This window comes from Pedobacter duraquae (assembly GCF_004362245.1).
Classification (GTDB): Bacteria; Bacteroidota; Bacteroidia; order Sphingobacteriales; family Sphingobacteriaceae; genus Pedobacter; species Pedobacter duraquae.
Genome location: NZ_SNWM01000005.1, coordinates 115344 through 173014 on the forward strand (window position 1 = coordinate 115344; position 57671 = coordinate 173014).

Annotated in this window: 50 protein-coding genes and 1 tRNA gene (2 of these 51 cut by a window edge); 39 read left to right on the forward strand and 12 right to left on the reverse strand. The window is 41.4% G+C overall.

Annotation, left to right across the window (positions count from 1 at the left end; genetic code table 11):
- Positions 1-374, forward strand: partial view of a sensor histidine kinase gene (locus tag CLV32_RS18395; RefSeq protein ID WP_243732354.1) — the 3' portion only. The gene continues 3328 nt to the left of window position 1, outside the view; 374 of the gene's 3702 nt are visible here — the last part of the coding sequence; its start codon lies off the left edge, out of view; the stop codon is at positions 372-374.
- A 2-nt stretch (positions 375-376) separates the two neighbouring features.
- Here CLV32_RS18395 and CLV32_RS18400 read toward each other — a convergent pair whose 3' ends face one another.
- Positions 377-1285: a hypothetical protein gene (locus CLV32_RS18400; RefSeq protein WP_133558282.1), complete on the reverse strand. Its 909-nt coding sequence runs from the start codon at positions 1283-1285 to the stop codon at positions 377-379.
- 216 nt (positions 1286-1501) lie between these two features.
- On the opposite strand from CLV32_RS18400, the gene CLV32_RS18405 reads away from it, so the two are divergent.
- Positions 1502-3010, forward strand: a complete 1509-nt coding sequence (locus tag CLV32_RS18405) for a glycoside hydrolase family 10 protein (protein WP_133558692.1) — start codon at positions 1502-1504, stop codon at positions 3008-3010.
- 34 nt (positions 3011-3044) lie between these two features.
- Here the strand turns inward: CLV32_RS18405 and CLV32_RS18410 are convergent, their stop codons facing one another.
- The 3 genes from CLV32_RS18410 to CLV32_RS18420 form a co-directional block, all read right to left on the reverse strand.
- Positions 3045-4187, reverse strand: coding sequence for an acyltransferase family protein (locus tag CLV32_RS18410; RefSeq protein WP_133558284.1), 1143 nt, complete (start codon positions 4185-4187; stop codon positions 3045-3047).
- 14 nt (positions 4188-4201) lie between these two features.
- The gene (gene nagB / locus CLV32_RS18415; protein WP_133558286.1) at positions 4202-6127 is read right to left on the reverse strand and encodes a glucosamine-6-phosphate deaminase; all 1926 of its coding nucleotides are present in this window, start codon (positions 6125-6127) and stop codon (positions 4202-4204) included.
- 61 nt (positions 6128-6188) lie between these two features.
- Complete coding sequence (locus CLV32_RS18420) at positions 6189-6935, reverse strand: DeoR/GlpR family DNA-binding transcription regulator (protein WP_133558288.1); 747 nt, start codon at positions 6933-6935, stop codon at positions 6189-6191.
- Positions 6936-7162: 227 nt separating this feature from the next.
- Here CLV32_RS18420 and CLV32_RS18425 point away from each other — a divergent pair, with 227 nt between their 5' ends.
- From CLV32_RS18425 to CLV32_RS18450, 6 genes are all read left to right on the forward strand, one after another.
- Entirely contained in the window at positions 7163-10243 is a 3081-nt protein-coding gene (locus tag CLV32_RS18425; protein WP_133558290.1) for a SusC/RagA family TonB-linked outer membrane protein, read from the forward strand.
- An 11-nt stretch (positions 10244-10254) separates the two neighbouring features.
- The gene (locus tag CLV32_RS18430; RefSeq protein WP_133558292.1) at positions 10255-11808 is read left to right on the forward strand and encodes a SusD/RagB family nutrient-binding outer membrane lipoprotein; all 1554 of its coding nucleotides are present in this window, start codon (positions 10255-10257) and stop codon (positions 11806-11808) included.
- Between the two features lie 5 nt (positions 11809-11813).
- Positions 11814-12602, forward strand: a complete 789-nt coding sequence (locus CLV32_RS18435; protein ID WP_133558294.1) for a DUF4397 domain-containing protein — start codon at positions 11814-11816, stop codon at positions 12600-12602.
- Positions 12603-12672: 70 nt separating this feature from the next.
- Entirely contained in the window at positions 12673-15060 is a 2388-nt protein-coding gene (locus CLV32_RS18440; RefSeq protein WP_133558296.1) for a T9SS type B sorting domain-containing protein, read from the forward strand.
- 69 nt (positions 15061-15129) lie between these two features.
- A complete protein-coding gene (locus CLV32_RS18445; RefSeq protein WP_133558297.1) occupies positions 15130-15345 on the forward strand; it encodes a hypothetical protein in 216 nt (71 codons plus the stop codon).
- Positions 15345-17036, forward strand: a complete 1692-nt coding sequence (locus tag CLV32_RS18450; protein WP_133558299.1) for a S41 family peptidase — start codon at positions 15345-15347, stop codon at positions 17034-17036. Before CLV32_RS18445 ends, CLV32_RS18450 begins: the two co-directional genes overlap by 1 nt.
- A 3-nt stretch (positions 17037-17039) precedes the next feature.
- On the opposite strand, the gene CLV32_RS18455 is transcribed toward CLV32_RS18450, so the two are convergent.
- On the reverse strand, positions 17040-17366 hold the full coding sequence (locus CLV32_RS18455; protein WP_133558301.1) for a 2Fe-2S iron-sulfur cluster-binding protein: 327 nt from the start codon (positions 17364-17366) through the stop codon (positions 17040-17042).
- Positions 17367-17368: 2 nt separating this feature from the next.
- Complete coding sequence (locus CLV32_RS18460; protein ID WP_133558304.1) at positions 17369-18379, reverse strand: NAD(P)/FAD-dependent oxidoreductase; 1011 nt, start codon at positions 18377-18379, stop codon at positions 17369-17371.
- Between the two features lie 94 nt (positions 18380-18473).
- On the opposite strand from CLV32_RS18460, the gene CLV32_RS18465 reads away from it, so the two are divergent.
- The 3 genes from CLV32_RS18465 to CLV32_RS18475 all read left to right on the forward strand — a co-directional run bounded on the left by CLV32_RS18465 (position 18474) and on the right by CLV32_RS18475 (position 20547).
- Positions 18474-19223 (forward strand): UDP-2,3-diacylglucosamine diphosphatase, encoded by a 750-nt coding sequence (locus CLV32_RS18465; RefSeq protein WP_133558306.1) that lies wholly within the window; start codon positions 18474-18476, stop codon positions 19221-19223.
- Between the two features lie 98 nt (positions 19224-19321).
- Positions 19322-20395, forward strand: a complete 1074-nt coding sequence (gene prfA, locus CLV32_RS18470; protein ID WP_133558308.1) for a peptide chain release factor 1 — start codon at positions 19322-19324, stop codon at positions 20393-20395.
- A 78-nt stretch (positions 20396-20473) separates the two neighbouring features.
- Positions 20474-20547 (forward strand) — tRNA-Asp (locus CLV32_RS18475).
- A 317-nt stretch (positions 20548-20864) separates the two neighbouring features.
- On the opposite strand, the gene CLV32_RS18480 is transcribed toward CLV32_RS18475, so the two are convergent.
- Together CLV32_RS18480 and CLV32_RS18485 are read right to left on the reverse strand one after the other, a co-directional pair.
- The gene (locus tag CLV32_RS18480) at positions 20865-22685 is read right to left on the reverse strand and encodes a YfbK domain-containing protein (protein ID WP_133558310.1); all 1821 of its coding nucleotides are present in this window, start codon (positions 22683-22685) and stop codon (positions 20865-20867) included.
- A gap of 94 nt (positions 22686-22779) precedes the next feature.
- A complete protein-coding gene (locus CLV32_RS18485) occupies positions 22780-23841 on the reverse strand; it encodes a M20/M25/M40 family metallo-hydrolase (protein ID WP_133558312.1) in 1062 nt (353 codons plus the stop codon).
- Positions 23842-24106: 265 nt separating this feature from the next.
- Between CLV32_RS18485 and CLV32_RS18490 the strand changes: the two genes are divergently transcribed.
- From CLV32_RS18490 to CLV32_RS18505, 4 genes are all read left to right on the forward strand, one after another.
- Positions 24107-24619 (forward strand): DUF2975 domain-containing protein, encoded by a 513-nt coding sequence (locus CLV32_RS18490; RefSeq protein WP_133558314.1) that lies wholly within the window; start codon positions 24107-24109, stop codon positions 24617-24619.
- Position 24620: 1 nt separating this feature from the next.
- On the forward strand, positions 24621-24830 hold the full coding sequence (locus CLV32_RS18495; protein WP_133558316.1) for a helix-turn-helix domain-containing protein: 210 nt from the start codon (positions 24621-24623) through the stop codon (positions 24828-24830).
- A gap of 76 nt (positions 24831-24906) precedes the next feature.
- Complete coding sequence (locus CLV32_RS18500; RefSeq protein WP_133558318.1) at positions 24907-25785, forward strand: ABC transporter ATP-binding protein; 879 nt, start codon at positions 24907-24909, stop codon at positions 25783-25785.
- Positions 25782-28964 (forward strand): ABC transporter permease/M1 family aminopeptidase, encoded by a 3183-nt coding sequence (locus CLV32_RS18505; RefSeq protein WP_133558320.1) that lies wholly within the window; start codon positions 25782-25784, stop codon positions 28962-28964. Before CLV32_RS18500 ends, CLV32_RS18505 begins: the two co-directional genes overlap by 4 nt.
- A gap of 57 nt (positions 28965-29021) precedes the next feature.
- Here CLV32_RS18505 and CLV32_RS18510 read toward each other — a convergent pair whose 3' ends face one another.
- On the reverse strand, positions 29022-29768 hold the full coding sequence (locus tag CLV32_RS18510; protein ID WP_133558322.1) for a hypothetical protein: 747 nt from the start codon (positions 29766-29768) through the stop codon (positions 29022-29024).
- A 119-nt stretch (positions 29769-29887) separates the two neighbouring features.
- Here CLV32_RS18510 and CLV32_RS18515 point away from each other — a divergent pair, with 119 nt between their 5' ends.
- Positions 29888-31303, forward strand: coding sequence for a DUF4932 domain-containing protein (locus CLV32_RS18515; RefSeq protein WP_133558324.1), 1416 nt, complete (start codon positions 29888-29890; stop codon positions 31301-31303).
- 3 nt (positions 31304-31306) lie between these two features.
- On the opposite strand, the gene CLV32_RS18520 is transcribed toward CLV32_RS18515, so the two are convergent.
- Complete coding sequence (locus tag CLV32_RS18520; RefSeq protein ID WP_133558326.1) at positions 31307-32257, reverse strand: hypothetical protein; 951 nt, start codon at positions 32255-32257, stop codon at positions 31307-31309.
- 216 nt (positions 32258-32473) lie between these two features.
- Between CLV32_RS18520 and CLV32_RS18525 the strand changes: the two genes are divergently transcribed.
- The 7 genes from CLV32_RS18525 to CLV32_RS18555 all read left to right on the forward strand — a co-directional run bounded on the left by CLV32_RS18525 (position 32474) and on the right by CLV32_RS18555 (position 42759).
- Entirely contained in the window at positions 32474-33718 is a 1245-nt protein-coding gene (locus tag CLV32_RS18525) for an efflux RND transporter periplasmic adaptor subunit (protein WP_133558328.1), read from the forward strand.
- A 65-nt stretch (positions 33719-33783) separates the two neighbouring features.
- Positions 33784-34482, forward strand: a complete 699-nt coding sequence (locus CLV32_RS18530; protein WP_133558330.1) for an ABC transporter ATP-binding protein — start codon at positions 33784-33786, stop codon at positions 34480-34482.
- Position 34483: 1 nt separating this feature from the next.
- Entirely contained in the window at positions 34484-36847 is a 2364-nt protein-coding gene (locus tag CLV32_RS18535; RefSeq protein WP_133558332.1) for an ABC transporter permease, read from the forward strand.
- A gap of 2 nt (positions 36848-36849) precedes the next feature.
- Positions 36850-39219 carry an ABC transporter permease gene (locus tag CLV32_RS18540; protein WP_133558334.1) on the forward strand — a complete coding sequence of 790 codons (2370 nt, stop codon included), beginning with the start codon at positions 36850-36852 and terminating at the stop codon, positions 39217-39219.
- Between the two features lie 18 nt (positions 39220-39237).
- Positions 39238-41631, forward strand: a complete 2394-nt coding sequence (locus tag CLV32_RS18545) for an ABC transporter permease (protein ID WP_133558336.1) — start codon at positions 39238-39240, stop codon at positions 41629-41631.
- A gap of 42 nt (positions 41632-41673) precedes the next feature.
- On the forward strand, positions 41674-42339 hold the full coding sequence (locus CLV32_RS18550; protein WP_133558338.1) for an ABC transporter ATP-binding protein: 666 nt from the start codon (positions 41674-41676) through the stop codon (positions 42337-42339).
- Positions 42340-42423: 84 nt separating this feature from the next.
- Positions 42424-42759 carry a helix-turn-helix domain-containing protein gene (locus tag CLV32_RS18555; RefSeq protein ID WP_133558340.1) on the forward strand — a complete coding sequence of 112 codons (336 nt, stop codon included), beginning with the start codon at positions 42424-42426 and terminating at the stop codon, positions 42757-42759.
- A gap of 38 nt (positions 42760-42797) precedes the next feature.
- Here CLV32_RS18555 and CLV32_RS18560 read toward each other — a convergent pair whose 3' ends face one another.
- Positions 42798-43145: a hypothetical protein gene (locus tag CLV32_RS18560; RefSeq protein ID WP_133558342.1), complete on the reverse strand. Its 348-nt coding sequence runs from the start codon at positions 43143-43145 to the stop codon at positions 42798-42800.
- Positions 43146-43257: 112 nt separating this feature from the next.
- Entirely contained in the window at positions 43258-44508 is a 1251-nt protein-coding gene (gene metK, locus CLV32_RS18565; protein ID WP_133558344.1) for a methionine adenosyltransferase, read from the reverse strand.
- Positions 44509-44746: 238 nt separating this feature from the next.
- Between metK and CLV32_RS18570 the strand changes: the two genes are divergently transcribed.
- The 16 genes from CLV32_RS18570 to nuoF form a co-directional block, all read left to right on the forward strand.
- Positions 44747-45637: a diacylglycerol/lipid kinase family protein gene (locus tag CLV32_RS18570; protein ID WP_133558346.1), complete on the forward strand. Its 891-nt coding sequence runs from the start codon at positions 44747-44749 to the stop codon at positions 45635-45637.
- Positions 45627-45980, forward strand: a complete 354-nt coding sequence (locus CLV32_RS18575; RefSeq protein ID WP_133558348.1) for a translation initiation factor — start codon at positions 45627-45629, stop codon at positions 45978-45980. Before CLV32_RS18570 ends, CLV32_RS18575 begins: the two co-directional genes overlap by 11 nt.
- A 142-nt stretch (positions 45981-46122) precedes the next feature.
- Positions 46123-47727 (forward strand): phosphoenolpyruvate carboxykinase (ATP), encoded by a 1605-nt coding sequence (gene pckA / locus CLV32_RS18580; RefSeq protein WP_133558350.1) that lies wholly within the window; start codon positions 46123-46125, stop codon positions 47725-47727.
- Positions 47728-48010: 283 nt separating this feature from the next.
- Positions 48011-48841, forward strand: a complete 831-nt coding sequence (locus CLV32_RS18585) for a MotA/TolQ/ExbB proton channel family protein (RefSeq protein ID WP_133558352.1) — start codon at positions 48011-48013, stop codon at positions 48839-48841.
- Between the two features lie 85 nt (positions 48842-48926).
- Entirely contained in the window at positions 48927-49544 is a 618-nt protein-coding gene (locus CLV32_RS18590; protein WP_133558354.1) for an ExbD/TolR family protein, read from the forward strand.
- A gap of 9 nt (positions 49545-49553) precedes the next feature.
- On the forward strand, positions 49554-50102 hold the full coding sequence (locus tag CLV32_RS18595; protein ID WP_133558356.1) for an ExbD/TolR family protein: 549 nt from the start codon (positions 49554-49556) through the stop codon (positions 50100-50102).
- Positions 50103-50130: 28 nt separating this feature from the next.
- Complete coding sequence (locus CLV32_RS18600; protein WP_133558358.1) at positions 50131-50946, forward strand: energy transducer TonB; 816 nt, start codon at positions 50131-50133, stop codon at positions 50944-50946.
- Between the two features lie 13 nt (positions 50947-50959).
- A complete protein-coding gene (locus CLV32_RS18605; RefSeq protein ID WP_133558360.1) occupies positions 50960-51184 on the forward strand; it encodes a hypothetical protein in 225 nt (74 codons plus the stop codon).
- Between the two features lies 1 nt (position 51185).
- On the forward strand, positions 51186-52097 hold the full coding sequence (locus tag CLV32_RS18610) for a substrate-binding domain-containing protein (RefSeq protein WP_133558362.1): 912 nt from the start codon (positions 51186-51188) through the stop codon (positions 52095-52097).
- 16 nt (positions 52098-52113) lie between these two features.
- Complete coding sequence (locus CLV32_RS18615; protein WP_133558364.1) at positions 52114-53841, forward strand: tetratricopeptide repeat protein; 1728 nt, start codon at positions 52114-52116, stop codon at positions 53839-53841.
- Positions 53842-53916: 75 nt separating this feature from the next.
- Entirely contained in the window at positions 53917-54288 is a 372-nt protein-coding gene (locus CLV32_RS18620) for an NADH-quinone oxidoreductase subunit A (protein WP_133558366.1), read from the forward strand.
- A gap of 107 nt (positions 54289-54395) precedes the next feature.
- Positions 54396-54938, forward strand: coding sequence for an NADH-quinone oxidoreductase subunit B (locus CLV32_RS18625; RefSeq protein WP_133558368.1), 543 nt, complete (start codon positions 54396-54398; stop codon positions 54936-54938).
- On the forward strand, positions 54938-55435 hold the full coding sequence (locus CLV32_RS18630; protein ID WP_133558370.1) for an NADH-quinone oxidoreductase subunit C: 498 nt from the start codon (positions 54938-54940) through the stop codon (positions 55433-55435). Before CLV32_RS18625 ends, CLV32_RS18630 begins: the two co-directional genes overlap by 1 nt.
- A 3-nt stretch (positions 55436-55438) precedes the next feature.
- A complete protein-coding gene (locus tag CLV32_RS18635) occupies positions 55439-56653 on the forward strand; it encodes an NADH-quinone oxidoreductase subunit D (protein WP_133558372.1) in 1215 nt (404 codons plus the stop codon).
- On the forward strand, positions 56646-57158 hold the full coding sequence (locus tag CLV32_RS18640; RefSeq protein ID WP_133558375.1) for an NADH-quinone oxidoreductase subunit NuoE family protein: 513 nt from the start codon (positions 56646-56648) through the stop codon (positions 57156-57158). The genes CLV32_RS18635 and CLV32_RS18640 overlap by 8 nt, the downstream gene beginning before the upstream one ends.
- Positions 57158-57671, forward strand: partial view of an NADH-quinone oxidoreductase subunit NuoF gene (gene nuoF, locus CLV32_RS18645; protein ID WP_133558377.1) — the start only. 845 nt of this gene lie beyond the right edge of the window; only the first 514 of its 1359 coding nucleotides appear in the window; the start codon lies at positions 57158-57160; its stop codon lies off the right edge, out of view. Before CLV32_RS18640 ends, nuoF begins: the two co-directional genes overlap by 1 nt.

The window sequence follows — 57671 nt, forward strand, 5'->3', positions numbered from 1 at the left end:
GCGAGATTACAATCGACGGTTTGGTAGATCGGGATATCGAAGTGCTTGGTGATAAGGATCAACTCCTACGGACCTTTAATAACCTGTTCAAGAATGCTACAGAGGCAGTGGATGAAGGGGTACTAAGCGTAATAGCCATCAGAATTCTGAATGATGCTGAGCACGTTCATGTAGAGATTACTGACAATGGGCGTGGAATAGATGAGAGCTTGCATGATAATATCTTTGTACCGAACTTTACTACTAAGTCGTCAGGAACAGGATTAGGTCTGGCCTTTGTTAAGCAAGCCATAGAGAACGCCGGAGGCAGCGTTTCTTTCAAATCTGTACAGGATGTAGGAACAACGTTCTATCTTAGCTTCCCGTTGGTGTAAGGCTACTTTAACGTAATTCCTGTTTTGCCCATAGTATACCCATCTGCATAGAGAATAACGGTATAAGTTCCTTTTACAAACTCCTTTGGGTTTACCCACTGCATAGTGTAGGCAGTGTTATCATCATTGAAGGAAATAGTGATCATATCGCTATATTGCATTTCCTGACCGTCTGCTTCAAACATATCGCTTTCGTTAGCTAAAAGGTTTCCTGCGGGGTCAAAAACGCGCATATAGATTTTATGATAATCTTTAGCAGCGAGCGGATTCGGGACGATAGAGAAGTTAACGACCAGTTTCTTAGTTGATCCGGCACTATTCACTTCCACATTCTTGCCGCTATTTTTAACTTTGAAGGCTTGAAGACTAATGTTTGAAGCCTTCAACGCAGCACTGGTTTTAACCTTTGCGTTGAGCTCATTATTGCTCTGCGCTAGTTTGTCTGCCCTGTCCTTGCTAGCTTTTACAGATTGGATCAGGCTATCACGTTCTATTTTGAGGTTGCTATTCTCTTTGTCGAGTCTGGCGACTTCGTCATTATGGTTTTTAACAAATTCTTTAAGCTCCTTAATCTCGTTCTGAGCGGCTTCAAGATCGCCACGGGTAAGCTTTTCTTTTTGCAGGTCGGCTTTAAGTTCCGCTATCTTAACTCTGGCAAGTTCTTGTTCTTTGATCAACTTGCTGCTGAGGGTTACATTAAGTGCATTGACTTTATCAAGTTCAACTTCTATTTTTTCAACCTCTAGTTCCAGGCGGTCTTTTTCCGTATTGGCCGTAACGAAGCGTTCGTTTTCGTGCTTGTCCTTAAGATAGAGATACGCATTGCTTCCCAGCAGGGCGACAATTGCAATCGTTAAAAAGAATATTTTATTGCGATCGCCTTTATTGATAGATTTCTTTTGTTCCAACATCTCTGTTTACAAATGTGATAGGGTATTTGGTTTTTATGGCGTTAAAAAAAGACTAACATACTTAATTTTTTTAGAAAAATCGATATAGCGGATGCATTTTGTATCAGAGTTTAAAAAAATTCGTTTAGTAAACATATAGGCGCGTACTTTTGTGCCTTTAATTAATCACACAAGAAACAGGAATTATTGAAGAAGTATAAGAAGCTGATCTATGCCATGTTGCTTGCATGTAGTATCGGTACGCAGGTTAAAGCACAGGAAGTAGAAAAATTTGCTCCCAAGCGGGAGTTCAGGGGAGTCTGGGTAGCAACGGTTACGAATATAGACTGGCCATCAAGACCCGGATTAACAGCTGATCAGCAGAAACAAGAGCTGATTGGAATATTGGAGCGTCATAAACAAATGGGTATCAATGCGATTATGCTGCAGGTTAGGCCTACCGCAGATGCATTATATGCTAAATCCAGGGAGCCATGGAGCAGGTATCTGATGGGTAAGCAAGGGATCGCACCAAGTCCTGGTTATGACCCCTTGGAGTTTGCCATTAAGGAAGCTCATTTCAGGGGTATGGAGCTCCATGCCTGGTTTAATCCTTATCGGGCAACAATGGGTGCCGGCGAGGTAGTGAGTCCGGAGCACATGACACAGAAGAGACCTGATTTGTTTTTCGTTTATGGGGGGCAGAAGCAGTTTGATCCAGGTTTGCCTGAGGTTCGTGAGTATATTGTTCAGGTAATCCTGGATGTTGTTAAAGGGTATGATGTGGATGGGATTCACTTCGATGACTATTTCTATCCGTATCCTATTTCAGGGCAAAGGATTAATGACAGTCTGACTTTTCAGAAATACCCGAATGGGATTACTGATTTGAAAGACTGGCGCCGGAATAATGTGGATATGCTGATCAAGATGCTGGACGACAGCATCCACCATTATAAAAATTATGTGAAGTTTGGTATCAGTCCGTTCGGGATCTGGAAGAACGCTGCGGAGGATACTTTAGGCTCTAAAACCAGTGGTTTGTCTAACTATTCAGAGCTTTATGCTGACTCCAGAAAGTGGATTAAAGAGGGTTGGGTAGATTATATCAATCCACAGATCTACTTTACCTTTACCAGGCGGGTTGCTCCTTTTGGGACGCTTGTAGACTGGTGGAGCGATAATGCCTTTGGCCGTCATCTTTATATCGGTCAGGCAGCCTACCTGGTAAACAGTAAATCTGAGGCAGCATGGCGTATAGCGGCACAGCTTCCTGACCAGGTTCGTTATATCAGGAATAACAATCGGGTGCAGGGCAGCATATTCTTTAGCTCAAAATCTCTTTCTACTGTTGCACGGGCAGCTGCAGATTCTTTGCGCTTAAACTTATACAAGTATCCTGCATTACCGCCGCAGATGCCTTGGCTGGACGAGATTGTGCCCAATGCACCACAGGATTTTGCTGCAGATGCGATGGCCGACGGTGTTCACTTAAAATGGGTAAAGCCACTGAAAGCTAAAGACGGAGAAACGGCATCAGGCTATGTGATTTACCGCTTTGAAGAGGGCGAGAAAATCTCTGTGTTGAATCCGAAAAATATCTTAAGGATCAGCTTTGAGGATTTTACTTCATTTATAGATACGAAGATTGAAAAAGGAAAAAGGTACAATTATCTGGTTACGGCGCTTGACAGGTTAAAGAACGAAAGTGAACCAAGTGGCCCGGTAGGCGTACAGACCAAATAGCAGAAAGGCACCGTTAATGGTGCCTTTCTTATTTTTATACTTTGATGAAGATCTTCTTTTTGTACATGATGCTCAGAATAACGAACCAGAAGAGGACCTGTGCTACCGCCCATATTAAAGAAGCATTGACGGGAGAAAAATATGGTGTAATCCAGCTGGTATACATCCAAGACTGTAATCCTTTGCTGCTACCATCGGGCATCGTTACAGAGAACATGTTGAGTGTTCTCGGGAGCAGGCCTGACAAGAAAAAAACAGTGATGGCATTCATTCCATAGACCACAAATGGGGTAGTGAATTTTTTCTGCTGATGTACGTCGATGAGCCAATAACAGAGTGCAAGCACCAGTGTTGCCAATCCTCCTGTATACAACACAAAGGAACTTGTCCATAACGATTTGTTGATCGGGAATTCAAGATCCCAAATCAGGCCGGCACCCGTGGCTAACAGCCCGACGGTAAATAGCCAGGCAATCCTGGTAGATTCCTCAATCTCTTTACGGCGCAGGTAGCTGCCTATAAGGACACCAAAAAGCCCGGATGCTATTGCTGGGACTGTGCTGAGGATTCCTTCAGGATCCCAGGTTTTAGCCGACTTCCATAAGTGCGCTTCAGTAAGCAGGGTTCTGTCAAGCCACGCACCAAGGTTTGTTTCTTTTTCGAGGTTGGCATAGCCCAGATGTGGCACAGGAACAAAAGTCATCAATGCCCAATAGACTAACAGTAGTCCCAATGCAATCCTAAAGATGTTTTTCTCAGAGTTTTTAAGAAATACAATAGCCGAAACAAGGAAGACTACGGCGATGCGCTGTAATACGCCCGGTATCCGGACTACTTTCAGTGCTTCGATGGGTGTGGTAAAGATTTTAGGATAAACGGACAGGAAAAGACCCAAGCCAAACAATATGGCTGCGCGTTTTACTGCCCGTAAAATTGTTTTGTTATGTGTTGCGGGATCTGCTTTTTTCCCTGACATGGCATAAGCAATAGAGACCCCTACAATAAACAGGAAGAATGGAAATATGAGGTCGGTAGGCGTGCAGCCGTTCCAGCCCGAATGCTCCAGCGGCATGTAAATATTACCCCAGTCGCCCGGGTTATTGACCAAAATCATGGCCGCTACTGTTGCTCCCCTGAATACATCAAGAGAAAGCAGCCGCTGGGTGTTTTTTTCCATTCGTTTATACTGGTTTAAAATTTCCAGCGCACAAAAGCTTCCATAGCTTCATATTCTGCCAGGCCGAGCTCATCATAAGCTTTAGCCGTTTCCCTGTTTCTGTCTTCTGCTCTTTTCCAGAACTCTCTCGAGTCATCACCAGGGAATACCGCACGGTCTTTTTGCGACTGGTGTTTAAAGATAGCATATTTTTTCTTTTCAAGTTCCTGAGGACTAAGGGGAACAGCCATCTCAATTTCGTGGGTTTCGAATTCAAGCCATGCGCCTCTGTACATCCATAGCCAGCAATCCTGGGCCCAAGCTTCGGTTTCCCTGAGTACGGCCATAGCCTGAAGGATGATGTTAAAGCAAACAATATGTGTACCGTGCGGATCCTCAAAATCTCCGGCGGCAAATATCTGTTCAGGTTTAATGCGTTGCAAGAGATCTATCGTAATTTGAACATCGGCGTTGGTTACCGGGTTTTTCTGGTTTTTACCGGTTTCGTAAAAAGGAAGCGCCATAAAATGGATATGGTCATCCTCCAGTCCGGCATATCTTGCGCCGGCCGTTGCTTCACCTTTGCGGATCAGGCCTTTCACGGTCTGAATTTCGGGTGTATCAACTTGATTTGGTCTTTTCTGCTCAATAAAGCTACGCATGTTATTGTACAACATATGAAGTTCCGTTTGTGGCATCCCCATTTTCTCGGCGAAGTCGATACTGAACTCGACAAAGCGGAGCGCATCATCGTCCCAAACGGCAGTATTGCCCGATGTTTGGTATGCTACATGGACATCATGCTGCTGATCAACCAGGCGAATGAAAGTTCCACCCATGGAGATCACATCATCATCAGGATGTGGAGAAAAGATGATTACGCGTTTATGCGCAGGTTCAGCTCTTTCCGGGCGCTGAGAATCATCTGCATTTGGTTTCCCTCCCGGCCAGCCGGTGATGGTATGTTGCAGTTTATTGAAAATATGGATATTGATATTGTAAACAGGACCTTTTTCAACGGCGAGTTGTGCCATACCATGGTTGTTAAAGTCGTCTTCTGTCAGTTTCAGGATTGGCTTTTTTAACGTGTTGGCTAGCCAGATGACCGCTTTACGGGTAAGTACTTCGTCCCATATACAATCTTTAACCAGCCAAGGGGTATCAAAGCGTGTTAATAAAGATGCAGCATCTTTATCCAGAATAAATTCTACGTTATCAGACAACTGCAGATAAGTGGCAGGAACTTCACTGGAGATTTCGCCCTCTACGGCTTTCTTTATAATAGATGCTTTTTTTCTATTCCATGCCATCAGGACGATCTCTTTAGCTTTGAAGATCGTGCCAATACCCATTGTGATTGCTTTTGTGGGTACAAAAGATTTACCACCAAAATCGCGTGCAGCATCCCTGCGTGTAAGGTCATCAAGCGTAACCAATCGCGTACCGGAGTTTGGCGCTGATCCCGGCTCATTAAAGCCGATGTGACCCGTACGGCCGATGCCGAGAATCTGGATATCCAGGCCACCAAGATCACCAATCTTTTTCTCATATGCGAGGCAGAAAGCAGGGATTTCTTCCAGCTTCAATGTTCCATCAGGAATATGTACGTTGTTCTTGTCGATATCAATATGATCGAAAAGATTGTCATTCATAAAGGAGACATAGCTCTGTGCTGCATCCGGGCCCATTGGATAATACTCGTCCAAGTTGAATGTGATCACGTTTTTAAAGCTCAAGCCTTCTTCTTTGTGTAGTCTAACCAGTTCTGCGTATACTGCAACAGGAGTAGCGCCGGTTGCGAGACCAAGGACTGCGTGCTCAGCTGCATCTTGTTTCTTTCTGATGATGGCTGCAATGCGGCCGGCAACATGAAGGGAAGCTGCTTTAGGATTTTCAAATACAGAAACCGGTAGTTTTTCAAACCTGGTTTCTTCCAGGAGATTTAATCGTGCCATTTGGATTGTGCTTTTGTAAGTACGGAGCAGTAAAGTTACCTAACCGTACGGATTGTCAAAGATTTTATTAAAGAATCTGAAGGTTCTTAATTCTGTAGTCATCGAGTTTTGCATCCGTTGCCGGCAACTCAGTAATCAGGTAGTCAATATTTTGAAGTGGTGCAACTTTCAGTCGCAGTGTAATATTCATCTTTTCAGAGATACAAAGGATTGCGGAACGGCGTGAGGAATTCAGCATTGTTTTCTTGAGGTGGTTGATTTCCCAGTCTGTATCGGTAAGGCCTTCCTTCGGATGGATAGCACTTGTGCCGAGAAGACAAAGATCAGCGTTGATTTCTGCGAGTTGATTGATCGCGTTTGCTCCATAGGCCACCTGTGAGTTCTTTGAGAATAAGCCACCGATAAGGATTACTTCTGCTCTCGGGTATTTGGCAAGCTCGATAGCAACAAAAGGGCTGATGGTAAAAAAGGTTGCGTGGATGTTTTCAGGAAACTGTTTAACGAGCTCAATGATGGTGGTACCACCGCCAATAAGGATAACCATGCCTTCCTTGATGAGGGAGATTGCTTTTTTTGCAATGTTAATTTTAGCGTCACGGGCATAAACCTGACTGTCGTCAAACGTACTTTGATACGATTTCGAGAGTGCACCACCATGAACTTTATTCAATTGTTTATTATCACAAAGTTCCTGAAGGTCTCGGCGGATTGTATCTTCAGAAACTGTCAGTAATTGGACCAGATCTGAGGTCAAAACGCGGTTATGCAGGTTAATTTGCCGCATAATGTAATCGTGTCTCTCCTTTTTGAGCATAAATTAAGTTTTAGCTAAAGTTATAAATTAATGTTAGAATATTATGCGGTATTCTGCGGGTTTCTGCAATATAAGTCTGCACGAACATATTAAAATAGTTTAATATTTCTTTTTAATAGTGGAAAACATTTATGATATTTACTTGACAATGCTTAAAATGCGTGAAAGTGCGTGTTTCAAGAGTTGCAAACAACCAAAATCAACTAATTCACCTAATTCAACCATTCATGAAAAAAAAATTACTCATGTTATTATGGGGCATTATCCTGTTGGCAACACAAGCGTTTGCTCAGCAAGGTAATGTTACAGGGAAGGTCACTTCTACTGACGGACAGCCTATGCCAGGGGTGTCTGTGCGTGTAAAGGGCACCCAGGTTGTCAGTCAGACAACCACCGCAGGTACCTTCAGCATCGTTGCTAAGCCGGGCGATGTTTTAACGTTTACTTTTATTGGAATGCTGGCGCAGGATAAGACCGTAGGGTCTGGTGCTGTGAATGTAGTTCTTGCCGAAGATCAGAATGCATTATCTGAGGTCGTTGTAACGGCAATGGGTATTACCCGTGATAAGAAAGCGATGGGATACTCGGCACAAACATTAAAAGGATCTGATATTGCTACTACACAACGTGACAACTTCTTAAATGCGTTGCAGGGAAGGGTAGCTGGTGCTATCATTACGCCGACTTCGGGTACACCAGGTGCATCATCTTCGATGGTGATTCGTGGCGGTGTTTCCCTGGATGGAGATAATCAGCCCTTATTCGTTATCGATGGTTTGCCAATCTCAAACAGAACGTTCAGCGATTATAGTTTGGTAGGTCAGGGTGGTTTTAACAGAACCAACGACTTTGGTAACCGTGCAATGGATATCAATCCAGAAGAAATTGAGTCATTGACAATCTTAAAAGGTCCTGAGGCTGCGGCTTTATATGGTACGCAAGGTGCATCAGGTGCTGTAGTTATTACCACTAAAAGAGCAAAAGCAGGAACAACACGTGTAACCTATAACAACGCATTCCGTATTGAGAATGTATATAAGTTCCCGGAGATTCAGACCGTATATGGTGGTGGTGCCGGTGGTATTTTCGATGAGGAAGTTCGTACGAGAACCTATTTCGGCGCTAAATATCCAGCTAACCGGACACTGATTGATAATATTGGTAACTTTTACAAAACGGGATTTACACAGAGACACAATGCTTCTGTTGAGGGAGGATCTGAAAAATTATCTGTAAGATCGGGAATTAGCTATACCGATCAAACCGGAATGATTCCTACAACAGGTTATAAAAAGTTAGACTTCAAAGTGTCAGTAACTTCGAAGATTAGTGATAAGGTTAGCATGAATGCTTCGATCAACTACATCAATAATCGTACTGATAAAGCCTATAAAGGTGTGGGAAGCGCTATGTTGAGCTCACTTTCTTGGCCTTTAGTTGATGACATGCGTAATTATCTGGATGCAAATGGTAATCGCAGAACGATTACAGGAAGTTTATCTGGAGAATTAGATAATCCATACTGGTCTCTAAATAAAAACCCTAACTGGGATAAAGTGAATAGGGTATTATCAAATGTAGGAGTAGACTATAAGCCTGCTGATTGGTTTGCACTTTCCGCACGAGTTGGTGCTGACGTTTTCGCACAACAGGGTTTGTCAGCCTATCATCCACAGTCATACGACGCAACTAAAACAGGATCAACATTTGTTGGTGGTGGTATCAATACCTTCAATGCCAATTCAAGATTGTTTAACAGTGCAGTTGTTGCAACGTTTAGAAAAGACTTTGGTAAATTCAAACCTATTATCCGCATTGGTGGAGATTTAACGGATGATTCTTATCAAACAAACGCACAGTTTGGAACACGTTTTTATCAGGAAAATTATTACAGCATTAACAATACTGACCCAACTACACAACGTGTGACTTTCAATGACGAGTTAAAGCGTAAAGTAGGTGGTTTTGTAAATGCTGAGTTAGGGTATGCTGACTTTCTGTACCTGACTTTAACCGGTCGCCAGGATTATTCATCTACTCTTCCTGTTAACAACTACAGCTTCTTCTATCCGGCAACCTCATTAAGCTTTGTATTCTCAGAACTTGCACCATTTAAAAAAATGAGCTGGTTATCCATGGGTAAATTACGTGCTTCATGGGGACAGTCTGGTAAAGATGCGAGAAATGCTTACGTTACTAAAACCAAACTTGTTGCTCAGGGAACAACGGGTGGGGGTTATGCAACGGATGTAACCGCCGGGAATCCTGATCTTGTAGCTGAGTTTACCACATCTAAAGAAGCAGGTTTTGAAATGGGTTTCCTAAAGAATCGCCTATCAATAGACTTTACATATTACGAGAATGTTTCGGATAAACAAATTACTGCACCACGTTTAAGTTACGGTACTGGAGCTATTCTTGGTTATATTAACAGTGGTAAAATCAGAAACCGTGGGTTTGAGTTATTAGTTAAAGGTACACCAATCCAAAATGAGAACTTCAGTTGGGATATATCTGCAAACGTAGCCCGTACTCGTGGTAACATTCTGAGTTTGCCAGCAGGACAAGACGTATTTTATCTTTCGGATACCTGGCTTACTGATGATGTGAGAGCACAATACACTGTTGGATCTTCTATCTCAGCATTTGCGGGACAGAATTATCTCTATAACAATGCCGGTCAGTTATTAATTAACCCAGCAAATGGGATGCCGATTAGGGATGCTGTTTTCACACCAATCGGAGATCGTGCACCGGACTTTACTGTGGGTGTAACAAATAGTTTTACGTATAAAAACTTCAATCTTTCGTTCTTGCTTGATATTAGAAAAGGTGGAGATATCTATAATGCAACGGAGCAATATTTGTACGCAAGGGGTTTGTCTAAATTGACGCTCGACAGGGAGGTTCCACGTATCATTCAAGGCGTATTCAGAGATGGCTTGGAAAATACTGCAAACCCTACAAAAAATAACGTAGTAGTAATTCCTTACATTACAACAAGCTATTATTCGACGTTCTCCAACACTGCAGATTTCTTGCAGAAGGATGTAAATTGGATCAGGCTGAAAGATGTGACATTGAGTTACAATTTACCAAAGCAGCTTTTTGTAGGAAGCAAAACGTTTAAAAGTGTCAATGTATTCGTAACTGGTACAGACTTGCTGATGCTTACAAACTATAATGGTGTAGATCCTCAGGTGAGTGGTTTAAGTGCTGCTGCTGGTGGTCTTGGTGGATCCGGTATCGACTTCGGAAACATCGGCTTACCAAGAGCATATAATTTTGGAGTTAGAGTAGGATTTTAATTAAGATCAAGATGAGAAAGATATATATATTATTTTTTGCCTTCGCACTGATGAGTGCAGCGGGCTGTAAAAAGTATTTGGATATTAACACGGATCCGGCTACGCCACAGGATCCGGATAGCAAGTCACTGACACCTCCTTTGTTTGCACAAATGGAGCGTGGGATTCAGTATGATTCCAGATATGTTGGTGGAGTAATTCAGTACTTTGGCGGAGCAGTTAACGTAGGTGAGACCCATGGCTGGATCTCAGGTAGTGATGCAGCAGGTGAAATCTGGAGGACTAACTATTATGGACTCGGTGGAAACCTTAATTTAATTATTGATAAGTCAACCAGTCAGCAGGAGTGGAACTATGTTGGTATGGCGCAAGCTATGAAAGCATGGAGCTGGCAGACTACAACTGACTACCATGGAGATATTATTCTGAAACAGGCATTTGAGCCTGGACGTTACGTTTTCGATTACGATCCACAACAAGATGTTTATGCAGAAGTTGTAAGATTGGCTAATGAGTCTATTAAGAACTTCACGAGAACTGACGGAAATGGGACTGTTGGCAAGATGTCTTCTGCAGATTTAGTTTATCAAGGCGTTAATGCGAAGTGGGTTAAATTCAATTATGGCGTTTTGGCAAGGAATGCAAATAATCTGATCAATAAGGCAAATTATGATCCGGCTAAAGTGATTGACTATGTGAATAAATCACTTGAAGGCAATGCTGATAATTTTATTGTACCTAATGGAGGTACTACAGCTACAAATGGTAACTTCTATGGGCCATTAAGAAACAACTTATCCCTTTATCGTCAAACTAGAATGATTGTTGGTTTGCTTGATGGAACAACGTTTACAGGAACTTTAAATCCTACGCTAGATCCAAGAATCCAGACGATGATTACCCCGTTAGCAGATGGAACTTATAAAGGGACCTTCCCAGGATCATCAATTGCCTCGGATGGAACACCTTACTTATCCATTCCGAATCCATGGGGTGCACTTAATTCGGTTGTTCCGGCAGCTGGTCAGGGTAAATATCTGTTTAAGGATGCGGCAGGATTTCCAATTATGACCTATGCTGAAATGCAGTTTATCAAAGCTGAGGCAGCATTTAGAATGGGTAATAATGCAATGGCTCTAGAGGCATACAAGAATGGTATAAGGGCAAGTATTGAATTTGTAAGTGCTTTAGGTACGGCAATTCCAAGTGCACAAATTAGCGCTTACTTAACTAGTGCCGCTGTTAAACAAACTGCAGATGTACTGACATTGAAAGACATCATGTTACAAAAGTATCTGGCCTTGTATGGCTATGGATTTGTTGAAACATGGTCTGACCTGCGTAAATACCATTACATTTCGGGAGATTCGAAAGGCAATAATCCATATGCTGGCGTGTTTGTTTTCCCTACAACTTTCTATGTTGATAATGGCGGAAAACCTGCACAAAGATACCGTCCGCGTTACAACTCAGAGTACCTTTGGAATACCGCTGCATTGAGAAAAATTGGTGGTTTAGATAACGATTACCATACTAAATTGATGTGGTTTACAGAAACTAACTAGAAGATATGAAAAGAATTATATATTTAATTGTGGTTAGTATTGGACTATTAACCTCATGTAAAAAACAAGAACTTGTTGAAACCACAGTTTATGAAAAGATTCAACCTGCAGATCCGAAATATTCGTTTTTTAAAGTAGTGAATTTGTCGGCTGGTAGCCCTGCGGTAAACTATTTTCTTGATGGAACCAAGTCCTCGGGATTATATTCGACTACAGGAGTAGAGGGTGGAGTTGTTTTTAATGGTCTTTTTCCAAGCACAGGTTACGCAGTAACAACTCCAGGTAATCATACGCTTTCGGCTAAGCTTACTACTGCTGCAGTACCAGTAGCAGACCGTGGACTGGAAGTTTTTACTTCGCCGTACAATATGGCACCGGGAAAATACTACACGATAGTTACAGGTGGTGTTTATAACACGACTTCGAAAAAGATTGAGTCGTCCCTAGTATTCGAGGATACAAAAATTGCACTTGATACGTCAAAGATATTTATCCGTTTTGCCAATTTGTATACAGGTAGCCCAAATGTTGATCTGATCCAAACATTTGGAGGGGTATCAACCAAGATTGCGACAAATGTTGCATTTGGTAAGACTTCGGACTTTGCAAGTATGCCCAACCCAGGTAAGGCAAATGTTTATTCAATTACAAACTCTGCAACAGGAGCAGTTGTTGCCAGTTTCACTACTGCAATTACTTTAGTAAAAGGTACAGCAGTTACCCTGTATCTAAGGGGTGTGGCTGGTAATGCTACTTATCCTCCGGCTTTTACTTTTTGGACGACATTTTATTAAGAAAAAATATTTTAATTTTAAGCCAGGTCAAATCGACCTGGCTTTTTTTATTATCTAAAATAACTGCGCCATGCGTAAGCTCATGTTTTCTTTTCTGCTGTTGACCGCTGTAGTTGCAAAAGCTGCTACAATCACAGTTACATCCAAAGAAGACTCTGGACCTGGTACCTTAAGGAGCGCTATTGAACAGGCAAATGCAAATAGTACAAGTGCTGATATTATTCAATTTAGTTTGCCAGGCAGTACTGCAGCAGATGTTACTATAAGCTTGCTTAGTGATCTGCCAGCTTTAACTTCTAATATTGTTATTGATGGTACGACACAACCCTTTTCGGCTTTGCTGAATACGAATATCAGGGTAGTGCTGACACGCGGGACGACAGACTATATAAATGGGATCATAGTTGCTGACGTGAGCAATATAGAAATTTACGGTATGCTTTTCAGAGGATTCCGGGCAGACCCACAAGGGCCTATTTCGGAAAAAAAGGGTGGCATCTATTTATTTCATTCATCAAATATAAAAATCGGCGCACCTAGTAAACCCAACTGTTTTACTGGTAGCTATGCTGGTATTTTAGCGCCTTACGCTACAACGACTCAGTTTCTCGATAATCTTATTATCGCATCAAATATTTTTGGTATGACGGAAGATGGGCGGGCTGCAGCACCCAATGAATCAGGGATAGATATTAGTTTTATGCGCAATGGATTGATTGGAGGAAATACAATTGCCGAAGGCAATCGCTTTGGAGCAAACACCAGTAATGGTATTGCACTTGGTGCTGCGGAAGAAACAATCAACGTCTTAAACAATGTTATCGGGCTGGACGGGCAATCTGGTGTTATATCATCAAATGCAGCCAATGGAATTTACGTAAATGGTATCGGTAGCAAGCCGAAGATTGTGGGAAACTTGATTGTGGGGCAGGCAACAGGAATCTTAGTGAGTAATGTCGGGGCTGGCTTTCAAATTAGTAACAACAGAATTGGAACTGGTGCTGCGGGAACAGAAAATTTCGGCAATAATAGAGGAGTTTATATCGCTACCTCTCAGGCCGGCGTAATTGGCGGTGCCAACGCTTCGGATGCAAACATCATCGCCTATAACAAAACGGGGATTTTTATCGAAGTCTCTTACCCCATATCCATATTAAGAAATAGCATATACTGCAACACAGAAAATGCGATTTCCTTTAAAGATTTGCCAACAGGCAAGTCGGTAACACAGTCGAGAATCTCGACGATTACTTCGGCCGGGGCTTCCGGAACATATCTTCCCAATAGCAAAATTGAACTATTTTATGATGATACCTGCCCGGATTGTCAAGGTAAAACCTGGATTGCAACAATTCCAACTGGAGCCGATGGAAGGTGGAATTATACAGGTACTTTGACAGCAGGGATCACCAGCCTGGGTACAAACGCCGACGGTGCAACTGCATCATTTTCGAGGCCAAAATTGTCAGATCAGAATAAATTGATCACCGGTACGACATGTGGAGGTGCAGGGGGAAGTATCAGTAATGTAACGATTACAGACGCGACTACTTTTACCTGGTACAATGCTGCCGGCGCTATTGTTGGTAGAAACAGTAGCCTGGCTAACGTTCCGGCTGGGGTCTACTATCTGATTGCGGGACAACCGGGCGCATGTATGTTGCAAAGCCCGGATTATACCATTCCTAATGTCGATCTCGTATATAAAGCAAAGGCAAATGTTACCGCCGCTAATTGCGAAAAGAACAATGGGAGCATATTGGTGACCGGGTACGATAATGCTGTGCCGACACAACTTACCTGGCGTAATGAAAGTGGCGCTGTTGTGGGTAATCAAGCGTTACTATCTGGGATTTCTAAAGGGGTGTATACACTCACTGCTTCTAACGGCGCCAGATGTAGCAATGTCGCAGGTGTTTTTACTGTCGGAGAAGTTAAGCCCCCCATCTTGGATTTAAAAGACTTGGCACAGACGGTAAGTTGTGATGGTAAAATTATAACCGTTAAGGGAATCGTCTTATCAGGTACTACAGCACCATATAAATACGCCTGGTTTAATTCGGCGCATCAGCAAGTGTATAATAACCTTAATCTGACCGGTGTAATTCCCGGTAATTATGAGCTCGTTGTTACCGACGTAAATGGATGTGTACTCAGCAGTGGAATCCTTGATTTTACCGATACCAGTAACCGCAGTCTTAAAGTACCGAATGCGTTCTCTCCAAATGGGGACACCAGTAATGACACCTGGAAAATTGAGGGGGCGGCAAATTATCCTACAGCAGAGTTTTCGGTATTCAATCGCAATGGCGAGCGTGTATTTTATTCAAAGGGCTATGCAACAGATTTTGATGGGCAGTTTAACGGTAAGCCACTGCCGATTGGCGTTTATTATTATATCATCGACCTTAAAACTGATTGCCCGAAGTTAAATGGTAGCTTAACATTGATCAGATAATCATGTTACATACGCAGATGCCTAACATTGTGCGGATTTTTTTCTTATTTTTGTATCAAAGAACAGACTATGGCAAGCTTTACACTTACACCGGAAACCGCTCAGAAAGTAAAAATTAAGTTTCTGAGAAAATACAGGGATCTTGTCCAGAATGATATCGCGTTTACCCCTGGTGATGAGGAACGTCTGGTAGAAGAGCTGATTGTCTTGACAAAAAGAGACCGTAAATACATAGAGTTTACCATTAACAAAGCACTTGCGGATCCGCAGGGCAACAGACTATAATGAGAGCCTGGAAACCTGCAGTCGCACTGGCCTTGCTTGCAAGTGCCTCCCTAGGCTGGTCTTTTAAGGAAGACCTGTTTCAGGTTTCCAAAAATCTAGATATTTTTGCTTCCCTCTATAAGGAAGTAAGCATCAACTACGTAGACGAAACCAACCCGTCTGACTTGATGAAAACAGGGATAGACGCCATGCTCGACAACTTGGATCCCTATACAGAATACATTCCCGAATCTGAGATTGAAGATTACAAACTCAAGTATGTAAGTACGCAGTTTGGTGGTATTGGTGCCAGTACCGTATTTGTTGATGGCAAGTTATACGTAAATGAAATAACTGAAGGTTATCCTGCAAACAAACAAGATATCCGTGCCGGTGATCAGTTTGTGAAGATTAATGGCGTTGACGTAAAAGGAAAAGACCGGACGCAGATTAGTCAGCTGCTGCGGGGGCCAAGAAATTCTGCTTTAGATCTTGTTATCATTCGTGACGGGAGCGTACTGAACAAGCATTTAGTTAGGGAAGAGATTAAACTGCCTAATGTTGTTTATTCGGCAATGACCGGGCAGGTGGGCTATATCAGGTTGGATAAATTCCTTGAAAACTCCGCTCAGGAGGTGAAGGATGCCACACAGGAATTGCTCAAACAAAACCCTAAAGGACTCATATTAGATCTCCGTTATAACGGTGGTGGGATTTTGCAGGAAGCGGTAAAAATTGTGAATCTATTCGTGCCTAAAGATGTACTTGTTGTTACTCAACGTGGACGTAATCCAGAAAAAACCATTGCCTACAGGACAGCATTTCAGCCTATGGCGGAAAGCGTGCCGTTGGTAGTGCTTGTTGGCGGTTCTTCTGCATCAGCATCAGAAATTGTTGCTGGAGCGTTGCAGGATCTCGATAGGGCCGTTGTTGTTGGTCAACGTTCATATGGTAAGGGATTGGTCCAACAAACCTTTACATTGCCCTACAATAGCCTGGTAAAGGTTACTGTGGCGAAATATTTTACCCCCTCTGGCAGATGCATTCAGGAGATCGATTATTCGCATAAAAATGCCAACGGAGCACGTGATAAATTTGCAGATTCATTAATCAAGAAATTCAATACAAAAAGCGGCAGGGCTGTTTACGATGGAAAAGGGATATATCCCGATGTTGTGGTGTCGGCTGAGAAGTTGCACCCGATAACAATTGCTTTGTTGAATAAAAACATGTTCTTCGATTATGCAAATAGCTATAGAAAGAATCATGCTGAAATTGGTGCAGCGACCGAATTTAAAATAACCGATGGGGATTACACTCAATTTGTGAATTCATTGGCAACAAAAGACTTTGATTACACATCTACGTCTGAACGCTTACTTGGAGATTTGAAAGCCGAGACAGAGAAAGAGCATAAATCAGCACTACTTAAGTCTGATCTTGACGACCTTAAAGCTAAAATGGGCAGTGCAAAGAAAACGGAATTGCTGACCTATAAACCAGAGATCAAGAAAATGCTGGAAACCCAGATTGTAAGCAGGTATTTCTATGAGAAGGGTAGGATACAGCAGGCGTTTCAGTATGATCAGGAGCTCGGAGCTGCAAAATCTATCTTAACGGATTCACCTAAAATGCTCGCTATTTTGAAAGGGGAAGGGGCATTTAAAACTATCGGCGAGCCCGGCAAAACAATTGCAGGGCTCGATAAATAGTTTTTATTCTCCGTGTAGTTTGACCACCAAGCCATCCATTTCTGGGCTCAGCCTTAACTGACAAGCAAGTCTGGAATTAGGTAGCAAGTCTGGAAGCGTATCCAGCATGGCATACTCATCGTCAGACATCTCATTTAATTTTTCTTCACCTTCAAGCACATCTACACAGCAGGTGGCACATAATGCCATCCCGCCGCAAGTAGCCAGGATATCATACTCGCAGGCTTTAAGAAACTCCATTAAACTCAACCCCATATCTACAGGGGCCTCAAGTGCAGTCAATGTGCCGTCAGGATTCTGAACGCTAACCGTAATGTTATTGTCTTCCATGCTTAAAATTCTGCTACGCCGTTAACGGTAGTATATTTCATTGTGTATTTGATTCCCGGGTTCATGTATTGGTAAGCGCTATGACTCATCAAGGCAGCCTCATGGAAACCACAAAGGATCAGTTTTAATTTGTTCGTGTAAGTATTGATATCACCAATAGCATAAATGCCTGGGATGTTAGTTGAGTAATCATCGGTATTTACTTCGATGGCACTTTTATTAATATTTAAGTTCCACTGTTCGATTGGACCCAACTTAGGGCTCAAGCCGAATAAAGGAATCAGGTGATCTGCAGAGATATTGGTAACCTCAAGGCTGCGGTTGTGGATCACTTCAACATTTTCCAGTTTGCCAGAACCAGATACCGAGTTCAGGTTGCTGTTCAGGATCAGGTTGATTTTTCCGCTTTCAGCAAGTTCCATTACTTTATTTACTGAGTCTGGTGCACCTCTGAAACTTTCGCTTCTGTGTACTAAGGTAAGTTCTTCAACAACATCAGCTAAAAAGATAGCCCAGTCTAAAGCTGAATCACCACCACCAGCGATAACCATTTTCTGTCCACGGTATTTCTCCGGGTCAAGGATCATATAGTTGACGCCTTTACCATTCTCGAATTGTTCTAATCCTGCAACAGCAGGTTTACGAGGCTCAAAGCAACCCAGTCCGCCAGCAATAACAACTACCTTAGCTTCAATGATGGTACCCATATTTGTAGTTAGCACAAAATCCTGCTCACCACGTTTCTCTAAACCCTCAATACGCTCACCCAAAGTATAACCTGGGTGGAAAGGTTTAGCTTGTTCTACTAAATTATCAATTAGTTCCTGAGCAAGTACCGTAGGATATCCAGGGATATCATAAATCGGCTTTTTAGGATATATTTCAGAAAGCTGACCACCCACCTGAGGAAGGTAATCGATCAAATGACAACGCATTTTAAGTAATCCTGCTTCGAAAATTGCAAATAGACCAACAGGTCCTGCGCCAATGATGGCTATATCTGTAGAAATCATGAATCTAAATTTTGTGGCGAATTTACGAAATTAGTTTGTAATGGTTCTGAATTACGTGGAATTGCTTCAATTCTAGCTATATTTGTGCGTTTTGATGACAAAAAAAATATATTTCGCCTCCGATTTCCATTTAGGGTCGCCCAATCACGCAGCAAGCAGAGTTCGTGAAGACCGCATTTTACGCTGGTTAAATTTTATTGAACCCAGCTGTTCAGAGCTTTTTTTAATGGGTGATATCTTCGATTTCTGGTTTGAATATAAGACAGTTGTACCTAAGGGTTTCATCAGGCTGCAGGGAAAACTGGCGATGATGTCTGACTCGGGAATCAAGATCTATTTCTTCAAGGGTAACCACGATATGTGGGTTAACGATTACTTTACCAAAGAAATGGGGATCCAGATTGTGAGTGACGAACTGGAAATAGAGCGCAACGGTAAAACCTTTTATCTCCATCACGGGGATGGTTTAGGTCCTGAAGATCACACCTATAAGTTTTTACGTAAGATCTTTAGAAACCCGATGTGTCAATGGTTATTTTCTTTGGTGCCTCCACGTATCGGCTTAGGTATTGCTACAGGCTGGTCTGGCCATAGCAGGGCAGCTAACAGCACGGAGGAAGTATTTATGGGTGAAGATAAAGAGTGGTTGGCAATTTATTCCAGGGAACAGCTGTTAAAGAGGCATTATGACTATTTTATTTATGGTCATAGACACCTCCCGCTCGACCTGAGGCTTGGTCCAGATACCAGGTATGTGAACCTTGGTGAATGGATTACTTTCAGCTCCTATGCCGTGTTTGATGGCAATGACTTAAGGCTGAATTATTTTGAAAAGGAATATTAGCCGAAAAACCTTATTTTTGCAATCCAAATAAATTCTATCCCCGATTTGGTACGCGTTCGTCTGCTCCGGGGATATTGATTATTTAATTTCTGAAAATTATGTTAGAAAAATTAGAAGCCATAAAACTGCGTTGGGAAGATGTAGAAGAGCAGTTGAGTAATCCTGACACCATGCAGGATATGAAACGCTTTGCCCAGCTCAATAAAGAATATAAAGACCTGACCAAGATTGTGGATGAGTACAAAATCTACAAGAATGTGATGAGTAATATCGAAGCGAATCGCGAGATCCTGAATACAGAAAAAGATCCCGAAATGCGCGACATGGCAAAAGAAGAATTGGATCTATTGGTTAAGCAACAAGAAGAACTCGAAGAGAAAGTACGGTTGATGCTGATTCCTGTGGATCCTGAAGATGCTAAAAATGCAGTGTTCGAAATTCGCGGCGGTACCGGTGGTGATGAAGCTGCATTATTTGCTGGCGACTTATACCGCATGTATAGTCGTTACTTTGAGCAGAAACGCTGGAAAGTAGAAGTTGTAGATGTTACCGAAGGAACTGCCGGAGGCTATAAAGAGGTAATTCTGAAAGTTTCTGGAGAGGATGTTTACGGACAATTGAAATATGAATCAGGCGTACACCGCGTACAGCGCGTGCCTGATACAGAAACTCAGGGTCGTGTACATACGTCGGCAGCTTCTGTAGCTGTGTTGCCTGAAGCGGAGGAAATCGACTTCTATCTGAATCCTGCGGATATTGATTTGCAGACTTCACGTTCAGGTGGTGCTGGTGGTCAGAATGTGAACAAGGTAGAGACGAAGGTTCAGTTGACGCACAGACCTTCGGGATTAGTAGTAGTTTGTCAGCAGGAGCGCTCACAACTCGGTAACCGGGAGATTGCGATGGAGATGTTGAGAAGCAAGCTTTATGATATCGAGCTGCAAAAGAAAAATGGTGATATTGCCGCCCGTAGAAAGACTATGGTTTCTACTGGTGACCGCTCGGCAAAGATCAGAACGTACAATTATCCACAGGGTAGGGTTACAGATCACCGTATCGGATTGACATTATATAACCTGAATGGTGTAATGGATGGAGGTGTTCAGGAGCTGATCGATGCACTGCAGTTTGCAGAGAATGCAGAGAAGATGAAAGAAGGTTCTGTAGCTTAACGAGTTACAATTATTTTAAAATAAATGTTGCAAATAAAATAATTCATCCTATATTTGCATTCCCGAAAGGGGAACAACGGACCGGTAGTTCAGCTGGTTAGAATGCCGCCCTGTCACGGCGGAGGTCGCGGGTTCGAGTCCCGTCCGGTCCGCTAATCAGAGCCTCAACTTGAAAAAGTTGAGGCTCTTTTAGTTTTAAGGATTTTTGCGCAGATCTCGGCGGGGCGGAATTTCAAAAATTCTTTCTTTAAATCACAGACACCAGATTGCCCAGTTAGCGAATTGATAGCGACTTGATAGGACATATCAGGCATATTGATTTTACGCAAGTCCACAGTGAGTCCACACTAAGTCCACGGTGAGTCCACTGATTTGCAAAAAAACTGTGGACTCTGCGTGGAGACAATTTGTAATTAATGTGGAATACCATAAGGCTCTTATGGAGGCTTTCTAAATCCCTGCTGCAAAATTATTTTGAGAGTAAATGGGCATTTTGTGCCAGGCTGACAAACTCAGCCCTATAGCCTTCTTCATCTTTTCCTTTGGCCATTTTTGCCCGGGCGATCAAACCCTGGTAGCTAGCGTGCTGCTTAAAATCTGAGTTTCTTAATAGCAAGCCGAGCTCGGCTACAGCACTCGCAAATCTGAAATCATTACTGGTTCTGCTCAACGCGATCGGTGCATCTAATACAGATACCTTTTCCATCTCACTTTTTTCCGCTGTTGGGGTTTTATATCTGAACTTAATCGTAACTAACTCAGATGAGTTGATGCCGGTAGCTATTTCTTTTGGTTTTTGGTATTTAAGTGGATCTACACTATAGCTAAAATCATCATTTGTGCCTGTTGGAATAATCTCATAAAAAGCGGTAACTGTATGTCCAACGCCCATATCTCCACCAAGCTTTTTATCATTATTGAAATCTTCTTTTTCCAATAGGCGATTTTCGTAACCTAGCAGGCGGTAGGCCTGAACTTTAGCCGGATTAAATTCAACCTGTAGCTTCACATCTTTGGCAACAGTGAACAGGGTACTCCCAAATTCTGTTATGATTGCTTTCCTCGCTTCGCTGATATTATCGATATAAGCATAGTTTCCATGGCCTTTGTCGGCAATAGTCTCCATTTTGCTATCCTTAAGATTGCCCATTCCATATCCCAGCACAGAGATGCTGATTCCACTCTGCCTTTCTTTAGCGATTACCTGTTCAATATCGCCATCGCTGGATTCCCCTACGTTGAAATCTCCATCGGTGGCCAAGATGATTCTATTATTTCCACCTTTAACAAAATGCTCCCTTGCTGTGTTATAGGCAAGTTTTATCCCTGCCCCACCTGCTGTTGAGCCCCCTGCCTCCAGTGTCTCTATAGCTTCTTTGATTTTTATCTTCTGACTACCTGGCGTACTTGGTAGTTTAAGCCCTGCATTACCGGCATAGGTTACAATGGCAACATGGTCTACATCGCGCAATTGATCAACAAGTAGTTTCATGGACGATTTAACTAAAGGTAGTTTGTTGTAATTAGACATAGATCCGGATACGTCGATGAGAAATACAAAGTTCGCTGGAGGAAGTTTGTCGGTCTTGATTGATTTTGCTTTGAGGCCAATTCTCAACAATCTATGTCGTGGATTCCATGGTGCGGTAGAAAGTTCGGTGTGTATAGCTACCGGATCTGCATTTGCCGGACCTGCAAGATCATAATGGAAATAGTTAATCATTTCTTCAATTCGTACAGCATCCACCGGCGGCATACTCCCGTTGTTGATAAACCTGCGGACATTACTGTAAGATGCTGCGTCGACATCAATGGCAAAGGTCGAGAGTGGAACAGCCCTTGGATCGTTAAAGCGATTTTCTGATATTCCTTTGTACGACTCTGTATTAGGGTTGGGATTCCCACCGATCCAAATGCTAGTTGCCCTGAGCGAGCGTGTTAATGGTGCAGAGTTCCGTGTGTACTCCACAGCTACAGCTTCTCGCAAGGCAACAGACGAAGGCTGGAGCGCTACATTTATTTTATCTGATTTGCCTATTTTAATTTCTTTACGGTCAAAGCCAACGTAGCTAAACACCAAGGTGTTTTGTCCTTCAGCAATAGTGATTGCATAATGCCCATTGATATCACTTTGAGTTTTAATATTCGTTCCTTTAACTATAACGCTAACGCCTGGCAACGGGGAACGATCGTCATAACTATAAATAAGTCCTTCAATCTTGCGGCTGCTACTATTTCTAAAACCTGCCAGGCTTAGAAAGAGCATAATGAGATAAATGTTCCTTTTCATATGATTGGATTTTCAGGGCTGATGCAGTGCCAGGAAAAATTCCATAAATAATTTAGAAGAATATTTATTTAGGTAACTGTTTCTCGGTTTTCGATCAGGAAAGTGTTATCGCTTCCAGCAAATCAATGTATGTTTTAATTCCTTCGGAAATCTCTTCCAGATAGATGTATTCATTCGCCATATGTGATCTCGCAGATTCTCCAGGACCCATTTTAATTGAAGGCATATCTAGCCAGCCCTGGTCTGAACTTGTAGGAGAGAGATAAGTCTTACATCCTAGGGTAAGGCCAGCTTGAACCAATGGGTGCAAAATATCAATTGCGGATGGGGTCATGACATTAGGGCGCACTGTGGTGTCGCAGAATGTATGATTGGCAATGGTATTGAGGATTTCTTTCTGCGTATAACTGTGATCAAAACGGATATCTACAGTAAAGCTACATTCACCTGGAACGATGTTATGCTGTATTCCTGCTTTAATCTGTGTAACGGTCATCTTTACGGGAGCAGGTTGTCCCTCTTCTATCGGAAATGGATAGGACGAAAACCAATTGATGTCTTTGATCGCTTTATAAATAGCGTTGTCTCCTTCTGTTCTGGCGGCGTGTCCGGCACGGCCTGTTGAAACACAGTCGAGTACCATAGATCCCTTTTCTGCAATAGCAATCTGCATATTTGTCGGTTCTCCAACGATAGCACAGGAAATAGGCATCAGGTCGTTGAGGATACATTTAATTCCACGCTCACCCGATGTTTCTTCTTCGGCTGTTGAAGCCAGGCAAAGGTTATAAGACAGATCCTGCCGGTCAAAAAAATGGAGAAAGGTGCCGATTAAAGATACTAGTGGGCCACCGGCGTCATTGCTACCCAAGCCATATAGTTTACCACCCTCTGTAAAAGGAAGGAAAGGGTCGCGTGTGTATTGTGGATTTGGCTTTACCGTGTCATGGTGCGAATTCAAAAGAATAATTGGTTTCTCTGGATCAAAGTACTTGTTGTATGCCCAGACGTTATTGTATTTTTTTATGGTGTGAACGTTATGTTTGATCAGAAATTGATCGATAACGTCTGCTGTTTTTTGTTCTTCTCCACTAAATGACGGGATGCTAATTAATTGCTCTAAAAGGGCTATCGATAATTTATAGATTACATTCATTTTTGTCTAAACTTGTTGCGGTATAGTATCCAAAAGAAATGCCTATATGCCAGAAGAATAAAAAAATGGCTTTAAATGCCAGAAATAGGCCCCTGCCTTTTATTACAGGTATAACTACACTTTTCAAAATGGCACACTTAATTCCATTTTGATTGGGTATTCTCGTGTGATCGTTTTAAAGGATTGAACTGATTCTGGAATTAATTATAATTAATTGCTGTAAAACGATAATTAATTGTAAGTTTGCAATAACAAAATAGAATATATGCAAACAGTTCGTCTAATTTCAAGGCTACTTTTCATCATCACGAGAGCTGCGGCCGTTGGTTACTTACTATCTTTTTTATTATCCGCAGCAGCCCTCAGCACGGGATGGTCATTAAACATTATTGAAAATGGGAGTAGGTTTCAGGTTTGCTATCCATTTACGGCAGAGCCTTACCTGCTTGGCGAAAACAACCGTGGCTATATCCTGGGATTCTTAATGTTGCTGGGTTTATACGCGCTGTTTTTCTATTTAGTAGGAAATGTGTTTCGTGTATTTACCCATGAGAAACTATTCACTAAGGAAGGTATCAGACATTTAAAAATCTTTTATTTAGGAAATTTGGTGTTGCCCGTACTGGCAGTGATTATTATCGCTCCATTTTACCCTGTTTACAATGAAATGAAAATTCTTGTTGTGCTGCATGCGCTACTTGGCGTGTTCAGCTACTTTATATCCGCTATTTTTACACAGGGTGTTAAACTTCAGCATGAACAAGACTTAATTATATAAGATGCCTATAATTATTAACGTAGACGTGATGCTCGCGAAGCGAAAAATGCAAAGTAAAGAGCTGGCAGCAATAGTAGGCATTACAACGGCGAACCTATCGATTTTGAAAACCGGAAAAGCAAAAGGAATTCGTTTTGACACGCTGGAAGCGATATGTGTTGCCCTGAATTGCCAACCGGGTGATGTACTCGAATATGTAGCCGAAAAATAAGCTAAACCACAAAAGCAAATTGCTATCCCCTTAAATAAGTGGGACAGGATTTGTTTTGCCTAAAATTTAAGAACTCATGAACACTTTAACTATAAACAAAGTCAGCAAATCCTATCAAAAAGGTGTGATGGTGTTGAACAACATATCGCTGGATCTCAAGAATGGAATGTTTGGTCTGCTAGGGCCAAATGGAGCGGGGAAATCTTCGCTGATGCGTACCCTGGCGGGTTTACAGCGACCGGATGAAGGAACAATACTATTTAATGGGAACGATATTGTACTGGATCCACAAATTATCAAAAGGCAGTTGGGCTTTTTGCCGCAGGACTTTGGTGTTTATCCAAAGGTTTCAGCTTACGATCTTTTAACACATATTGCTGTGCTCAAAGGATTAACGAATAGCAAATCCAGAAAGGAGCAGGTTATGGCACTTTTGGAACAAACGAATCTGTATCAGGTAAGAAACAAAGAGGTGCATACTTTCTCTGGAGGAATGCGTCAACGTTTTGGTGTAGCCCAGGCTCTGCTTGGAAACCCCCAGCTAGTGATAGTTGATGAACCAACTGCGGGACTTGACCCTGAAGAACGTAATCGATTCAACAACCTACTCAGTGAAATCGGCGAAGATAAGATTGTAATTCTATCAACACACCTCGTTGAGGATGTAAAGAATCTTTGCACAGATATGGCTATTATGTGTCAAGGAGGCGTCATTGCTCAGGGCAAACCAGAAGATTTTATTTGTCAGCTGCGTGGCAAGCTTTGGACACGTATCATCAATAAAGCTGATGCAGAACAGTACGCTGAAAGATTCCAGTTGATATCGTCGCAATTGATAAGCGGTAAACGGCTGATTCATGTTGTCTCGGATACAAATCCTGGGGAGGGTTTTGAACTTACCGAGCCTACATTAGAAGATGTATATTTTAACATACTGCAAACCCAAAATTCATGAATGCTTTATTGAAATTTGAACTGAGTAACTATTTTAAAAAACCAGCAATTTATTTGCTGCTGTCAGGTTTAATCATTCTGGGATTTTTAATCGGATTCAGGCAGTTGTCTCTAAGTACCGGGCCAGAAATTCATAAGAACAGCCCGTATGCGGTTGCACATATGATTGGATTTCTAAGTTTGCTGGGCATATTTATTTCCACACTGCTTGCGGCTTTAACGCTTTTTAAAGAAAAGGACACTGGATTCAATCTACTACTGTATGCTACTCCGTTAACTAAGACAAGCTATCTCTGGAGTCGCTTCAACTCCGTTTTCATCATTAGTTCCATCGCGCTGTTTGTAACAGTTTTGGGTTTTGCATTGGGTCAACTGGCAGATCCGGATCGCAGTGTTTATGGACAGTTCAGTTTCTATCTGTACATCCAACCTGTATTGTTGTTGATTCTGCCTAATGCACTGTTGTGTACAGCCATAGTGTGCAGTGTGGCCTGGCTAACGCAAAATAAGTTAATTGTCTATTTGTCGGGCTTATTCTTGTATATAATTTACATGATACTATTGCTGTATTCTGGTTCGCCACTAATGGCAGGTGGATTACCACAGTCACCAGACATCATTGCCCTTGCTGCCAGGATCGATCCATTTGGGCTTTCCGCATTCTATCAGCAAACCAATCCCTGGACACTCCAGCAAAAAAATAATCAGGCGATCTCTTTTTCTGGTAGTCTGTTTCAGAACAGGATGATGTACCTGGCTTTGGCTTTTGTTCTACTCGTTTTTGTTTGGAAGACTTTTCGATTATCTGTGAATAGCAAGCAAAAAAAGGTCGCAGCATCAATAGATGTTGGCCAAGAAACAAAAGGTCGGATCTACAAACCTGCCAAGGTTTTCGTGAGCGGTTTTAAGTATCAGTTTCAGAGTTTGACAAGCCTGATCAGGCTTGATCTGAATTTCATAGTGCGTGGTATTCCATTTCTGTTGACTGCAGTCCTTCTGATCTTTTTTATGGGCATGGAGTTTTATGGTACTATAGATCAGGGCATTCGTTTGCCTGAACAATATGCCAGCACTGCTTTGATGGTAAATCGCATCATTTATAACCTACCAGGGATGTTGATTTTGGCAGTCTTGTTCTATTCAAATGAATTATATTGGCGTAGTTCGTCAAACAGGGTTAACCTTATAGAAGACAGTACGCCAGTGGGAGCTATTGTGCCATTTGCAGCAAAATGGATATCACTATCGTGCCTGATTCTGGTGCTATTGACGTTAGTGATAGGCGCAGGGATATTTTTTCAGTTTGTTTATCAGTATCTGGAAATTAAGTGGACGGTTTACCTGATGTTGTACTTACTGATTGGGGCGCCAATTATGCTCGCTGCGGCGATGATCTTAGTTATTCAGAAACTTGTTAACCATAGATGGTTTGGGCTGGTTGCTGCCTGTATAGTAATTTTCTTATTAGCTACATCAATTGGAAAATCCATTGGTCTCACGCATCCGCTACTCAGATTTATCGGAGCATATACTGGGAAATATAGTGAAATGAATGGTTGGGATGCTTACCTGCCTGCATTTTTCTGGAGATTATGTTTTGGTTGCAGCTTTACGCTCTTGCTGGTTATTCTTCTTTTGAAGTTTAAGTTAATGAAACACCCATCGGTTCGTATTTTATTGATATTATTAACAAGTTTTACGTTGCTGTCTGGAAGTTATATTCAACAACATTTAAGAAGGCAAAATGTGACGGATCTGCTAGATAAGCAACAGGAATATGAAGTACTGTTCCGCAAATTTGCAGACCTTCCACAACCTACGGTTACAGCGATCAAAACAAAGGTAGAGCTATATCCGGATAGAAATGCTTACCATGTAGTTGGCATATACACATTATCGAATGCTACTCAAAAACCGATAGACAGCATTCTGTTGACATTTGATGAGGCTATTACTATGGAACAGGCTCGTTACATCTCTCCAAAAGAGCAGATTGCTATTCATCATAAAGCTGGGTTTATACATTTAAAGAAACCACTTCGGCCGGGTGATCAGGCATCGTTCCAGTTTTCTTTCGCTTACAACTGGGATGGTTTTAATGGTCATGAGGCTTTCAATGCTATAGTAAATAATGGGAGTTTTGTACGGCTAAGCAATTACTTTCCGCGATTTGGTTACCAGTCAGGTCTGGAAATAGATAACCTCCAGGAAAGAAGAAAAAGACATCTTGGCAGCCCGACACCTTTAAAAATGCTGGAAGCACCTAGAGCTTACGCTGACGATTTTATTCGTTTAGATATGACTATTGGGGTAAACCATGGGCAAACGGCAGTGGGCGTTGGAGCGTTGATTGGTCAATGGAAAAAAGGTGGGCGCAACTACTACCGTTATCAGACACCTGAACCAATACCTTTCAGGTTCGGGTTGGCGGCAGCCAACTATCATATAACCTGTCGGGCATATAAAGGTAAATCTATCGAGGTTTATTATGATCCTGAACATTTTGAAAACGTATTCCACCTGATTGAAAATGCTGTCAGAACGTTAGATTACTGCCAAAAAAATTTTTCGCCTTATCCGTTTAAGACAATCCGTTTTGTAGAAGTTTCTTCATTTACTGAAGGGTTTGCAGGGACTGCATACCCCGCAACAATCTTTATGACTGAAAATATGATTTTCCATACCAACCTGAAAGGTGATAAAGGCCAGGATGTAATCAACGAACTTGCGGGGCATGAGCTGTCACATCAATGGTGGGGCGCTGGCCAGCTAGTTCCTGATGATCGTGAAGGCTCAAAATTACTAACAGAGACATTGGCCATGTACACAGAGCTCATGTTGGTAAAGCATAGTATTGGAGACAAACGGGTATTGGAAAATGTCGCTATGCATCGTGGAATTTATCTTAATGAAAGAGGCTTTTCAAAAGAAACTCCCCTTTATAAAGTAAGACCTGAGGACATTCATCTGCATTATTCTAAAGGACTTGTTGTAATGTATCAGCTCACAAAGCTGGTTGGAGAAAAAAATGTAAATCAGGCCTTGCGGGAAGTACTCCGGAAGCATGCTTATCCAAACTCCCGACCAATATCGACCGACTTGATTGAGGAATTATATATGGTAAGTAAGCCAGCGATGCATAAGCAGATTGATCATTTGTTTAAGCAAACAGGACTATAACCATGCTTTTTAATACATGGCTAACGAGCACGTTATGTTTTGAGGTAAATTTCCTGTTCAATTAGATTCCAGATTGTCATATAATACATATGGCGTCTCGAAAAAATAGTATACTGTGTGGATGGGCTGGGGCTTTGGTCCGTCCACATGTATTGAAATAATCCAGGCTTCACGATCCTGGATTGTTTTCCTTTCTACAGTATACAACAGATTTCGCTTGTGGTAATCAAGCTCTTGCCTGATCTCAGGTTGCTTAGTGTTGACGAGGTAGTATTTAACGGCATCATGAATCACACCTTTTGCATAGTCGCTGGTTTGATCGTCATAATAGTAATAATTGATTCTGGGCATCCCGGCCTTTAATGCCTGACTAAGCTTTCCGGGCTTTATCAGCTCATAGTTAGTCGCAAAAATAGCTTTTACCGGATATTCAGGATCTCCCGCGGGACGATAAGTCCCGGCTTTCCAGTACACGCGAATGCTATCGCCCCGTTGTAATTTGAAGTTCTTCGAGCTTTCGTTAATATAGGTTGCAGTATCGCTTCCATGAGCTACAATGAGCAGTTCGTTATCACCATTCGCATCGAGGTCTACATAAACCCCAGGATCTGTATGGACGGGCCCACTATAGTTGTATGGCTGGTCGGCATCCTTTGATGGAATAGTTGCTGTTTTTGCCGTGTCTACAGTTTTAATTGTGGTATCCACTAACTGCGTTTTTGGCGATTTTTTCGGTTCACCAGTGCAACCAGCAATACATCCCGTTACTATAATGAAAACCACTTGCTTAATTGTTTTGTACATGGAGCATCGTTTAAAATTGGTTCTTGTTATACCAGGAGCAATTTAGGTGCCCAAATATTTTTATAAACCTGCAACAATCGGTGGGTAATAGAGTCTGATAAGTATGTAATTCACCATTTATGCTCAAACTTAAACTAACCTCGATCCTTCTTTTTCTTTCTGTGCTCAGCTTTGGTCAATTTAAAGCTGATGTGAGTGTTGATCCGCGTGTGGAGTTACTCAGCATCACATTCAGGCTTGCAGGCAACAAAGAATATAATGACAACTACGCTAAAAGTTATGTTTCTGATATACATAGCTGGTTTGATCCATTTAAGGCTGATCCGCTAATTGAATTTGCGACAAAAATAAGACAGGAAAGAGGTGTAAGCTATGATGCCGTAATGTCTATGGCAGTGAATCTTAAATTTAATGGTGCGCAGTTTTCTTTATTGAAAGCGTCTGAAAATACGCTGGAGAAGCGTTGGACTAGTGCTGATGCAAATGAATTTGTAACCCTGCTGAATGCCTTTTATGTAAAGACAAATGCCAAAGCATTTTTATTGGCTCATCAGGATATGTATGCAGATGCTGTTGGAAGGATGCAAGAGGCGTTCAGAGACTTTGACCAGAGTTGGTATGCGAAATATTATGGTACAAAACCTACAGAAGCATATAAAATTGTCATCGGCATGGGCAATGGAGGTGGAAATTATGGTCCAAGTGTTAGCCCGCAAAATGAGCAGAAAATTGTATATGCAATTATGGGTTGCTGGAGATTTGACGACAACGGAAAACCCCTGTTTGAGACCGGGCGATATTTGCCAACACTAATTCATGAGTTTAACCATTCCTTTGTGAATCGTCTACTTACTGTAGGAAATCATGAGCAAAAACTGGAAGATAGCGCCAGAAAGATATACGCGGCAGAAGCGGACAACATGAAAGATCAGGCCTATGCGGAGTGGAGGACAATGGTTAATGAATCTATTGTTCGCGCTTCAGTGGTCAGGTATATGATAGCACATCAGGCCGCAAAAGCTGATATCGACAGAGAGGTGCAGGAGCAGGTAAACAGAGGTTTTTTATGGACCCCTGGATTAGTAGATTTATTGGGGGTTTATGAGCAGAATAGAAAAAAATACCCTGACTTCGTTTCTTTTTATCCGCAGATTATCTCACTCTTCAACAAAACAGCAACAAATATTGATGGGATGAAAAGCGAATATGTTGCTAAACAACCCAAAGTTAAAAGCTTAGCTCCTTTTCAGAATGGAGCGCAAAATGTTGATCCATCTATTAAAGAATTGGTCATTACATTCGATAAACCTCTACTTGGTAAAGGACATTCTTTTAATGCTGGATCGCTTGGTGGGAATGCTGTTCCGATTAAAAAATTGATCGGTTACGAACAGGAAAACCAAACTTACAAGCTGGGCATTGAGTTGAAGCCGAACACCGAATATGAGTTTATTGTAACAGGTCTGTCGTTTAAATCTGTAGAAGGCATTCCTTTACAGGATTACACAATCAAGTTTAGAACAGCAGCTCAATAAGATTTACATCCCCAGAACAATGCCGAATAGCTGCATACTGGCTTCCAGTTCAGCTTTTCCGAAATCAATAATTTTAGGGGTTTTGTGGATAGCCATTTCTGCAGGGGTAACAGTTCTCTTTTTGACGCTGGTAAATTGGTATAATACCTTCAGTTTAGATTCTTTTTCATACTGAATCAGAATCTTCATGATACCAGCTTTTTCTTCAACATATAGCGGGTGGACGAAATTTACTGCAACAGGCATCTGTTTAGATGCCCAGACCTCGAGTTTGTAGATCTTTCCACTCGTGCCAGGCACAGCATTGATGCTTTCGGCTTTCTTAGGCTCGTCTTTACGGGTGTACACACTTTTGGTGCACAGGTAGCCGTCGATCAGTTCTGTCTCTTTACTGGTGGTGATGTTATAGGCTGTACTGCTGACATCAGTTGAGGCCATCTTCTTTAGATTGTCTCCAGTATAGCTGATTGTAGCTTCTTTAGCGCTATTTTGTGACTTCAAATACATCAATCCTTCCTTCTTCCTGTCGTTTACATAATTTTCGCCATGATAAGTTAGCGCATCAAATTTAGCGGTCGCCTGGTCATCTTTTACATAGATGACAGAACGCAGCGGCAGCATAACTACAGCCAGATTAAGCATGCCATTTTTCTGTCCTTCGGCTTCCATCTCCGCACGTTCTGCAGGTGACAACTGCTGGGCGATTTTTTTCATCTGCTCCTGGATCTTCCCTTTTGATGGATCCACTTTTTGGAACATTTCGCCCAATTTGCTACCTGGGGTCGTAATACTTACTTGGATTTCTCCTTCTTTAAAGTCACTTTTTTCAGCGGTAACGCTACTGCCTGAATCCACAGCGGTATCGGATGCTTTATCTTTTGTTTGCTTTGGCTGGCATGAAAATAATAGGGAAGCGATGCTAAAGGCAAAGAGGATTGAGAACGTGTTTTTCATAAGCGGTTTTAGGAATATAACAAACAGAGATTTAAATGGTTGGCACTATTCTCAAATTCTCTTAATCAAAGGTGTTCGATGCTGTACAAAGACTGTTCGATTATGAACACGATATTATTTGTTTGTTTTTTAAATCCCTGAAAATCAATTCTGTAAAGCTGTTTTGGTACATTGGCATGTGCTTGGTATCCATGCTGGCATAACGATTTGATTACAATGGATAAGAAAATAGAAAAAAAGAGATTTAGCAAAAAAACGATTATCATCGGTATTGGAGCTTTGTTACTGATTGCCTTAGTTGGTTATGGCTATTCACTCTCTTTAAATAAGGTATATAGTGTAGACGCAGAAAAAGTGACCGTTAGCAAAGTTCAATACGGAGATTTTGAAGATGTAGTTCTTTTAAATGCAAGTGTTGTCCCGCTAACCTCTGTTATTGTGAGTTCGCCTGAAGGGGGAACAGTAGGGGAGATCTTTACAGAAAATGGCGCATCAGTAACTAAAGGAACACCTTTATTGCGTATCTCCAACCCAAATGCCTTATCTAACTATACCAGCAGTGAAACCAGTATCACAGAACAGATCAATCAATTGAGAAAAGTTAGACTGGATCTTGAACAGAACCAACGTGTAATGACACAGGATATGATGGTTATCGATAACAGCTATAGGACAGCGGCAAGAAAATTTAGAATAGACAGTGCGTTATATGCTAAACAGGTAATTACCAAAGAAGAGTTTAATGCATCCACACAGGATTATCAGTATTTTACAGGCAGAAAGGCTATTCTAAAGCAAGCCATCAAGCAAGAAAATCAAAGTCGGGAGATGCAGTTGAAACAGATTGACCAATCCGTGAGCAGGATGAATGAGAGTCTCGAGACCATCCGTCAAAACATCGAAAATATGACAATTAAAGCACCGGTGGCGGGCCGCCTATCATCTTATGATCCTGTAATTGGTAAATCTTACAATCCAAATGAAATGTTAGGTAAAATTGATGTGATGCAAGGTTATAAACTCCAGGCGGGTGTAGACGAATACTATGTAAACCGGGTTAAAGAAGGGCAAAAGGCTAATTGCGAGTTTAACGGTAAATCCTATTCGTTAATTGTGAGAAAGGTGATACCAGAGGTTACCTCCGGTCAGTTTCAGATTGAACTGGTATTTGAAGGTGTAACGCCCGCTGATTTAAGAAGAGGCTTATCTTTACAGGTTAAGCTTACCCTGTCTGATAACAGTAAATCCCTGTTACTCTCTCAAGGGCAGTTTTTCCAAAGTACAGGTGGCTCATGGGTATTCCTGTTAAAAGACGGAAAAGCAACGAAAAGAAATGTTAAAATTGGACGTAAGAACTACCTGTATTATGAGGTGCTTGAAGGACTTCAGAAAGGTGATGAGGTAATCACTTCATCTTACGATCAGTATAATCAATATGATATTATTCAAGTAAATAAATAAGCATGATTTCCTGATCGTTATGCTGATCAGTCCGTCAAACTATAAAAATTAAAATCTGAATTGCGATGATAAGAATTGAAAATCTGGAAAAAGTTTACAAAACCGAAGACATAGAAACTACGGCTTTGAATGGAATTAATCTGCATGTAAAGGCTGGTGAGTTTGTCTCTATTATGGGCCCCTCTGGTTGTGGTAAATCGACCTTGTTAAATGTTATGGGCCTCTTGGATAAGCCCGAGAGTGGAAGCTACCAGTTTTTGGATACTGAGTTGCTGAAGTTGAATGATAAAGAACGGTCCAACTTCAGGAAAAAACATATGGGCTTTGTATTTCAGAATTTTAACCTTATTGATGAGCTTACTGTATTCGAAAACATTGAGCTGCCGCTGATCTACAATAAGGTGCCTTCGGCAGAACGGAAGGTACTGGTTGATGAGATGATTGACCGAATGAATATCCATAACCGTAGCGGGCACTTTCCTCAACAGTTATCAGGAGGCCAGCAGCAGCGTGTGGCGGTGGCCCGCGCTTTGGTAACGAAGCCAAAATTGGTGCTTGCCGATGAGCCTACAGGTAACCTGGACAGTTCGCACGGGAATGAAGTGATGGAGCTGCTTTGCGAGTTAAATGAGCAGGGAACCACTATTGTAATGGTTACGCACTCCTCGCATGATGCCAGTTTCTCTAACCGCATCATCAACCTGAAAGACGGTTGTGTGATCTCGGAAAAAATAAATAAAAGCAGGACCGAAGAGCTTATATAAGATGTTTAAACTCAACTTTAGGATTGCCCTACGCAATCTATGGAAGAATAAAGGATTCACGCTGATCAATGTGGGCGGCCTGGCTATAGGATTAGCGAGCTGCATGCTCCTTTTGTTATACGTGGCTTACGAGTGGGGTTACGATAAACAATACAGTAATTATAAAACCACCTACATGGTTTATAATAACCAGGCCGCGAACGGAAAGATATTTAGTTTCGCAGCTACGCCTGGATTGATGGCGGAAACAGCAAAAGACGAGATTCCAGGAATTAAAGAAGCAGTCCGTTTCGATTATCCTAGCGATAGACTGCTGACTTATAAAAGGAACAGTTTTAAAAAGTCGAGTAGCTTTTCAGATCCGGCGATCTTTAAGATCTTTGATTTTAAAGTCCTGAAGGGAAACCAGTCTACATTTTTGAAAAACCCTAATGCTGTGGTTTTAACTGAAACGCTGGCAAAAGCGCTGTTTGGAAATGAAGATCCAATTAATAAAGTAGTCAAATTTGATAATCAGGAGGAACTGATTGTAGAAGGTGTGATTGAGGATCTTCCAAAAAATAGCAGCATCCGTTTCGATTTCCTGATGCCCTGGAGCTTATATGGAAAGATAAATCCTTGGTCTCTTCAAGCCGGATGGAACAGCAATTTCTGCATGACACTGATTCAGTTGCAGGACAATAGCTTCTTTGAGCAAGCCAATTCAAAGCTTCATGGGATAATTAAAGCAAATAACAAAGACAGTAATGGTGAGCCCTTTTTACATCCGTTGGCCAAATATCATTTATACAATACATTTGAAGGTGGTAAATCTGTTGGTGGGCGTATAGAACAATTACAAATTTTATTCTTGCTGGCATTCTGTATTTTATTAATTGCCTGCGTAAACTTCATGAACTTATCTACAGCAAGGTCTGAGAAACGTGGGAAAGAAGTGGGGGTACGAAAGGCTATTGGTTCTTCAAGAGCTGATCTTATCGGTCAGTTTATGATGGAGTCTATATTGTTGTCGCTGCTCAGTATGCTCCTGGCTTTTGCCCTGATTGAGGTTTGCCTGCCATATTTCAATAATCTATTAGGCGTGGAGTTGGCGATCAACTATACACAATGGCAATTCTGGACTATGCTTGTAGGCCTGGCAGTTTTAACAGGTCTTTTAGCTGGAAGCTATCCCGCATTTTATCTTTCTTCTTTTGATCCTATCAAAGTATTGAAAGGGTTCTCCGTAGCAGGGGGTTCCTCGTTATCGGTGCGTAAGTTTCTGGTGGTATTTCAGTTTGTATTTGCAACCTGTCTCATCATTTGCACCGCAGTGATTTACCAGCAGCTAAATTATATTAAAAATAAATCAGTTGGTTACTCTACTAAAAACCTGATTGAGATACCAATTCAAGGTGTGCTGAATCAGCCAGAGAAATACGCGCTGCTAAAAGACAAGTTGTTGAAATCTGGTGTGGTAGCTGATGTAACTAATTTTTCGGCTGCAATTACACAGGGTGGAAATAATGGTTATGGTATAGAGTGGCCGGGAAAAGACATCAAATCAAACGTACTGGTCAATTTTAGAAGCACCGGTTATGATTTTATCAAAACCACAGGAATGAAGTTAAGTGCAGGGCGTGACTTTTCTATGCAGCATGCAGACTCCGCGAACGTAATGATAAATCAGGCCTTAGCTAAAATAATGGGTATGAAGCATCCTGTAGGATCGGTGATCAAGTGGGGCGGAACGCCGGTAACGATTATAGGCGTAATCGAAGACTATGTAGAGGAATCACCCTACAAATACTCTAGTCCGATGATTGTAACCCATACCGACGGAAGCAATGCTGTAGCTTTAGTTAGGGTGGCTGCTACCGCTAATCTTAGCACTGCTGTGGATGTTATTGATCAGATCGTAAAGGAGATCAATCCTGATTATCCTGTAGACAGGCATTTTGTGGATGACTCTTTTGCAGATAAATTGAAAAATGAACGTTTGCTGGGTACGCTTTCCAACTGGTTTGGTGGTTTCGCTGTATTCATTTCCTGCTTGGGATTACTCGGCTTGGCGCTATATATGGCCGAACAACGAAAAAAAGAAATCAGCATCCGCAAAGTTCTCGGAGCGAGTTCTGCAAATATCCTCGTGTTACTAAACAAGGATTTTGTGAAACTGGTGCTCATCGCTAATCTTATTGCTTTCCCATTAGGTTACATCATCATCAATAAATGGCTTTCCAGCTACGACTTTAGGGTTGGGATTTCCATAATACCGTTTGCTATTGCCTTTCTGTTGTCGCTTTTTATCGCCGTGCTCACTGTAAGTGTTCAATCAGCAAAAGTGGCGAAGGCAAATCCCATAGATGCTTTAAAATACGAATAGTTATGTTCAAACTGAATCTGAAAATCGCATTGAGGAATTTGTGGAGACACAAAACCTCCTCCTTCATCAATATTACCGGTTTGGCCATTGGTTTATCGGCTTGCCTTATGTTGATGTTCTACGTATCGTACGAGTGGAACTTCGATAAACAGGCTAAAGATTCAGATCGTGTTTATCAGATGATGACCAATATTACTGACAATGCTGGTGCGATCACGTTCACATTTAACGGTACAACAACTGCGTTAGGATCGGTACTTAAACAGGCGATCCCAGAAATTGAGATTGCGAGTCGACTGAGTTATGGAAGGATCAATCTAATTGCTAATGGGCAGAATTCCTTTAAGAAGACAGCTTGTTTCGCTGAGCCTACACTATTTTCAATGTACGACTATCACTTTATTTCAGGTAGTCCGGCAACAGCAATGGCAAATCCGAGATCAGTGGTACTCACGGAAACGATGGCCAAAACCCTCTTCGGGACTGCAGATGTAACAGGAAAATCTGTCCGCTATGATGATAAAGAAGATCTGACTGTTGCTGCAGTTATTAAAGATCTGCCAGAGAATAGCTCCAATAGGTTTGATTTTCTGATGCCCTGGTCACTATATACTATCCTTGATCCTGGAGCCAGAGAGGTAGGTTGGAGTGATTTCAGCTATCTGACGCTTGTGAAATTACGTAAGGGGGCTTCTGCTGAAGCCGTAAACTCAAAACTAGGCCCACTATTAAAACGATATAACAATGGTGACCAACAGCATTTCATGTATCCGCTCAGCAGACTTCATTTATATGGAACATTTGAGCAGGGAAAAAGTGTTGGCGGGGCAATTGAACAGATCAGACTTTTTGTAATCCTGGCTGTTGGAATATTGCTGATAGCATGTATTAATTTTATGAACATGGCTACCGCCAAATCGGAACGCAGGGCTAAGGAAGTAGGCGTTAAAAAAACGATCGGAGCGAATCGGTTGTCTTTGATTATGCAGTTTCTGACAGAGTCCGTTGTGCTCGCTGCCATTAGCGTAGTGATCGCCATAGCACTCATTGAGCTTTGCTTCCCTATGTTCAATAACTTGCTTTCCATTAAAATGGATATCGGTTATTTTGGCTTTGAAATTTGGGCTGTAATTATCGGGCTCGTTATGCTTACCGGACTTATTGCAGGAAGTTACCCCGCATTTTATCTTTCTTCTTTTGATCCGATAAGTGGTATGAAGAAAAAAACAAGAAGCAGAGGATTCTTTTCTGTGTCATTACGACAAGTGTTGGTAACCGGGCAGTTTTGCTTTACGGTAATGCTCTTCATTTCTACAATTGTGATATACAAACAAATCCAGTTTATTAAAAACAGGCCTATAGGAGCGGATATCAATGCACTCGTGGAACTTCCGCAAGATGGTTCACTTAAAGATAAATATGAAGTCTTTAAGACCATGTTGCTTCGTTCGGGAGCTGTAACGTCAGTAACACACTCGTCGGTAACACTTTCCCATCACGGCTCTAATTTTATGGGGATTACCTGGCCGGGAATGACCAAGCCTGCCAATGACGTGATGTTTAACCAGGTACTTGCCGGGTACGATTATATAAAGACAACAGGAATTAAAATGCGTAATGGGCGCGATTTTTCCGAAAAGCTTGCATCGGATAGTGCATCCTTACTGGTAAGTGCCTCAGCCGTGAAAGTAATGGGTCTTAAAAATCCGGTGGGCACTTCAGTAAAAGTATTCGATAACCAATTTACCATTATCGGTGTGTTTGACGATTATATCTGGGATGCTCCAAATAAATCAAATAACCCAATGGTGATCAGACTTGATGATGGTGTGCCGGGAACAATTGTGATGAAACTAAATGCTGACAGGAGCTTTCAAGCAAGTATAGAAACCATAAATTCAATTACAAAACAAATTAATCCTGCCTATCCCGTAGAGCTTAAGTTTGTAAGTAGTGTGTATGCGGATATGCAGCATGGTGAAAAAATACTGGGTATTCTGTCCAACCTGTTTGGTGGTCTTGCCATCTTCATTTCTTGTCTGGGGCTTTTCGGCCTGGTAACCTACAGTGCAGAGCAGCGGACCAAAGAGTTTGGCATACGGAAGGTCCTGGGTGCTTCTGTTTTTGGAATCATGCGGATGCTCTCCATATCTTTCATAAAGATGATCCTCGTTTCTATTTGTATTGCTGTTCCAACTGCATGGATGCTGATGAACAAATGGCTCGGGAAATATGAGTTTCATACCAGTATTTCCTGGTGGGTAATCGGAATCGCCATTGCTGGAACGCTGTTGACAGCTATCCTTACGGTTGGCGTTCAGGCTTACAAAACTGCGACTTCCAATCCGGTTGATTCGCTTAAATACGAATAACAAATTAATCTAACAGCTATGTTCAGACTGAATTTAAAAATTGCCTTGCGTAACCTTTGGAAAAATAAAGGTTATACTTTTATCAATATCATAGGCCTTTCTATCGGGATGGCCAGCTGCATCATGATCTTCATCTTTGTGCGACATCAGCTGAGCTATGATCAACATTATGCTAAGAAAGACAGGATCTTTAGGGTGACGTCGTATTTCAAATATGCGGATGGAGAGGAATATCAGAATGGTGTCCCAAGACCTTTGGGGCCAGCCATGAAGAATGATTTGGGCATGCTTGAAGAAGTGGCCATGCTGCAGGGTGGCGGCGGGATTGTTAAAGTAATGGATGATGCCGGGAAACTTAGATTGAAAAGTTCTGAGCAGACGTTTTATGTAGAGCCTGAATTTTTTAAAATATTTGACTATAAATGGTTGGAAGGAAACCCACAACAATCCTTATCGGCACCCAATACAGTTGCACTTTCTGAGGAAATGGCGGAAAAGTTTTTTGGTGATTGGCATAAGGCTGTTGGTAAAACCATAAATTATCAGAACAAGACGGATCTGAAGGTAACGGGCGTTTTTGCGGATGTTCCCGAAAACAGCAGTAATCCCATTAAAATTGCAATAGCTTATGCAGGTTACGTAAATAAGAACCTGAAAAAATGGGGCTCAGTATCTTCCAGCTCAGAATGCTATGTGCTTTTAAAGGGCGGTGCTGATGTCGCAGATCTTGAAGGACCAAAAAATGCTTTTATTAAAAAGTATTATGTCGATCAGACGGGTGCCCGTACGGATCACTTTTTTCAACCATTGACTGATATCCATACCAACGATATTTACGGGAACTTTGCCAGAAAAACAACAAGCAAAAGCTCACTTGCTGGTCTGGTCGTGATCGGTATATTTTTGATGATAACTGCCTGTATCAACTTTATCAATCTGGCAACAGCTCAGGCAGTAAGCAGATCAAAAGAAGTTGGTGTACGTAAAGTAATGGGAAGTATGCGGAAGCAGTTGATTTTCCAATTCCTGACAGAGACTTTTACGCTAACAGCAATTGCATTAGTCATTGCTTGTGCATTAACCGAAGCTGCTTTGCCAGGCATGGAGTCTTTGTTTAAAGAAAACATCTCTTTCAGCATGCTGGAACACCCAGTGATTATTGTTTTCATGTTAAGTATGGTGCTTATAGTGGGTTTTCTGGCCGGATTTTATCCAGCAATGATTATGTCTGGATTCAGCCCCGCACTAGCCATAAAGAATAAAATCAGTATCGGTAATAGCGGTGGGGGATATCTACGTAAGGTACTGGTAGTTGTGCAGTTCGCTATCACTATTATTTTGATAACCGGGACATTAGTAATCCTTAAACAAATGAAATTCCTCCGCGAGAAGCCCCTCGGTTTTAATTCTTCAGCCGTTGCTTTGGTGCGGGTACCTATGGATAGCCTCAGCGTACTTAAGTACGAGGGACTTAAAATACGCATTAGTAAAATCCCTGGAGTTATTTCCGCTACTTTCTGTAGTGCGGCACCCTCTTCGGGAGATAACAACACTAATAATTTTTCATTCGGAAAGGCAGAAGATGCAGACTTCAATGCAAATACTAAAACAGGTGATGAAGATTATTTCAAAACTTTCGGACTCCAGTTTGTTGCTGGAAAGCCCTTGTCGAAGAGTGATACCATCAAAGAATATGTAGTTAATGAAACGCTGCTGAAAAAGTTAAATGTAACCAACCCGGAGGATGCTATTGGTAAATTGATGTCGGTTGGGGGTGGTTTTCGCGGACCCGTAGTAGGTGTAGTGAAAGACTTTAATAACATGAGTTTGAAAGAAGCAATATCTCCAATAATAATTGTGTCTCAAAAAACAAGGTATGAAAACATTGCGGTGAAAATGGATAGCAGACAAATAGCCGAGGTGTCAAAGCATATTGAGGCAGTATGGAATGCTACATACGTCGATTATGTATATTCATCGAGTTTTGTTGATGATGATATAAACGCTTATTATGAAAGCGAACGTGTAATGGGAACCTTGTTCAAGGTATTTGCTACAGTAATCATCTTTATCGCCTTTATCGGCTTATTTGGTCTCATCTCTTTCGTGGCAGCACAGCGCACCAGAGAGATGGCGATAAGAAAGGTGCTTGGTGCAACAACGATGGAACTTGTGGGAATGCTGAACAGTTCTTTCCTGCTTATGGTATTTTTCGCAAATATTGTTGCCTGGCCGGTTGCTTACATCTTTATCAGCAAATGGCTGTCGGGATATACCTATAGGATATCGCTTAGCATATGGCCTTTCATTGTCGCTATGGTACTGTCCATGACAATCACTATGATAACTGTTACACTTCGTTCGTATAGAGCGGCAAGAACAAATCCGATAGATGCTTTGAAATATGAGTAACCCGGAAAGAAAGCTGATATTTAAATTAAATCACAAATTGAAATGATCAAATTAGAAAACATAGAGAAATATTACGCAAACAAAGGCTTAAAGAATTATATTCTGAGGCACGTTACCACTACCATCAATGCCGGAGAGTTTGTCTCGATTATGGGGCCGTCGGGTGCGGGAAAATCTACCCTGCTCAATATCATAGGTATGTTGGAAGAACCTACTTATGGCTTGTATGAGTTTATGGGTGAAAATATTACGCAGCTTAATGAACGCAAAAGAATAGAACTATACAGAAATCACATCGGATTTGTGTTTCAGGCCTACCATCTTATTGATGAAATGACGGTGGCTGAAAACATTGAAGCGCCATTACTCTACAAAAAGGTAGGCAGCGCAGAGCGTAAGAGTAGGGTTGCAGATATGCTGGATCGGTTCAACATCGTTGGAAAGAAGGATTTGTTTCCCAATCAACTATCCGGTGGACAGCAGCAACTGGTAGGTATAGCGCGGGCCGTGGTTGCGCAGCCGGCAATTATATTGGCCGATGAGCCCACAGGCAATTTACAATCAGCCCAGGCGCTCCAGATCATGGAGCTGTTTCAGACCTTGAACAAAACAGAGAATATGACTATTATTCAGGTGACACACTCAGAGGCAAATGCCGCTTATGGTTCAAGAATATTGAATTTACAGGATGGCTTAATAATTAAATAAAAATAAATAACCACTTATTTCTCAGCTTTTAACACATTTGAATAGAATCACTTAATGTTACTTAAATCTATTTAAATTAAAGCTATGGGACCTATTTGTTCAAAACTTAAACTTTTGCGGCTGCAGCATCAGTTTACTCAGGTACAGATTGCAGAAAAATTAAATTGTTCCATTCCCGCTTACAGTAAAATGGAAACAGGCTCAACCGACGTAAACACAGCAAGACTTTATCAGATCGCCGCAGTTTATAACATTGATGTTTATGAGATTTTCCTTGCTGGAGAGGACTTTAAACATGATTACATGGAAAGAATAACGGCCCTGCAGGCAGAACTTAATGTCAAAAAGGATGAAATTTTTTCTATGCAACAAAAGCTGATCAGGTTGTATGAATCTGAGCGGGGTGGACCCGCAATGTAATCCATTATTAAAAAAGGCCCGTTCGGGCCTTTTTTATTTTAGTTAAACAATTCCTGCAAATCTCTGTCTGCAGTAGGAATCTTTTTCAGGAAATCATCAAAACCGGTGCCTTCGTGATCACTGTACATGCCGTAGGCATCCAGAATATAGCCGATTTGTCCGTCCTTATCCTCGATGACATAAATTACGGAATTATCGCCCGGATCAGACATACCCTCAAATCGGTAGGTCTTGATGATTGTCAAATCTTCTGGTTTATATATTTTATTTAGACCAACTCCCTGCATCTTGCCATGGTCGGTCATTTTAATTTCGTTATCTAGACCTTTCTGCCTCATCTTTTCCAGAATTTGGCTGACGGTATTCATTTCTGCTGGATCTGTCATAATAATCATGTTTAGTATGGTCTTAAAACAATGACACCGACAAATGGTTTTTGCTTTTTAGTGCAAAAAAAAGCTACCCGACTAAAGGTAGCTTTTTTTAAAATCAGGAGAATTATAGGGCAAAGGCTGCTTTAACCTGATCTACGAAGTCCAGCTTTTCCCAGGTAAACAATTCTACCGTAACAGTCTTCTCTTCACCATTCGGTGTTCTGAAAGTCTTGGTCACTGTTTCTGGCTTACGACCCATATGTCCATAGGCAGCTGTTTCGCTATAGATAGGATTTCTTAACTTCAATCTCTGCTCAATAAAATATGGGCGCAGGTCAAAAATGCCTTCAACAATTTTTGCAATTTCACCATCAGTTTTGTCAACTTTGCTGGTGCCATAAGTATTGATATATACACCCATTGGTTTTGCAACACCGATCGCATAACTCACCTGAACCAGGATTTCATCTGCAATTCCAGCGGCAACAAGATTTTTAGCGATGTGACGCGTAGCATAGGCGGCACTTCTATCTACTTTACTTGGATCTTTACCCGAGAATGCACCACCACCGTGTGCACCCTTACCACCGTAAGTGTCAACGATAATTTTACGGCCGGTTAAACCTGTATCCCCATGTGGACCTCCGATAACGAATTTACCTGTTGGGTTGATATGGTAAGCAATGCTGTCATTAAATAAATGAGCATATTGCGGATATTTAGCGATAATTCTTGGAATTAAAATGGCAACAAGGTCAGTTTTGATTTTGGCAAGCATAGTCGCTTCTTCATCAAAGTCATCATGTTGAGTGGAGATTACAATAGCATCGATACGTACAGGCTTATTGTTATCATCATACTCTAGTGTTACCTGTGATTTAGCATCTGGACGTAAATAAAGAATTTCCTTGTTTTCTCTTCTTAATTCAGCAAGTTCCTGTAATAATTTATGGGAAAGGTCAAGTGCCAATGGCATATAATCCTCGGTTTCGTTGGTTGCATAACCAAACATCATACCCTGGTCTCCCGCTCCCTGATCCTCTTTGTTAACTCTGTCAACACCTTGATTAATGTCTTGAGATTGTTCGTGGATCGCAGAAAGTATACCGCATGAATTCGCCTCAAACATATACTCACTTTTAGTATAGCCGATCTTTTTGATTACATCTCTTGCAATCTGTTGTACATCCAGATAGGTCTTTGATTTAACCTCACCAGCCAAAATCACCTGACCTGTAGTAACCAGGGTTTCGCAGGCAACTTTTGAGTCTGCATCAAAAGCAAGAAAATTATCAATAAGGGCGTCTGAAATTTGATCTGCTATTTTATCAGGGTGACCTTCTGAAACAGATTCTGATGTAAATAAATATGACATTCTAAATAATTAAAATTATGGTATACAATTAAACTAGATAAAATGAATTGATCTGGCTTGAAAAACAAGCTGTAAAAGGAAGTGTATCCATAATTAGCACTTTTTTTTACGTGGTTGCAATCCCGCTATTTTTATCTAGCATCGCAAATCAGTCCACTCTACGTTTGCAAAATTACACTATATATTCAAATTAGTCAAAAAATATCAATTATTTTGCAGAATCATTAACACCACAGCCTTGACAAAATCAAACATATTATTTATTATTAATCCGATCTCGGGGGGGAAAGACAAGCTTAAAATCCCTGGATTGATTGATACACATCTTGACAAGGCGAAGTTTAATGCAAATTATAGCTTTACCGAATATGTAGGCCACGCTGCCGAAATTGCAGAAGAGGCTGCAAATAAGAATTTTGATGTGATCGTTGCTGTGGGAGGCGATGGAACAATCAACGAGATCGGTACAAAAGTAATGCAACAGGATAAAATTCTGGGAATTATTCCATTTGGTTCTGGAAATGGTCTGGCGAGGTATCTGGGCATTCCGATGCAGGCTGTCAAAGCTATTAAGGTAATCAATGCCATGCATTTAACCCGTATTGATACTGCAACTTTTAACGAAAAGAACTACTTTAATATGGCTGGAATGGGGTTTGATGCCCACATCAGCTCCATATTTGCCGGGAATAAAAAAAGAGGTTTGTCTGGCTACGTTAAACTTGGACTGCAGGAAATGTTAAACTATAAACCAGAAACTTATCGGATCGAGGTAGACGGACAGGTATATTCGAGAAAAGCTTTTGTGGTTAGCATTGCTAATTCCTCTCAGTATGGAAACAATGCGCACATCTCGCCTGAGGCTTCCGTTACCGATGGATTACTTGATGTATGCGTTATTAAATCTTTCCCCCTTTATAAAATGCCAGCCTTGGCGCTAGATATGTTTCGTGGAAATACCCACCGGTCTAACCTGGTAGAGATCTTCCAGGGTAAGAAAATTAAAATCAGCAGGCCCCAGGATGCAGCGATCCATATCGATGGTGAACCCTTTTTTATGGGACGGGAAATCGATATCGCTGTTGTTCCTCTATCTTTAAATATCATTACACCAGCATATGAAGCCTAAAAAGAAAGTACTGAACGATTTTGGTGGAATCATGTATTCCACAGATCCTGGATTCTCTTATCCGGACGCGGATGAGCCTGCAGCAGAAAAGTTACCAAATCAACAACAGGATCTTCGGGTAATGCTCGATAAGAAGAATAGGGGCGGAAAAGCGGTCACCTTGATCACAGGATTTTTGGGAAGTGATGAAGACCTGACTGAACTTGGTAAAATGTTGAAGAGCAAATGTGGTGTTGGTGGGGCAGCAAAAGACGGCGAAATATTGATTCAGGGAGATTTTAGAGATAAGGTGCTGCTGCTGTTACAGAAGGAGGGCTATAAAGCTAAAAAATCAGGCGGCTAAAGTCGATTTTATCGTAGTTAATATTTTGATTTACAGTGATTTGTTTGTTAGTGTAGGGGCGACAATAAGTAAATTTATTATGTAAAAAAGGCGATTTTTTAGCTTTTATCTCTATAGCTTTGCCGCACCAAATATAAATTTTATGAGCAAAGTTTGTCTATCAGGACCAGATCTTAGCTATCTGAATCTGCAGGCCGATGGCATGAAGTATCAGTTAAATCCCGCCGAACTGATTGAAGAGGCACTCCGGAATCAGGAGGGTACTTTAGCAGATTCAGGAGCCCTGGCCATTGACACCGGAAAATTTACCGGAAGATCACCCAAAGACCGTTTTATTGTTGCCGACGAGGTAACGGATGATGCAGTTTGGTGGGGCGATATCAATATTAAAATTAGCCCCGATAAATTTGATCAGCTGTTGAGTAAGATGACCGCCTACTTAAACGGCAAGAAATTCTATGTCAGGGATGCTTATGCTTGTGCAGATTCCAATTACAAGATCGGAATTCGGGTGATTACAGAAACGGCCTATCAGAGTCTGTTTGCTAACAATCTTTTTCTGCGCTACGGTGATGAACTGCCCACTGATTTACCAGAGTGGACAATTATCGCGGCCCCAGGCTTTTTAGCAAATCCCAAAGTTGACGGCACGAGACAGGATAACTTCTCTATTCTTAACTTCTCCAGAAAAATGATTCTTATCGGTGGGACAGGTTACACCGGAGAAATAAAAAAAGGTATTTTTTCTGTATTGAACTTTGTTTTGCCGGTAGAGAAGCAAACCCTTTCCATGCATTGTTCCGCTAATGTGGGTGTTGACGGGGATACTGCGATATTCTTTGGCCTTTCAGGTACTGGTAAAACAACCCTTTCAGCCGACCCTGAACGTGCGCTGATTGGTGATGACGAGCATGGCTGGAGTCCGGAAGGTGTTTTTAATTTCGAAGGTGGTTGTTATGCAAAGTGTGTCGATCTGACTGTTGAAAAGGAACCTCAGATCTTTAACGCGATTAAATTTGGTGCACTGCTTGAGAATATAAATTATATTCCCGGAACACGGGAGGTTGACTTCAGCAATATTGAAAAGACTGAAAATACACGCGTTGCTTACCCAATCGACTATATCTCAAACGCCCTGGTGCCTTCTGTAGCCGGTGTACCAAGAAATATATTTTTCCTTACAGCAGATGCTTTCGGTGTATTGCCACCAATATCAAAGCTAAATACTGCCCAGGCGATGTTCCACTTCATTTCGGGATATACGGCAAAAGTTGCGGGTACTGAAGCGGGAGTTACTGAGCCGCAGGTTACTTTCTCCGCTTGTTTCGGAAAAGCTTTTTTACCATTGCATCCTATGCAATATGCTGAACTGCTTGGCCGGAACATGAAGGAACATCAAGTTAACGTATGGTTAGTCAATACCGGCTGGAGTGGGGGTGGTTATGGCGTCGGACAGCGTATTGCGCTGAAATATACCCGTGCAATGATCGCTGCTGCTTTGGAAGGCCATCTGGCGGCAGTTGACTACCAGACTCATTCTGTTTTTGGTCTGAAAATGCCTGTTTCATGTCCGAATGTGCCTAATGAAATGCTTAATCCGGGTAGTACTTGGCCAGACTTGAAGGCTTATGAACGAAAAGCAAACGAATTGGCTCAGGCATTTGCAGCTAATTTTGCGCAGTTCGATGCCTATGCGAATGACGAAATTAGATCTGCTATGCCCAAAATTGCCGAAATAGTGCGTTAAAGCATTTTTTTTAGCTAAAAATTTGCATTTAATTTTTTTTTTAGTTTTAATTGTGAAAGATTGTCTCCCAAACGAGGCAATCTTTTTTAATATACGCCAATACAAAAAGGGAAGTAATACGCAACGTAACGAATTCACTAACTAATGATAATTTAATATGTAATTAAATTCAAAGTTATAAATTTGTTACTGCAACAATTGCTTACATTAGCCGTTGAAGTGTATTACAGATATTATTTAAATTTTAAAAACAAGTACTAAAAACTAAAAAACTAAAAAAAAGATGGCAAACGCACCAAAACCAACAACCGTTAAAAAAGAGAGCTCTTCATCAGCTTCAAATGTATTCGCAACATTAGTAATTCCAATTTGTATTATTATCGGTATTATCTTGTACAAATTTGTACTTGGACAACCAACAAACTTCATTGACAACAATCCTGAAATGGGACCTAAAGCTGGTAACTATGCAGGTATGGCTTACAAAGGTGGAGTTATCGTACCAGTTCTGATGGGTATGCTTTTAATGGTAATCGTATTCTCAGTAGAGCGTTTTATCGTTATTGGTAGAGCAACAGGAACAGGAAGCTTAGACGCTTTTGTTAAAAAAGTACAATCTCTTTTAAATGCAAACAACATCGAAGCTGCTATGGCTGAGTGTGACAAACAACAAGGTTCTGTTGCTAACGTAATCAAATCAGGATTGAAAAAATATCGTGAAATGGAAGTTGAAGCAAACATGGACACTGACCAAAAATGTTTAGCTATCCAAAAAGATATCGAAGAAGCAACTACTTTAGAGATGCCAATGTTAGAGCAAAACTTAACAGTTATCGCTACATTAGTATCAGTAGGTACATTAACAGGTCTATTAGGTACAGTAACAGGTATGATCAAGGCCTTTGGTGGTTTGGCTACATCTGGAGCTCCAGATCAGGCAGCACTTGCAAGTGGTATCTCTGAGGCCCTAATCAATACAGCTACAGGTATCTCTACTTCAACTGTTGCGATTATCATGTACAACATCCTTACTTCGAAAATTGATAAATTAACTTATGCAATTGATGAAGCAGGTTTCAGCATCATCCAAACTTATGCTTCTACGCATAAATAAGAAATAATGAATTTTTTTTTACCGGCTTTATGGAAAACCGGAAGAATTAACATCATTAGTAAAAACATAAGTAATTTTTAAAATTATGCCAAGAGCAAAGGTCCAAAGAAAGAGTACTTCGATTGATATGACCGCCATGTGCGACGTATCCTTCCTGTTGCTTACTTTCTTTATATTAACAGCAACAGCACGTCAGCCTGACCCCTTGAATATCACAACACCTACATCCACCTACAAAATTCCGGTGCCTGATGTAGATATTGCGAAACTATCAATCGGTAAAGGCCAGGTGTACTATGAAGTAGCTGGAAAAGATATCAAAATGGCTACATTGGATAAAATGGCTGAGCAATACAAAATTTCTTTTACTCCACAAGAGAGAGAACGTTTTGGAGTTATCCAGTCATTCGGTGTACCAATACAAAGTTTGAAACAATACATCTCATTGAGCGATCAAGCTGCCAGAGATAAATCTGGATTGTCTACAGGGATCCCAACGGATTCTGCAAACAACCAATTGGCTGCCTGGATTCTTAACTCACGTCAGGCTGTAGCTGATCTACATCAGCAAGCAATGCGCGTAAGTATCAAAGGGGATGGAGAAGAAGATTATCCGGTTGTTAAGAAAATCGTTGATATCCTTCAGAAACAAAAAATTAACAAATTCAGTTTAATTACATCGACAGAAGGCGGTGCTCAATAAAATAATACTATGGCAGAATTAGATACCTCCGGCGGGGGCAAAAAAGGCGGTGGTAAAGTTAGAACCAAGAAAGCCAACACGAAAGTAGATTTAACCGCGATGGTGGATCTTGCTTTCCTGCTGATCACTTTCTTTATGCTAACGACCTCCCTTTCAAAGCCGATCGCGATGGATATTGCGAAGCCCGACAAAGACGAGAAAAATGAAACCAGACTTGAACTGCGTGCATCTCAAACGATGACTATCCTGTTAGCAAAAAACAACAAGGTAGCCTGGTACATGGGAGAAGCAGGTAAGAGCCAGCCAACTGTTGAAGGATTCGGTGATATCAGAAAGTCGATCCTGGCCAATAAAAAAGCAGTTGCTGATTTATACGGAAATGATCCTAAGAAAACATTGGTTGTTGTAATCAAGCCTACATCAGGTTCAAAATACAAAAACTTTGTGGACATCATGGATGAGCTGAATATTGCTAAGATCACTGCAGCTCCAGCTATTGACGATGTAAATATCACTGACGCAGAAACAGCATTTTTAAAAGGTCAAGGCCTTTTGTAATATCATTTAAACTATTAAATTAAGTACAATGTCTAAAATAGATTTGTTCAGAAAGGAATGGCTTGATGTTGTCTTTGATAAGAAAAACAAAGCTTATGGAGCTTACCAGCTTCGTCAGCAAAATTCATCAACTACAACAAGAGCGTTGCTTTTCGCATCAGCAGTATTTATACTGTTGTTCTTAACGCCGCAGATCATTAGTTTGATCAAAGGTGCGATGCCCGAAGAGGAAGTCGTAAAACAAGTGGAAGTTGCCATTCAGCAACCACCTCCGGTAGATCCAAAAACTCCGCCGCCGCCACCAGTTGAGCCACCACCGCCGAAACAGGATCAGGTTAAATTCCCTCCTCCGATCGTAAAACCAGATAACCTGGTACGTGACGTAGAGCCACCTCAGATCGAAGATTTGAAAAAAGCAGATCCGGGACAAAAAACAATTGCTGGTGACCCAGATGCGGACATCGTAATTGCAGCTCCGGTAGGTGAAGGACCTAAAACAGCAGCAGTAGTTGAAGATACCAAAGTATATAACTTTGAAGCTATCGAAACTCCACCGGCATTCCCGGGAGGTATGGCTAAATTTTACGCTTACGTAGGTAAGTCAGTAAAATATCCTCCAATGGCTGCTGAAAATAACGTTCAGGGTAAAGTAATCCTTTCATTCGTTGTTGAAAAGAATGGTGAGATCACTGATATCCACGTTGACCGTAAATTGGGAAGTGGAACGGATGAAGAAGCTGTAAGGGTATTAAAGGCAAGTCCGCGTTGGACACCAGGTATCCAGAACGGTAAACCAGTACGCGTTAAATATAACATTCCAATCAGTTTCTCTTTGGGTAACTAACAAGAAAAAAAGAATGTTTGACATCAATACATTTAAACAGAAATCGCCACAACAGCGATTTCTGTTCATTTTCGGGCTAATCATATTGCTGTGTTATTTCTTCCTTGGGGTGTATATGATCTTCTGGAAAGACATTCCATTTGAAATTGCCCCGACCTATAGAATCCTATTTGGCATCCTGCTCATCGTTTACGCACTGATCAGATTTTACAGACTTGTTAATCAAAAGGACAATTAAAATGAAGAAGTATAGTTTCTTATTGGTATTGCTGGTTTTGTTTGCTGCATGTAAACGGAAGAATACGGCGACTACGGAAGTTGAGGAAAGCCGCACAACCGGCAGTGTCAAAATCCTGGTTGACGAATCATTTGATGATATTGTGAGTGATCAGATCGAGGTGTTCCAGTCAGATTATCCTGCTACTAAATTTGATATTGTAACCGGTAATGAAAACAAGATCCTACCCACTTTTTTAAATGACAGCGTTCGCGTGATTATCATGTCGCGTGTGTTAACAAAAAAGGAGGAACAAAATTATGTAAGGCGTAGTATTCCAATCTATACCCAACGATTTGCTATTGATGGAATCGCCTTGGTTACCGGTGCTGATGAGCCTGATAGCACAATTACCGCGGATGAGGTGATTGCGATCCTGAAGGGTACTTCAACCAGTGGTAAAAGCCTGGTATTTGACAATCCTTATTCGGCGACGGTCGGATATTTTAAGGCACTTGCTCAAATTTCTGAGCTGCCAAAGAAAGGTGTATATACTTTACAGACCAATTCGGACGTTATTAAGTTTGTAGCCACCAATAAGAATTATATTGGTGTAGTTGGCGTAAACTGGACATTGGAGGGGAATAAGAATACAGCTGCATATCTGCCTAAAATTAAACTTTTGGGCGTTAAGAATGTCAAAGGTAAGAAAGGGGACGATGCTTTTTATAAGCCTACCCAGCAAAACCTAATCAGTGGCATTTATCCATTTTTGAGAAATGTTTATATTATTAATTGCGAAGGTAAAGAGGGTTTAGGTACGGGTTTTGCAAACTGGTTAGCCAGTCCGAGAGGGCAGTTGATTGTACTTAAATCAGGACTTGGGCCTCATAAGCTCTTGCCGAGAGAATTTAACTTGAAGAATACAAACTAAATTTTATATTTGAACCATGAAGATGACAAAGAAAGCAATAACCTTAAGTTTAGGTTTAGTAGTAATGGGTTCTGCCTCTTTTGCTCAAAGCTTAAATGATGCAAAAAAGGCGTTAGATGCCGAACAGTACCAGAAAGCGACGTCCATGCTTAAAACACTAGTAAGTAAGGAAGCAAACAAAGGCGATAATTATTTCGCTTTGGGTGAAGCCTATTTACGCACTGAATATGTAGATTCTGCAAGAGCAGTATTTACTAAAGGAGTTACAGCGGATCCAAAAAATCCATTGAATTACATAGGTTTAGGAGAGGCTGATTTAGCTTCAAACAACCCAACATCGGCAAAAACGAATTTTGCGAAAGGTGTAGAGGTTTCTTCTAAAAAAGATTACCTGCCTCAGTTATACATTGGTAAAGCATATATCTCGGTAGCAAAACCAGATTTCGCTTCGGCATTGCCTTACCTGCAAAAAGCAGAAGAACTGGATGCAAACGATAAAGATGCTGAGACTTTTGTAGCGTTAGGAGATTACTATGCCTTGCAACGTAAAAACTCAGAAGCATTGCAGAACTATATGCGTGCATTGAACATCAATCCAAATATCTTAAGAGCGAAAGTTCAGATTGGAAGGATGTACAAAGAATCACGTGCATTTCCTGAAGCCGAAAGCCAGTTGAAAGAAGTGATTGCGCAGGATGCTAACTACGGTCCTGCATACAGAGAGTTATCTGAGTTATACAACCAATGGTCATTCGGAGATCCTGAAGGTGCTGCAAAATCAGCTTTAGCGATTGACAACTATAAAAAATATCTGGACCTGACTGATAAATCTTTTGATTCAAGAATCAGATATGCACAGATCTTGTTCTATGCAAAGGATTACAAAGACCTGGAAACTGAAACAAGTGCATTGGCAACAATGAATCCAAACAGTCCGAAAGCACTGGTAGTATCTCGTTTAAGAGGTTACTCAGCTTATGAGAACAAAAACTACCCTGGAGCTTTACAATACATGAACGACTTCTTTGCGAAAGTTAAAGATACTTCAAGGATTGTGGCAGACGATTACCTGTACTTAGGTCAGGCTCAGTTGCAACAAAAACAAGATAGTTTAGCTTTTAAAAACATTTATAAAGCAGTTCAAATGGACTCTACTAAAGTTTCTGCTTTAGGTGATGTAGCTAAATCATACTATGATGCTAAAAACTATCCTAAAGCGGTTTCAACTTATGAAACTGTGATTAAGATGAACCCTAGCGGAGTTGGATCGTTGTATAACTACTATTATTATGGCGTTGCAGCTTATCTAACTTATGCAAAAGCATATGGTGATAAAACTAATCCGTCAAAAGACATTTTGGTTAAAGCTGATTCAGCATTTGCGACGCTTGTTAAGCTATCTCCGACTACAATTGATGGATTGTTATGGAGAGCAAGGGTTAATGCTTTAAAAGATAGCGAAACTGATCCTACTGGAATCGATGTTCCTTTCTTCCAACAATACATTGACGCTGCAACTGCTTTACCAGCAGATAAACAAACTGCGGCTGTTAAAAAGAACCTGGTTGAAGCACACAACTCAATTGCTAGATTTGCAGCTGTGAAAGGTGATAAGGACAAAGCAAAAGCAGAGTGGGATTTAGCACTGGCTATTGATCCTGCAAATGCAATTGCAACAGATGGAATCAAAAACTTAACTGCCCCAGCTAAACCAGCTGCAAAGGCTCCCGTTAAGAAAAAATAATAAATTAATCAATAAAAGAAAAAGGCAGGGTTGTTATCCTGCCTTTTTCTTTTATTTTTGCATCAAATTGAAGTTATGGAAACGCAAAGTGTACCTGTAGATTTTTTACCGATTATATTCCAGGTTATTGTAGCCCTGGGTTTTGTTGTAGTTACCTTAATTGCTACACACTATTTAGGTCCTGCCCGTAAAACAGCTGATAAGCTATCGACCTTCGAGGCCGGAGTTAAGATGATTGGAAATGCACGTCAGCCCTTCTCCATTAAATACTTCCTGGTAGCGATCCTTTTTGTGCTATTTGACGTTGAGGTAATCTTCATGTATCCATGGGCAGTTAATTTCAGAGAGCTGGGATGGCCTGGTATTATTGAGATGTTTATCTTCATGGGCACACTGCTTCTAGGCTTTATCTACATTCTTAAAAAGAAAGCTTTAGACTGGGATTAGAGTAATTTAGATTGTTTCTAAATCCCTTCAGCCTAATTTATTTGCTTCTAAAATATTGTAAATTTGTGGTTCATTCCTTACCGGAATGAACTTTTTTTTGTTTGATCATGAGCGATATCAATATAGTTGACGCGCCTCCGGGCATTGAAGGATCGGGCTTTTTTGCCACTTCATTCGATAAAGTGATCGGGCTCGCCCGTTCGCATTCATTATGGCCATTGCCTTTCGCTACTTCCTGCTGTGGTATCGAGTTTATGGCAACGATGGGCTCTCATTATGACCTGGGTCGTTTTGGTTCAGAACGTTTGAGTTTCTCTCCACGCCAGGCCGACGTACTGATGGTGATGGGAACTATTGCAAAGAAAATGGGGCCTGTACTTAAACAAGTTTATCTTCAGATGGCTGAGCCGCGCTGGGTAATGGCTGTTGGCGCTTGTGCGTCAAGCGGTGGTATCTTTGATACCTATTCTGTATTGCAGGGGATCGATGAGATTATCCCTGTCGATGTGTATGTTCCAGGTTGCCCGCCACGTCCTGAAGCTATTCTTGATGGGTTTACAAAAATCCAGGAATTAGTAAGAAACGAAAGTGGACGCAGAAGACATTCACCGGAATACAAGGAATTATTGGCTTCTTACGGAATATTATAATGGCTGAAGATACAAACCACAACCTGATTGAAGTATTAAGCACGCGCTTCGGAGATAAAGTTACCGCTGTGTCAGAACCTTATGGCCTGCTAACATTCGAAACGTCAAAAGATGTGATCGTCGAAGTGCTCAGGTTTTTAAAAGAGGATAACAGATTTAATTACCTGACAGATATTACGGCAGTACATTATCCTGAAAAGCATCAGGCAATTGCTGTTGTATATCATTTGCATAACATGGTGGCTAAAGTGCGTGTCCGTGTAAAAGTTTTTATAAGCGAGCATACGCCAACCATACCTACCGCCACTGTGCTTTGGAATGGTGCCAACTGGATGGAAAGAGAAACATATGACCTCTTTGGGGTTAAATTTGAAGGCCATCCGGATTTAAGAAGAATATTAAACATGGATGAACTTGGGGTTCACCCAATGCTTAAACAATATCCTTTAGAAGATCCAAATAGAGTAGATAAAAAAGACGAATACTTCGGTAGATAGCACATGAATCATAATCAACCAGTATATACAGACAATGATCCTCAGGAGGAGTTGGTTACCCTAAACTTAGGTCCAACACACCCCGCAACCCATGGTGTATTTCAAAATGTGATCCAGCTTGATGGGGAACGTATCGTGAGTGGTGTCTCTACCATCGGGTACATCCACAGGGCCTTCGAAAAGATTGCTGAACACAGACCTTTTTACCAGATCACTCCGTTGACAGACCGATTGAACTATTGTTCTTCGCCAATCAATAACATGGGCTGGCACATGACGGTAGAGAAACTGCTTAATATCCAGTTGCCTAAGCGCGTAGATTACCTCCGTGTAATCATAATGGAGCTGGCAAGGATCTCCGATCATATCATTTGTAACACAATTATAGCACAGGATACTGGTGCTACTACAACGTTTCTATATCTGTTCCAGTTCAGAGAACATATCTATGAAATTTACGAAGAGGTTTGTGGTGCACGTTTAACAACTAACATCGGTAGGATTGGGGGTTTCGAAAGAGACTTCAATGAGATTGCCTTTGCTAAAATCAATAAATTCCTTAAAGAATTCCCGGTAGCACTTAGGGAATTTGAAAGCCTGCTAAACCGCAATAGGATCTTTATCGACCGTACTGCTGGCGTGGCAAGGGTAAGTGCTGAGACTGCGTTAGATTACAGCTGGAGCGGGCCGCTATTGCGCGCTACAGGTGTGGATTATGATGTGCGTGTAAGTGACCCATATTCTTCTTACCAGGATTTTGATTTCGAAGTTCCTGTAGGTACAAGCGGCGATATCTACGATAGGTATTTGGTACGTAATGAGGAAATGTGGCAGAGTGTACGCATCATCGAGCAGGCAATGGAGAAATTGAAACATGAACCACCGCATATTTTCCATGCTGATGTTCCTGAATTTTATCTCCCTGCAAAAGAAGAAGTATATAATAATATGGAAGCCCTGATCTACCACTTTAAGATCGTTATGGGCGAAATAGATGCTCCTAAAGCAGAGGTTTATCATTCTGTAGAGGGTGGAAATGGAGAACTTGGATTTTACCTGATCAACGATGGTGGAAGAACACCTTACCGTCTGCATTTCAGAAGACCAAGTTTTATCAATTATCAGATGTTTGCTCCGATGAGTAAAGGCATGCTTTTATCAGATGCCATTATCAATATGAGTAGTATGAATATTATAGCAGGAGAATTAGATGCTTAAAGTCGAACAACAACAACCTGTAGAATTCTCGCCGGCCTTAATCCAAAAGTTCGATGAGATCACCGGCAGGTATCCGGAAGGAAAACAGAAATCTGCGTTGCTTCCTATTTTACATGAAGTACAGGCCGAATTTGGCTGGTTAAGCGTACCTGCAATGGATAAAGTTGCCCTGTACCTGGATATCCAGGATATCGAAGTCTATGAGGTCGCTTCTTTCTATAGCATGTACTTCCTGAAACCTCAGGGGAAATATGTATTGGAAGTTTGTCGTACCGGACCTTGTTGCCTTGTTGGTGCAGAAAAGTTGATGACGCACATCGAAAGCAGCCTGGGCGTAAAGGAAAATGAAGTTACTCCAGACGGTCTATTCAGCTGGAGAGGGGTAGAATGTCTGGCGGCATGTGGTTTCGGTCCTGTGTTACAGATCGGCCCGGAGTACACATTCTACGAAAACCTGAATGCAGAAAAAGTAGACGAATTGATAGCAGACTTACGCAAGAAATAATGGGACGTAAACTTTTACTCGAACATATCAACGTACCTGGAATCAACACTTTTGACGTTTATCGCCAGAAAGGTGGTTACCGCGCTGTTGAAAAAGCCTTAAAAATGACTCCCGACGAAGTTGTGGAGGAGGTAAAAAAATCTGGATTACGTGGTCGTGGTGGTGCTGGATTCCCTACGGGGATGAAATGGAGCTTCCTGGCAAAACCGGAAGGTGTTGCGCGCTACCTAGTTTGTAACGCTGATGAATCTGAGCCTGGTACTTTCAAAGACAGGTTCCTGATGACGCATATCCCACATGCGCTGATCGAAGGTATGATTGTTTCCAGCTTTGCGCTGGGCGCAAAAACTTCGTACATCTATGTACGCGGAGAAATGATGCCACAGATTCGCATCCTGGAGCGTGCTATCGCAGAAGCAAAAAATGCCGGGTTTCTCGGTAAGAATATATTGGGTAGCGGGTACGACCTTGAGTTGTATGTACAGCCAGGCGGAGGTGCCTATATCTGTGGAG

What these genes read in the sequence shown, in the direction of transcription:
- CLV32_RS18400 (WP_133558282.1), bottom strand. Translation starts at nt 1,285, where the DNA reads ATGTTGGAACAAAAGAAATCTATCAATAAAGGCGATCGCAATAAAATA.
- CLV32_RS18405 (WP_133558692.1), top strand. Translation starts at nt 1,502, where the DNA reads ATGTTGCTTGCATGTAGTATCGGTACGCAGGTTAAAGCACAGGAAGTA.
- CLV32_RS18410 (WP_133558284.1), bottom strand. Translation starts at nt 4,187, where the DNA reads ATGGAAAAAAACACCCAGCGGCTGCTTTCTCTTGATGTATTCAGGGGA.
- CLV32_RS18420 (WP_133558288.1), bottom strand. Translation starts at nt 6,935, where the DNA reads ATGCTCAAAAAGGAGAGACACGATTACATTATGCGGCAAATTAACCTG.
- CLV32_RS18425 (WP_133558290.1), top strand. Translation starts at nt 7,163, where the DNA reads ATGAAAAAAAAATTACTCATGTTATTATGGGGCATTATCCTGTTGGCA.
- CLV32_RS18430 (WP_133558292.1), top strand. Translation starts at nt 10,255, where the DNA reads ATGAGAAAGATATATATATTATTTTTTGCCTTCGCACTGATGAGTGCA.
- CLV32_RS18435 (WP_133558294.1), top strand. Translation starts at nt 11,814, where the DNA reads ATGAAAAGAATTATATATTTAATTGTGGTTAGTATTGGACTATTAACC.
- CLV32_RS18440 (WP_133558296.1), top strand. Translation starts at nt 12,673, where the DNA reads ATGCGTAAGCTCATGTTTTCTTTTCTGCTGTTGACCGCTGTAGTTGCA.
- CLV32_RS18445 (WP_133558297.1), top strand. Translation starts at nt 15,130, where the DNA reads ATGGCAAGCTTTACACTTACACCGGAAACCGCTCAGAAAGTAAAAATT.
- CLV32_RS18450 (WP_133558299.1), top strand. Translation starts at nt 15,345, where the DNA reads ATGAGAGCCTGGAAACCTGCAGTCGCACTGGCCTTGCTTGCAAGTGCC.
- CLV32_RS18455 (WP_133558301.1), bottom strand. Translation starts at nt 17,366, where the DNA reads ATGGAAGACAATAACATTACGGTTAGCGTTCAGAATCCTGACGGCACA.
- CLV32_RS18460 (WP_133558304.1), bottom strand. Translation starts at nt 18,379, where the DNA reads ATGATTTCTACAGATATAGCCATCATTGGCGCAGGACCTGTTGGTCTA.
- CLV32_RS18465 (WP_133558306.1), top strand. Translation starts at nt 18,474, where the DNA reads ATGACAAAAAAAATATATTTCGCCTCCGATTTCCATTTAGGGTCGCCC.
- prfA (WP_133558308.1), top strand. Translation starts at nt 19,322, where the DNA reads ATGTTAGAAAAATTAGAAGCCATAAAACTGCGTTGGGAAGATGTAGAA.
- CLV32_RS18480 (WP_133558310.1), bottom strand. Translation starts at nt 22,685, where the DNA reads ATGAAAAGGAACATTTATCTCATTATGCTCTTTCTAAGCCTGGCAGGT.
- CLV32_RS18485 (WP_133558312.1), bottom strand. Translation starts at nt 23,841, where the DNA reads ATGAATGTAATCTATAAATTATCGATAGCCCTTTTAGAGCAATTAATT.
- CLV32_RS18490 (WP_133558314.1), top strand. Translation starts at nt 24,107, where the DNA reads ATGCAAACAGTTCGTCTAATTTCAAGGCTACTTTTCATCATCACGAGA.
- CLV32_RS18495 (WP_133558316.1), top strand. Translation starts at nt 24,621, where the DNA reads ATGCCTATAATTATTAACGTAGACGTGATGCTCGCGAAGCGAAAAATG.
- CLV32_RS18500 (WP_133558318.1), top strand. Translation starts at nt 24,907, where the DNA reads ATGAACACTTTAACTATAAACAAAGTCAGCAAATCCTATCAAAAAGGT.
- CLV32_RS18505 (WP_133558320.1), top strand. Translation starts at nt 25,782, where the DNA reads ATGAATGCTTTATTGAAATTTGAACTGAGTAACTATTTTAAAAAACCA.
- CLV32_RS18510 (WP_133558322.1), bottom strand. Translation starts at nt 29,768, where the DNA reads ATGTACAAAACAATTAAGCAAGTGGTTTTCATTATAGTAACGGGATGT.
- CLV32_RS18515 (WP_133558324.1), top strand. Translation starts at nt 29,888, where the DNA reads ATGCTCAAACTTAAACTAACCTCGATCCTTCTTTTTCTTTCTGTGCTC.
- CLV32_RS18520 (WP_133558326.1), bottom strand. Translation starts at nt 32,257, where the DNA reads ATGAAAAACACGTTCTCAATCCTCTTTGCCTTTAGCATCGCTTCCCTA.
- CLV32_RS18525 (WP_133558328.1), top strand. Translation starts at nt 32,474, where the DNA reads ATGGATAAGAAAATAGAAAAAAAGAGATTTAGCAAAAAAACGATTATC.
- CLV32_RS18530 (WP_133558330.1), top strand. Translation starts at nt 33,784, where the DNA reads ATGATAAGAATTGAAAATCTGGAAAAAGTTTACAAAACCGAAGACATA.
- CLV32_RS18535 (WP_133558332.1), top strand. Translation starts at nt 34,484, where the DNA reads ATGTTTAAACTCAACTTTAGGATTGCCCTACGCAATCTATGGAAGAAT.
- CLV32_RS18540 (WP_133558334.1), top strand. Translation starts at nt 36,850, where the DNA reads ATGTTCAAACTGAATCTGAAAATCGCATTGAGGAATTTGTGGAGACAC.
- CLV32_RS18545 (WP_133558336.1), top strand. Translation starts at nt 39,238, where the DNA reads ATGTTCAGACTGAATTTAAAAATTGCCTTGCGTAACCTTTGGAAAAAT.
- CLV32_RS18550 (WP_133558338.1), top strand. Translation starts at nt 41,674, where the DNA reads ATGATCAAATTAGAAAACATAGAGAAATATTACGCAAACAAAGGCTTA.
- CLV32_RS18555 (WP_133558340.1), top strand. Translation starts at nt 42,424, where the DNA reads ATGGGACCTATTTGTTCAAAACTTAAACTTTTGCGGCTGCAGCATCAG.
- CLV32_RS18560 (WP_133558342.1), bottom strand. Translation starts at nt 43,145, where the DNA reads ATGACAGATCCAGCAGAAATGAATACCGTCAGCCAAATTCTGGAAAAG.
- metK (WP_133558344.1), bottom strand. Translation starts at nt 44,508, where the DNA reads ATGTCATATTTATTTACATCAGAATCTGTTTCAGAAGGTCACCCTGAT.
- CLV32_RS18575 (WP_133558348.1), top strand. Translation starts at nt 45,627, where the DNA reads ATGAAGCCTAAAAAGAAAGTACTGAACGATTTTGGTGGAATCATGTAT.
- pckA (WP_133558350.1), top strand. Translation starts at nt 46,123, where the DNA reads ATGAGCAAAGTTTGTCTATCAGGACCAGATCTTAGCTATCTGAATCTG.
- CLV32_RS18585 (WP_133558352.1), top strand. Translation starts at nt 48,011, where the DNA reads ATGGCAAACGCACCAAAACCAACAACCGTTAAAAAAGAGAGCTCTTCA.
- CLV32_RS18590 (WP_133558354.1), top strand. Translation starts at nt 48,927, where the DNA reads ATGCCAAGAGCAAAGGTCCAAAGAAAGAGTACTTCGATTGATATGACC.
- CLV32_RS18595 (WP_133558356.1), top strand. Translation starts at nt 49,554, where the DNA reads ATGGCAGAATTAGATACCTCCGGCGGGGGCAAAAAAGGCGGTGGTAAA.
- CLV32_RS18600 (WP_133558358.1), top strand. Translation starts at nt 50,131, where the DNA reads ATGTCTAAAATAGATTTGTTCAGAAAGGAATGGCTTGATGTTGTCTTT.
- CLV32_RS18605 (WP_133558360.1), top strand. Translation starts at nt 50,960, where the DNA reads ATGTTTGACATCAATACATTTAAACAGAAATCGCCACAACAGCGATTT.
- CLV32_RS18610 (WP_133558362.1), top strand. Translation starts at nt 51,186, where the DNA reads ATGAAGAAGTATAGTTTCTTATTGGTATTGCTGGTTTTGTTTGCTGCA.
- CLV32_RS18615 (WP_133558364.1), top strand. Translation starts at nt 52,114, where the DNA reads ATGAAGATGACAAAGAAAGCAATAACCTTAAGTTTAGGTTTAGTAGTA.
- CLV32_RS18620 (WP_133558366.1), top strand. Translation starts at nt 53,917, where the DNA reads ATGGAAACGCAAAGTGTACCTGTAGATTTTTTACCGATTATATTCCAG.
- CLV32_RS18625 (WP_133558368.1), top strand. Translation starts at nt 54,396, where the DNA reads ATGAGCGATATCAATATAGTTGACGCGCCTCCGGGCATTGAAGGATCG.
- CLV32_RS18630 (WP_133558370.1), top strand. Translation starts at nt 54,938, where the DNA reads ATGGCTGAAGATACAAACCACAACCTGATTGAAGTATTAAGCACGCGC.
- CLV32_RS18635 (WP_133558372.1), top strand. Translation starts at nt 55,439, where the DNA reads ATGAATCATAATCAACCAGTATATACAGACAATGATCCTCAGGAGGAG.
- CLV32_RS18640 (WP_133558375.1), top strand. Translation starts at nt 56,646, where the DNA reads ATGCTTAAAGTCGAACAACAACAACCTGTAGAATTCTCGCCGGCCTTA.